The following is a 56,305-nucleotide window of genomic DNA, read 5'->3' as shown; positions in this document are numbered from 1 at the left end:
GTTCGCGGGCAAGCCGAAGAACGGCGACGCCATTCGGGCGATCATCGAAGAAGTGGGCAGCGAAATCCCGGTGCAGCTCGGCGGCGGCATCCGTGACCTGAACACCATCGAACGCTATCTGGACGACGGTCTTTCGTACGTGATCATCGGCACGGCGGCGGTGAAGAATCCCGGTTTCCTGCAAGACGCGTGCAGCGCGTTCGGCGGCCACATCATCGTCGGGCTGGACGCCAAAGACGGCAAGGTGGCCACCGACGGCTGGAGCAAACTGACCGGCCACGAAGTCGTGGACCTCGGCCGCAAGTTCGAGGACTACGGCTGCGAGTCGATCATCTACACGGACATCGGCCGCGACGGCATGCTTCAGGGCATCAACATCGACGCGACCGTGCGGCTCGCGCAGGCGGTCAAGATTCCGGTGATCGCAAGCGGCGGGTTGTCGAGCATCGCGGACATCGAATCGCTCTGCGAAGTCGAGGACGAAGGCATCGAAGGCGTGATCTGCGGACGCGCGATCTATTCGGGCGACCTCGATTTCAAGGCGGCGCAAACCCGCGCCGACGCACTGCGCGAAGCGGACGACGCTTAAGGCCGCATTTCCGGCTTCTCTCGCGCGAGCACACTGAAGCGCGCCGGGCGGCGCTGGCCGCCCTCAACCGTACCGAACCGGCAGTAGCTAGAACATGGCTCTCGCAAAACGCATCATCCCCTGTCTCGACGTGACCGCTGGCCGCGTGGTGAAGGGCGTCAACTTCGTCGAACTGCGCGACGCGGGCGATCCCGTCGAGATCGCGCGACGCTACGACGATCAGGGCGCCGACGAACTCACGTTCCTCGACATCACCGCGACCTCCGACCAGCGCGATCTCATCTTGCCGATCATCGAGGCGGTGGCCTCGCAGGTCTTCATTCCGCTCACCGTCGGCGGCGGCGTGCGCGCGGTCGAGGACGTCCGGCGCTTGCTGAACGCGGGCGCGGACAAGATCAGCATGAACTCGTCGGCGGTCGCCAATCCGCAACTCGTGCGCGACGCGTCGGACAAGCACGGCTCGCAGTGCATCGTCGTCGCGATCGACGCGAAGCGCGTGTCGGGCGAAGGCGAGCCGCCGCGCTGGGAAGTGTTTACGCACGGCGGCCGCAAGGCGACCGGCATCGACGCAGTCGAATGGGCGCGCAAGATGGCGGAACTCGGTGCGGGCGAGATCCTGCTGACCAGCATGGATCGCGACGGCACGAAGGCCGGCTTCGATCTCGCGCTGACGCGCGCCGTGTCGGATGCCGTGCCGGTGCCCGTGATCGCGTCGGGCGGCGTCGGGTCGCTGAAGCATCTGGCGGACGGCATCGTCGAAGGGCACGCCGACGCGGTGCTCGCCGCAAGCATCTTCCACTACGGCGAGCATACGGTCGGCGAAGCGAAGCGTTTCATGGCCGATCAAGGCATCTCGGTGAGGATCTGAACCGTGAGCGACCCGACGAATTGGCTCGATAAGGTGAAGTGGGACGCGAACGGCCTCGTGCCCGTCATCGCGCAGGAAGCATCGACCAACGACGTGCTGATGTTCGCATGGATGAACCGCGAGGCGCTGGCGAAGACCATCGAACTCAAGCGCGCCGTGTATTTCTCGCGCTCGCGACAGCGCCTGTGGTTCAAGGGCGAAGAATCGGGGCACGTTCAGCACGTACACGAAGTGCGGCTCGATTGCGATGAAGACGTCGTGCTGCTCAAGGTCGAGCAGGTGTCGGGCATCGCGTGCCATACGGGCCGCCATTCCTGCTTCTTCCAGAAATTCGAGGGAACGGCCGAAAGCGGCGAGTGGGTCGCCGTCGAGCCGGTCCTGAAAGACCCAGAAAGCATCTACAAATGACCCAAGCCACCACGCTGGATACGCTGCTTCGCCTTGCCGCCGTCATCGACAGCCGGAAGGGCGGCGATCCGGAACAATCCTACGTTTCGCGACTCTTTCACAAAGGTGACGACGCGGTCCTGAAGAAGATCGGCGAGGAAGCGACCGAAGTCGTGCTCGCCGCGAAGGACGCGCGCCACGGCGGCGCGCCGAAGGCGCTCGTCGGCGAGGTCGCCGATTTGTGGTTCCATTGTCTCGTGATGCTGTCGCACTTCGACCTGAGCCCCGCTGACGTGGTCGCCGAACTGGAGCGGCGCGAAGGCTTGTCGGGTATCGAGGAAAAGGCGCTGCGCAAGTCGCGCGAGCGCGAACAGAACGGCGGCTGACGAGGCGTTCGCCCACTTTTCTCGCGCTAGCGGAGGAGGCAAGCATGGCCGGGGTCGATGGACCGTACCCGCCGCCTGTGGTTCAGACGCCGGCGGAAGACGAGCGGCTGCGCAGCCTGCGCACGCTCACGCACATCCTTTATGCGCTGTACGCGCTCTATTGGCTGACGGGCGGGCTGACCGTGCTCGTCGCGGTCATCATCAATTATCTGAAGCGCGGCGATACCGTCGGCACGCCGTATCAGGCGCACTTTTCATGGCAAATCCGCACGTTCTGGTGGGCGGTGCTCGGCCATGTGATCGGCGTCGCGCTGCTGTTCGTGGGCGTCGGCTTTCTCATCTTGTCCGCAGTCGGCATTTGGACGCTGTATCGCGTCATCAAGGGCTGGCTGTTTCTCTACGAAAACAAACCGATCGACCCGCAGACGTGGTTCTAACGGCGATGCCTGGCAACGGAGTACGCACATTCATGAGCCAAGACAACTGCATCTTCTGCAAAATTGCCTCCGGGCAGATTCCGAGCACCAAGGTCTACGAGGACGACGAATTCGTCGCGTTCAACGACATCAACCCGGCCGCGCCGTTTCACGTGCTCGTGATTCCGCGTCAGCACATCGAGACGCTTTCGGACTGTTCCGAAAGCGATGCGCCGCTGCTTGGTAGAATGTTAAGTCTCGTTGGCCGTCTCGCGAAAGATCTGGGCGTTTCCTACACGGGTGGGGATACCGGTTTCCGGACGGTCATCAATACCGGGCCAGGCGGCGGGCAGGAGGTGTATCACATTCATGCGCATCTTCTGGCTGGGGCGCGTCCGTGGCGGCGAATGGGCTGACGCCGGTTTCATCGGCGTTTTGCTTTCCAATGCCATATTGGGCGCGCAAAATCGATACTGATAGCCGAGGCGGCATTGCTTCGGCTCGAGCTGCAGGCCAGCCTTCCGTCGCGGAAAGGCTTTTGCGGCGCAAATAGGAGAGTTTTCATTCATGGGTTCGTTAAGCATTTGGCATTGGTTGATCGTTCTGCTGATCGTGGCGCTCGTCTTCGGCACGAAGAAACTGCGCAATATCGGCGGTGATCTGGGCGGCGCGGTTCGCGGCTTCAAGGAAGGCATGCGTGAGGAAGACAACCCCGCGTCGGCCGATAAACGCGATCAACTGCCGCGCGACACGGTGGACGTCGAAGCGAAGGACAAGACGCGTTCGGGCGACTACCGCTAATCGAACGGGCGAACGTAACCCTGCACAGTTCCTTCAATGCTCGATCTCGGTCTGACCAAAATGGCGCTCATCGGCGTCGTCGCGCTGGTGGTGCTCGGGCCGGAGCGGTTGCCCGGCGTCGCGCGCACGGCGGGCGCGCTCTTCGGGCGCGCTCAGCGTTACATCAACGACGTGAAGTCGGAGGTGGCGCGCGAGATGGAACTCGACGAACTCAAAAAGATGCGCACGCAGTTCGAGACGGCGGCGTCGAACGTCGAATCGACGATTCACGACAATTTGCGGCGCCACGAGTCCGACCTGAACGATGCGTGGCGGGAAGGCACGTCGGTGGAGCCGAGCATCGCGGGAGGCGCTCCGGCTTCGTCTGCGGATGAAAGCGGCGCTTCCGACAAGCCTTGGGTGAACTCGACGTTCGCGCCGGCGAAGCGCAAGAACTGGCGCGTCAAGCAGACCGCGGTTCCGAGCTGGTACAAGCGCACCACCGCGCGCCGCACGCGCGTGCAGTCGGGCGCGGCCCGTGTCGCGCGTCATACGCCCGCAAGCTTGCGCCGTCCGACGAAGTTCTTCTGACACGGCCGCATTTCTTCCATCGATGATCCAAACCGAGGGCCGGCGTGAGCGACCCGCAACATAATAAAGACGAGCCCGTCGAAGAGACGTTTATCTCCCATCTGGTGGAACTGCGCGATCGCATCATCCGCGCGGGGGCTTCGGTCATCGTCGTTTTCGTCGGGCTGGTGTACTGGGCGCCCGACATCTTCAAACTGCTCGCGCGTCCGCTGATGCAGAACCTGCCGCGCGACGGCAAGATGATCGTGACCGACGTCACCGGCTCGTTCTTCGTGCCGATGAAAGTGACGATGCTGGTGGCCTTCGTCATCGCGCTGCCGTTCGTGCTGTATCAAATCTGGGCGTTCGTCGCGCCGGGGCTTTATCAGCATGAGAAGAAGCTCGTCGCGCCGCTGGTGTCGAGCAGCTACGCGCTGTTTCTGTGCGGCATGGCGTTCGCGTATTTCATCGTATTCCCGACCATTTTCCGCGTGATGGCGCATTACAACGCGCCGCTCGGCGCGGAGATGACGACGGATATCGACAACTACCTGAGCTTCGTGCTCACCATGTTCCTTGCGTTCGGCGTGACTTTCGAGGTGCCGATCGTCGTCGTGCTGCTCGCGCGCATGGGCGTGGTGTCGATTCAGAAGCTCAAGCAGATCCGGCCGTATGTGATCGTCGGCGCGTTCATCATCTCGGCCGTGGTGACGCCGCCGGATGTCTTTTCGCAGCTCATTCTCGCGATCCCGCTCATCATCTTGTACGAAGCGGGAATCGTGGCGGCGCGGCTGGTTGTCGGCAAAGACGCGATCAAGAGCGAGGAACTGACCGTGAAATAGCTGCGGCCGATTGTCGCAGCGTCGGCCGGACCGAGCGCGCATTTTCCGCAGTAAAAAAGGCAGCCGAAGCTGCCTTTTTCTTTGGACGCTCGGCGCGTTATTCGTCGCCCTGATCGCCCTGATCTTCGTCCGGCGCCTGCGGCGCCTTCGGCTGCGCGGGCCGTTTGCCGATCATCACGTTCACGTCCAGTTCCTTGTTCTTGCGCATCAGATGCACTTTCACGGACGTGCCCGGCTTGATCTGAGCAACGACGTTCAAGAGGCGCGTGGTGTCGGTGATCGTGTCCTCGTTGATGCTGACGAGAATATCGCCCGGCTTGATGCCGGCTTTATCCGCCGGGCCGCCTTGCAGCACGCCCGCGACGATCGCGCCGGATTTCTGATCGAGCCCGAACGATTCGGCGATTTCCGGCGTCACGTCCTGCGGCTCCACGCCGATCCATCCGCGCGTCACCGTGCCCGTCGTGATGATGCTCTCCAGTACGCTGCGCGCCGTCGACACCGGAATGGCGAAGCCGATGCCTAGCGAGCCGCCGCTACGTGAATAGATGGCGGTGTTGATGCCGAGCAGGTTGCCGTTCACGTCTACGAGCGCACCGCCCGAGTTGCCGGGATTGATGGCCGCGTCGGTCTGAATGAAGTTCTCGAACGTATTGATGCCCAGATGATTGCGCCCGAGCGCGCTCACGATGCCCATCGTCACCGTCTGGCCGACGCCGAACGGATTGCCGATCGCCAGCACGACATCGCCGACGTGCGTCTGGTCCATTCGCCCGAGCGTGATGCTCGGCAGGTTCGTGAGCGCGATCTTCAGCACGGCGAGGTCCGTTTCGGGATCGACGCCGATCACTTTCGCGCTCGACGTGCGGCCGTCCGCGAGCGCCACTTCGATCTGATCCGCGCCGTCCACGACGTGCTGGTTCGTTAGAATGTAACCTTCCGAGCTGACGATGACGCCTGACCCGAGATTCGACGCGGGAGGCTCGTCGTTCTTGCGTCTGTTCTTGTCGCCGAAGAAGTAGCGGAATAGCGGGTCTTTGGCTCGCGGGTCCGCCGGCAGATTGCCGTCCTTGCTGGAGAACACGTTCACCACCGCGGGCATCGCCTTTTGCGCGCCGTCCGCATAAGACGACTGGAGCGGGCGCGAGCCGATGCTCGGCGCCACTTCCTGTAACGCGACGATCGGCTCGGCGAGTTGCTTGCCGAATTGGCCCTGACGTTGAAGCCACTGCGGTTTCAGGGTCGCGATGATGAACATCAGAGCCAAAAGCACGGTGACCGCTTGGGCAAAAAACAGCCAGAAGCGTCTAAGCATTTGAAGGGATAGAGGATTTCATGGATCGGATCGAACTCGAATTGTATCTGAACAACCTGCTGGAAATCGGCCGCTTCAAGGACTATTGCCCGAACGGCCTACAGGTGGAAGGCACGCGCCGCGTTCAGAAAATCGCGACCGGCGTGACGGCTTCGCTCGCCTTCCTGGAAGCCGCGCTGGAGTGGGGCGCGGACACGGTGCTCGTCCATCACGGCTATTTCTGGCGCAACGAGGCGCCGCAGATCACGGGGCGCAAGCATCGGCGGCTGCGCACGCTGATCGCCAACGACATCAATCTTTTCGCGTATCACCTGCCGCTCGACGCGCACCCAGAACTCGGCAACAACGCGCAGATCGGTGCGCGGCTCGGCGTCATTGCCGACGGCCGTTTCGGCGATCAGGACATCGGCTGGCTAGCGCCGATCACCATGCCGCTTTCGCTCGAGCACTTCACCGCGACCGTCGAGAACGCGCTCGGCCGCAAGCCGCTCGTGTTCGGCGATGCCGACCGCGAGTTGCGGCGCGTCGCGTGGTGCACGGGCGGCGCGCAGGGGTATTTCGAACAGGCCATCGACGCGGGCGCCGACGTGTATCTCAGCGGCGAAGTGTCTGAGCAGACGATGCATATCGCGGCGGAATCCGGCGTGGCGTATATCGCGGCGGGGCATCACGCGACGGAGCGCTATGGTGTGCAGGCCGTCGGCGCGCACCTGTCCGAAGAGTTCGACATCGAGCATGTGTTTATCGATATCGATAATCCGGTCTGAAGCGGCGATTTTTCTTCGTTTGGGCCCGGCTGTAGGCTTGAAAGGATGCTTCACGCGAACGCGCGAAAACGTGGGGAAAACCCGGAAGGTTCGCTAAATCCGGGTAATTTTCCCCTAACGGCCCTTGTAAATGGCAACTCCATTCGCGCACACTAGCGGCGGAACACTGATGTGACGGTATAAATCCAACTCAGAAGTGGGGCGTGTGATGCGAGACAAGGACGATAAGCGCGTCGATGGCGGCCGCCGTACCTGGCTGATTACGACGACCGTGGCAGGTGGTGTCGGAGGTGTGGCAACGCTGGTTCCCTTTGTTGGTTCGTTCGCTCCGTCGGAGAAGGCCAAGGCGGCGGGCGCGCCCGTCGAGGTCGATATCAGCGGACTGAAGCCGGGCGAAATGATGACGGTCGCCTGGCGCGGCAAGCCGGTGTGGATCGTGAATCGCACGGACGAAATGCTGTCCGACGTGAAGAAAGCCGACAACGAAGTGGCCGATCCGAAGTCCAAAATGGAGTTCTCGATGCCGTTGCCGGAGTACTGCAACAACGAGTTCCGCTCCCGCGCCGATCACAAGAACATATTCGTGGCCGTCGCCGTCTGTACGCATCTCGGCTGCACGCCGACGCCGCGTTTTTCTGAAGGTCCGCAACCCAATCTTCCCGATAACTGGCCGGGCGGCTTTCTTTGCCCGTGCCACGGCTCGACCTATGACATGGCCGGCCGCGTCTTCAAGAACAAGCCCGCGCCGCAGAATCTGGACGTGCCGCCGTACATGTTCACTTCCGCGACGCAACTCGTGATCGGCAAGGACGAAAAGGGAGAGGCTTAAATGGCGACCGCAGACAAGGATGTGGAAACGACGGGCTTCTTGGGCTGGATAGATCGCCGGTTTCCTTTGACATCCACCTGGAAGAAACACGTTACCGAATACTACGCGCCGAAGAACTTCAACTTCTGGTATTTCTTCGGCTCGCTCTCAATGCTCGTGCTGGTCATTCAGATCGTCACGGGCATTTTTCTCGTCATGAATTACAAGCCCGATGCGACGCTGGCTTTTGCATCGGTCGAGTACATCATGCGCGAAGTGCCGTGGGGCTGGCTCATCCGGTATATGCATTCCACGGGCGCGTCGATGTTTTTCGTCGTCGTTTATCTGCATATGTTCCGCAGCCTGATGTACGGGTCGTACCGCAAGCCGCGCGAGCTCGTCTGGATTTTCGGCTGCGCCATTTTCCTGTGCCTGATGGCAGAGGCGTTCTTTGGATATCTGCTGCCTTGGGGGCAAATGTCGTTCTGGGGCGCGCAGGTGATCGTGAATCTGTTCTCGGCGATTCCTTTTATCGGCCCGGATTTGTCGCTGTGGATTCGCGGCGATTATGTCGTGTCGGACGTCACGCTGAATCGCTTCTTCTCGTTTCATGTAATCGCGATTCCGCTTGTTCTGATCGGACTCGTGGTCGCGCATCTGGTCGCGCTGCATGAAGTCGGGTCGAATAATCCCGACGGCATCGAAATCAAGGCGAAAAAGGATGCGAACGGCATTCCGCTCGACGGTATTCCGTTTCACCCGTATTACTCGGTCCACGACTTCATGGGCGTGTGCGTCTTTTTGCTGATTTTCGCGGCGATCATTTTCTTCGCGCCGGAAATGGGCGGCTACTTCCTCGAAGCGAATAACTTCGTGCCGGCCAATCCGCTGCAAACGCCGTCTGAAATTGCGCCCGTGTGGTACTTCACCGCGTTCTACGCGATGCTGCGTGCGACCACGGATCCGTTCAAGATCGTGCTGATGATCATCATCGCGCTGCTCGCGGTGTTTGCGCTTTTGCGCGCGCGCGGAAAATGGCGCATTGCGCTGCCAGTCCTCGCGCTCGTGGTGATCGTGTTCATGGCGCTCACCGAATCCAAGTTCTGGGGCGTGGTCGTGATGGGCACGGCGGTCGTCTCGCTGTTCTTCGTGCCCTGGCTTGATCGAAGCCCGGTGAAGTCGATCCGGTATCGGCCGCTCTTTCACAAAGTCTTCTACGCGATCTTCGTCTTCGCGTTTTTGGTGCTCGGCTTTTTGGGAACGCGTCCGCCATCGCCGGCGGGGACGCTCATCGCACAGATCTGCGCGCTCATCTATTTCGCGTTTTTCCTCGGCATGCCTTTCTGGACGCCGCGCGGCAGATTCAAGACGCCGCCCGAGCGAGTGAACTACAAACTCCACTAAGCGCCTGCCCGGAGACGACACGATGAAAAAATGGCTCTCGACTCTCACGATGATCGGCGCGGCGATGTTCGCGTTCAGCGCGGCGCCGGTGCACGCGGAGGAAGAAGCGGTGCTGGACCGCGCGCCCGATAACGCGGACAATTTTGCGTCCTTGCAGCACGGCGCTCAAATATTTGTAAACTACTGCCTGAACTGCCATAGCGCGAGCCTGATGCGCTACAACCGTCTGACGGACCTCGGGCTCACGCAGAAGCAGATTCAGGAAAATCTGCTGTTCACGACGGACAAGATCGGCAACACGATGAGCATCGCGATGCGCCCGGACGACGCTAAAGCGTGGTTCGGCGCGTCGCCGCCGGATTTGTCGGTGGAGGCGCGGGCGCGCGGCAAGGACTGGCTCTATACGTACTTGCGCAGCTTCTACCGCGATCCCACGAGGCCGACGGGCTGGAACAATCGCGTGTTCGAGAACGTGGGGATGCCGCATGTGCTGTGGACGCTGCAAGGCATCCGCGACGCACGGTTCGAGACGGATACGGACGAGAAAACCGGCGAAAAGACAAAAAGATTCGTGGGTTACACTCAGGTGACGCCTGGCACCATGTCGAACGTGGATTATGATTCAGCTGTGGCTGATCTGGTTTCGTACCTTTCGTGGATGTCCGAACCCGCCCAGCAGACCCGCAAGCGCCTCGGCGTCTGGGTCTTGCTGTTTCTGGCGCTCCTGAGCTTCCTCGCATGGCGTCTGAACGCGGCATACTGGCGAGATATCAAATAGCACGCCATCGACGGCGTGGGTCGGCTCGACGGCGCTCCCGGGAGGGAGCCCCGCGGCCGGCCTTCGAGTTTACTGAAGGGACTTAAAAAACATGATGGTTCTGTATTCCGGCACTACTTGCCCGTTCTCCCAGCGCTGCCGGCTGGTGTTGTTCGAAAAGGGCATGGATTTCGAGATTCGCGACGTCGATCTGTTCAACAAGCCGGAAGACATCGCGGTGATGAACCCGTACGGTCAAGTGCCGATTCTCGTCGAGCGCGACCTGATCCTGTACGAGTCGAACATCATCAACGAGTACATCGACGAGCGTTTCCCGCATCCGCAGCTCATGCCGGCCGATCCGGTCCAGCGTGCGCGTGCGCGTCTGTTCCTGCTTAACTTCGAGAAAGAACTCTTTGTGCACGTCGGCACGCTCGAAAACGAGAAGGGCAAGGCGGCCGAGAAGAACCACGAAAAGGCGCGCAGCGCGATCCGCGACCGCCTCACGCAACTCGCGCCGATCTTCCTGAAGAACAAGTACATGCTGGGCGAGGAATTCTCGATGCTCGACGTCGCGATCGCGCCGCTCTTGTGGCGTCTGGATCACTATGGCATCGAGCTGTCCAAGAACGCCGCGCCGCTGATGAAGTACGCCGAGCGCATTTTCAGCCGCCCGGCCTATATTGAAGCGCTCACGCCTTCCGAAAAGGTGATGCGTCGATAGTTTGCGAGAACGGGGCGCGCCCGGCGCGAGTTCGCGCGACCGTGCTCCGGCAGAGGAAAGTTGATGCAAGAAATTTCCACCAAGCCGTATCTGTTGCGCGCGCTGTACGAATGGTGCACCGATAACGGTTTTACGCCCCACATCGCCGTGCGAGTCGACGGCGCGACGCGCGTGCCGCGCCAGTTCGTGCGCAACGACGAGATCGTGCTCAACATCAGCTTCGAGGCGACGAGCCAGTTGCAGATGGGAAACGAATGGATCGAGTTCAGCGCGCGCTTCTCCGGCAAGTCGCACAAGATCGAGGTGCAGGTCGCCAACGTGCTCGCCATTTATGCCCGCGAAAACGGGCAGGGAATGGCGTTCCCGGTCGAGCAGTCGTCGCATACCGCGAGCGAGCCGAGCGTGTCGGCCGCACCCCGCTCGACCGATCGGGAAGCCCGTCGCGTGGAGTCTCCGGCGGAGGATCAGTCGGGCGCTGCAGCGGCTTCGTCGCGCGACGAAGCGCCGTCGGGCCTCTCGGATGACGACGCTTCGAAATCCTCTGGCCGGTCGCACCTGAAAGTCGTTAAATGAAGTAGAATCTCGTCCTTCGCCGGCTTAGCTCATCTGGTAGAGCAGTTGATTTGTAATCATCAGGTGGCGGGTTCGAGTCCTGCAGCCGGCACCAAGATTTGAGCGTCGACGGGTCGTGCGATGTCCGCACGGCCCGTTTGCTTTAAGTGAGCCGTTTGGTTCGCAGGTCAGGGCCGGAAGGCGAGTCAAAAAGAAGCTTCAAAAACTTGTTGACACTGATCGAAACGACGTACATAATCTCGTTTCTCTGCTGCTGATGCAGCGACGCAAGACGAAGCGGTGCTGAGCGAGGTTCTCGGTACGGTGAAGTAAAAAGTCTTGGCGGATTGCTCTTTAAAAACTAACAGCCGATAAGTGTGGGCGCTTGATGGTGAGTGCGGCCGGTTCTTCGGAGCCGGGCAAGCAAAAGTATCAAGAGTCTCACACGAAGTATCAGAGGAAGGTTTGTCTGTCGAGAGACGGATTAATCATCGTCAGTACGTTGAGTGAGCGACCGGTTCTTAGATGAACCGAAAACAGTAACAGGCATTGAACTGAAGAGTTTGATCCTGGCTCAGATTGAACGCTGGCGGCATGCCTTACACATGCAAGTCGGACGGCAGCGCGGGCTTCGGCCTGGCGGCGAGTGGCGAACGGGTGAGTAATACATCGGAACGTGTCCTGTAGTGGGGGATAGCCCGGCGAAAGCCGGATTAATACCGCATACGATCTACGGAGGAAAGCGGGGGATCTTCGGACCTCGCGCTGTAGGGGCGGCCGATGGCAGATTAGCTAGTTGGTGGGGTAAAGGCCTACCAAGGCGACGATCTGTAGCTGGTCTGAGAGGACGACCAGCCACACTGGGACTGAGACACGGCCCAGACTCCTACGGGAGGCAGCAGTGGGGAATTTTGGACAATGGGGGCAACCCTGATCCAGCAATGCCGCGTGTGTGAAGAAGGCCTTCGGGTTGTAAAGCACTTTTGTCCGGAAAGAAAACTTCGTCCCTAATATGGATGGAGGATGACGGTACCGGAAGAATAAGCACCGGCTAACTACGTGCCAGCAGCCGCGGTAATACGTAGGGTGCGAGCGTTAATCGGAATTACTGGGCGTAAAGCGTGCGCAGGCGGTCTGTTAAGACCGATGTGAAATCCCCGGGCTTAACCTGGGAACTGCATTGGTGACTGGCAGGCTTTGAGTGTGGCAGAGGGAGGTAGAATTCCACGTGTAGCAGTGAAATGCGTAGAGATGTGGAGGAATACCGATGGCGAAGGCAGCCTCCTGGGCCAACACTGACGCTCATGCACGAAAGCGTGGGGAGCAAACAGGATTAGATACCCTGGTAGTCCACGCCCTAAACGATGTCAACTAGTTGTTGGGGATTCATTTCCTTAGTAACGTAGCTAACGCGTGAAGTTGACCGCCTGGGGAGTACGGTCGCAAGATTAAAACTCAAAGGAATTGACGGGGACCCGCACAAGCGGTGGATGATGTGGATTAATTCGATGCAACGCGAAAAACCTTACCTACCCTTGACATGGTCGGAATCCTGCTGAGAGGCGGGAGTGCTCGAAAGAGAACCGGCGCACAGGTGCTGCATGGCTGTCGTCAGCTCGTGTCGTGAGATGTTGGGTTAAGTCCCGCAACGAGCGCAACCCTTGTCCTTAGTTGCTACGCAAGAGCACTCTAAGGAGACTGCCGGTGACAAACCGGAGGAAGGTGGGGATGACGTCAAGTCCTCATGGCCCTTATGGGTAGGGCTTCACACGTCATACAATGGTCGGAACAGAGGGTTGCCAAGCCGCGAGGTGGAGCCAATCCCAGAAAACCGATCGTAGTCCGGATCGCAGTCTGCAACTCGACTGCGTGAAGCTGGAATCGCTAGTAATCGCGGATCAGCATGCCGCGGTGAATACGTTCCCGGGTCTTGTACACACCGCCCGTCACACCATGGGAGTGGGTTTTACCAGAAGTGGCTAGTCTAACCGCAAGGAGGACGGTCACCACGGTAGGATTCATGACTGGGGTGAAGTCGTAACAAGGTAGCCGTATCGGAAGGTGCGGCTGGATCACCTCCTTTCTCGAGCTTCGCACGAAACTAGCAAGCGCTCACGCTTATCGGCTGTGGTTTAGAAACAGGCTAAGGGTCTGTAGCTCAGTCGGTTAGAGCACCGTCTTGATAAGGCGGGGGTCGTTGGTTCGAATCCAACCAGACCCACCACCCTAACAAGTGCTGACCGAGCTTCGAACTCAAGTCAGGCATACGGGGGATTAGCTCAGCTGGGAGAGCACCTGCTTTGCAAGCAGGGGGTCGTCGGTTCGATCCCGTCATCCTCCACCAATCCTCAATGCTTAGGGTTTCGCAAAAAGCGAAGCATTAAGCATTGGCGATTGCTAGCCAGTTGATGCTGTGGGTATTGCAAGACACCTATCGGCTAAACGTTCTTTAACAATCAGGAAGAAGTAGTAAAGAGATTATCTGAAAGCACTTAGAGATGGGTGTGAGTAGGGTAGTCAGGGTAGTGATTGTATCGAGTATGAAAAGTGATCTTAATTGATGACTTGGAATACGGCACAACGCGAATACTCAGCCTGTAGCGTGTGAGTCTAGAGCAGCAAAGAGACACACTCGTTATAGGGTCAAGCGAACAAGTGCATGTGGTGGATGCCTTGGCGATCACAGGCGATGAAGGACGCGGTAGCCTGCGAAAAGCTTCGGGGAGCTGGCAAACGAGCATTGATCCGAAGATGTCCGAATGGGGAAACCCACTCCGTATGGAGTATCCATAGCTGAATACATAGGCTATGTGAAGCGAACGCGGTGAACTGAAACATCTAAGTAACCGCAGGAAAAGAAATCAACCGAGATTCCCAAAGTAGTGGCGAGCGAAATGGGAAGAGCCTGTACTCTTTATTTGTATTGTTAGCTGAACGCTCTGGAAAGTGCGGCCATAGCAGGTGATAGCCCTGTAAGCGAAAACAGTATGAAAGAACTAGGGGTACGACAAGTAGGGCGGGACACGTGAAATCCTGTCTGAAGATGGGGGGACCATCCTCCAAGGCTAAATACTCGTGATCGACCGATAGTGAACCAGTACCGTGAGGGAAAGGCGAAAAGAACCCCGGGAGGGGAGTGAAATAGATCCTGAAACCGCATGCATACAAACAGTCGGAGCCCTGTCAAGGGGTGACGGCGTACCTTTTGTATAATGGGTCAGCGACTTACGTTCAGTAGCGAGCTTAACTGATTAAGGCAGGCGTAGCGAAAGCGAGTCCGAATAGGGCGATCAGTTGCTGGGCGTAGACCCGAAACCAAGTGATCTATCCATGGCCAGGTTGAAGGTGCGGTAACACGTACTGGAGGACCGAACCCACTAACGTTGAAAAGTTAGGGGATGAGCTGTGGATAGGGGTGAAAGGCTAAACAAACTTGGAAATAGCTGGTTCTCTCCGAAAACTATTTAGGTAGTGCCTCGTGTATCACCTTCGGGGGTAGAGCACTGTCATGGTTGTGGGGTCCATTGCGGATTACTACGCCATAGCAAACTCCGAATACCGAAGAGTGCAATCACGGGAGACAGACATCGGGTGCTAACGTCCGGTGTCAAGAGGGAAACAACCCAGACCGCCAGCTAAGGTCCCAAAGATTGGCTAAGTGGGAAACGAAGTGGGAAGGCTAAAACAGTCAGGAGGTTGGCTTAGAAGCAGCCACCCTTTAAAGAAAGCGTAATAGCTCACTGATCGAGTCGTCCTGCGCGGAAGATGTAACGGGGCTCAAGCCAGTCACCGAAGCTGCGGATGCGTGTTTTACACGCATGGTAGGAGAGCGTTCCGTAAGCCTGCGAAGGTGCGTTGAAAAGCGTGCTGGAGGTATCGGAAGTGCGAATGCTGACATGAGTAGCGATAAAGGGGGTGAAAAGCCCCCTCGCCGTAAGCCCAAGGTTTCCTACGCAACGTTCATCGGCGTAGGGTGAGTCGGCCCCTAAGGCGAGGCAGAAATGCGTAGCTGATGGGAAGCAGGTCAATATTCCTGCACCATTGTTAGATGCGATGGGGGGACGGATCGCGGAAGGTTGTCCGGGTGTTGGACGTCCCGGTCGCTGCATTGGAGAAGGTGCTTAGGCAAATCCGGGCACATAATTCAAGGGTGTGGCGCGAGTGACTTCGGTCACGAAGCAATTGGAAGTGGTTCCAAGAAAAGCCTCTAAGCTTCAGTCTAACGATGACCGTACCGCAAACCGACACAGGTGGGCGAGATGAGTATTCTAAGGCGCTTGAGAGAACTCGGGAGAAGGAACTCGGCAAATTGGTACCGTAACTTCGGGATAAGGTACGCCCTGGTAGCTTGACTGGCCTGCGCCAGGAGGGTGAAAGGGTTGCAATAAACTGGTGGCTGCGACTGTTTAATAAAAACACAGCACTCTGCAAACACGAAAGTGGACGTATAGGGTGTGACGCCTGCCCGGTGCCGGAAGATTAAATGATGGGGTGCAAGCTCTTGATTGAAGTCCCGGTAAACGGCGGCCGTAACTATAACGGTCCTAAGGTAGCGAAATTCCTTGTCGGGTAAGTTCCGACCTGCACGAATGGCGTAACGATGGCCACACTGTCTCCTCCCGAGACTCAGCGAAGTTGAAGTGTTTGTGATGATGCAATCTCCCCGCGGCTAGACGGAAAGACCCCATGAACCTTTACTGTAGCTTTGCATTGGACTTTGAACCGATCTGTGTAGGATAGGTGGGAGGCTATGAAACCGGAACGCCAGTTTCGGTGGAGCCGTCCTTGAAATACCACCCTGGTTTGTTTGAGGTTCTAACCTTGGTCCGTGATCCGGATCGGGGACAGTGCATGGTAGGCAGTTTGACTGGGGCGGTCTCCTCCCAAAGCGTAACGGAGGAGTACGAAGGTACGCTAGGTACGGTCGGAAATCGTGCTGATAGTGCAATGGCATAAGCGTGCTTAACTGCGAGACCGACAAGTCGAGCAGGTGCGAAAGCAGGTCATAGTGATCCGGTGGTTCTGTATGGAAGGGCCATCGCTCAACGGATAAAAGGTACTCTGGGGATAACAGGCTGATACCGCCCAAGAGTTCATATCGACGGCGGTGTTTGGCACCTCGATGTCGGCTCATCTCATCCTGGGGCTGTAGCCGGTCCCAAGGGTATGGCTGTTCGCCATTTAAAGAGGTACGTGAGCTGGGTTTAAAACGTCGTGAGACAGTTTGGTCCCTATCTGCCGTGGGCGTTGGATATTTGAAGGGGGCTGCTCCTAGTACGAGAGGACCGGAGTGGACGAACCTCTGGTGTACCGGTTGTCACGCCAGTGGCATCGCCGGGTAGCTATGTTCGGAAGAGATAACCGCTGAAAGCATCTAAGCGGGAAACTCGCCTTAAGATGAGATATCCCCGGGGCTTCGAGCCCCTTGAAGGGTCGTTCCAGACCAGGACGTTGATAGGTCAGGTGTGTAAGTGCAGTAATGCATTGAGCTAACTGATACTAATTGCCCGTAAGGCTTGATCCTATAACCAGTGTGTCTTGTCGGTCAAAGTTAGCGCTTCAGCGCTTACTTGGACCCCACCCTCGAAGAGGGCCACACGGGTTGAGTAGCGACTGTGCCCACAGTCACTGCCCTAACACACTACTTCTTCCCCGATTGGTTGTAGCGCCCCACAGGCGATACAACATCCCCTTTATGCCTGATGACCATAGCGAGTCGGTCCCACCCCTTCCCATCCCGAACAGGACCGTGAAACGACTCCACGCCGATGATAGTGCGGATTGCCCGTGTGAAAGTAGGTAATCGTCAGGCTCCCCCTTGCAAAACAAAAACCCCACCCCGAAAAGGTGGGGTTTTTGCGTTTTCTGGCCCCGCGCGCGGTGCGCAAGTCGACTCGCGCGGCGAACCGATTTAGGCGCGCTAGAATCTCCGTCGTATTCCGCATCGTCGTTGTCATCGAGTTCTCATGCTACGTTTAAGCGAAATCAAACTGCCGCTGGATCACCCCGATTCTGCGATCAAGCCCGCCGTCATCGCGCGTCTTGCCGAAATCGGGATCGCGGCGGAGGAACTCGTCGATTTCCACGTCTTCCGCCGCGCTCATGACGCCCGCAAACGCGCCGACATCAAGCTGACGTACATCATCGATGTCACGGTGAAGGACGAAGCGTCTGCGCTGGATCGCCTGAAGGCGCACCCGCATCCGCACTGCGGCGTGACGCCGGATATGACGTACCACTTCGTGGCGCGAGCGCCCGAGCGGTCCGCGATGCTCCGACCGGTCGTCATCGGCATGGGGCCTTGCGGGCTATTCGCCGGGCTGATTCTGGCGCAAATGGGTTTTCGGCCGATCATCCTTGAGCGCGGAAAGGCCGTGCGCGAAAGAACGAAAGACACGTGGGGTCTTTGGCGGCGGAACGAACTCCAGCCGGAGTCCAATGTGCAGTTCGGAGAAGGTGGCGCCGGTACGTTCTCGGACGGAAAGCTATATAGCCAGATCAAGGATCCGAAGCACTACGGCCGGAAAGTTCTCGACGAATTCGTCAAAGCGGGCGCGCCGGAAGACATTCTCTATTTGAGCCGCCCGCATATTGGCACCTTTCGACTCGTTAGCATGGTCGAGAAGATGCGCGCGACGATTCACCAGCTTGGCGGCGAAGTGCGTTTTCAGCAGCGCGTGGAAGACATCGACATCGATAACGGCAAGGTGCGCGGCCTGCGCCTGTCGACGGGCGAAACGCTTCGCTGCGACCACGTCGTGCTGGCCGTCGGACATAGCGCGCGCGATACCTTCGAGATGCTGCACAAACGCGGCGTTTTCATGGAAGCCAAACCGTTTTCCCTGGGCTTTCGCATCGAGCATCCGCAGGGCGTGATCGACCGTAGTCGCTTCGGCAAGTTTGCCGGGCACGAGCGCCTGGGCGCTGCCGACTACAAAGTGGTGCATCACTGCAGCAATGGACGCTCCGTCTACAGCTTTTGCATGTGCCCGGGCGGGACGGTCGTCGCGGCGACGTCCGAGCCGGGGCGCGTCGTGACCAACGGCATGAGCCAGTACTCGCGCGCGGAGCGGAATGCGAACGCGGGCATCGTCGTCGGGATCACGCCGGAGGATTATCCGGGCGGTCCTCTGGCGGGAATCGCGTTTCAGCGGAAGTGGGAAGAGCGTGCGTTCGAACTCGGCGGCGGCGATTATTGCGCGCCTGCGCAGCTCGTCGGCGACTTCATTGCCGGCCGTCCGTCATCGTCGCTCGGCTCTGTGATTCCATCGTACAAGCCGGGCGTCAAGCCGACGGATCTCAGCACGGTTCTGCCCGATTACGTGATCGAGGCGATCCGGGAAGCGTTGCCGCAGATCGACAAGAAGCTCCCCGGCTTCGCGATGCACGATGCGGTGCTAACCGGCGTCGAGACGCGCACATCTTCGCCGTTGCGCGTGCGCCGAAATGATGACTATCAGAGCGTGAACGTCGAAGGCTTATACCCGGCAGGCGAGGGCGCGGGGTACGCGGGCGGCATCTACTCGGCGGCAATCGACGGCATCGAAGTCGCCGAGGCCGTTGCTCTGCGGATGATGGCGGAGCATTCCGCGACCGTCTAATCCAACGGCATCGTTGGTAATCGACTGTTCATCATCGTGTCGCTCCTCATGCGATGCGGGTCCGCACGTCATGTTAGACGAGCTTTCGAAAGACCGGACGGCTTCCGCCAAACGATGGCTGGAGCTCACGACCGCGCACCATCGCGGAAGCCTTTCCGCGATGTGCGCCGTCCAATTGCCACGAGTAATCAAGTCACCACACCAACCTGCCACGGCACGAACTCGCTCTGCCCGTACCCATGCTGCTCGCTCTTCGACGGCACGCCTGACGCGCAGTCCAGCATCATCTGGAAAATCTCGTCGCCGAGCTGGTCGATGGTCGCGGTGCCGTCGATCACGCCGCCGCAATTGATATCCATGTCGTCTTCCTGCCGCTCCCACAGCGCCGTGTTCGTCGCGAGCTTGAGCGATGGCGACGGCGCGCAGCCGTAAGCCGAGCCGCGGCCGGTCGTGAAGCAGATCAGATTCGCGCCGGATGCCACCTGACCGGTAGCGGACATCGGATCGTAGCCGGGCGAATCCATGAAAACGAAGCCCTTCGCGTCGATACGCTGCGCGTACTCGTACACTTCGACGAGATTGGTCGTGCCGCCCTTGGCGACTGCACCGAGCGATTTTTCGAGAATCGTGGTCAGACCGCCGACCTTGTTGCCCGCCGACGGGTTGTTGTCCATCGCCGCACCGTTGCGCTCGCAGTAGGTTTCCCACCACTTGATGCGCGCAAGCAGCTTTTCGCCGACTTCGCGGCTCACCGCGCGGCGCGTCAGCAAATGCTCTGCGCCGTAGACCTCGGGCGTTTCAGAAAGAATGGCCGTGCCGCCGTGCGCGACCAGCTTGTCGACTGCCGCGCCGAGTGCCGGATTCGCCGAAATGCCGGAGTAGCCGTCCGAGCCGCCGCACTGCAAGCCGACGATCAAATGCGACGCCGGCAACGGCTCGCGCTGCACGCGATTGGCGTCCGCGAGCATTTCTTTGACCATCGCGATGCCGCGTTCGATGGTTTTCCGCGTGCCGCCGCTGTCCTGAATGGTGAAGCTGCGCAGGCGCTCGCCGTCCTTCAACCCGGCCGATTCGAGCACGCCGCCGATCTGATTCGTCTCGCAGCCCAAGCCGACGAACAGCACCGAATGAAAATTCGGATGCACCGCGTAGCCAGCGAGCGTCCGGCGCAGAATGCCGAGCCCTTCGCCCTGCATGTCGATGCCGCATCCCAGTCCGTGCGTGAGCGCGATCACGCCGTCGACGTTCGGATAATCCGCCAGCACTTCCGGATGCACGTCGCGCCTGAAATGGTCCGCGATCGCGCGCGCGACCGTCGCCGAGCAGTTCACGCTCGTCAGCACGCCGACGAAATTGCGCGTGGCGACGCGCCCGTCGTCGCGGCGAATGCCCATGAACGTGGCCGGCGACTCGACGAACGGCGTCGGATGCTTGTCGACGCCGAACTCGTGTTCCCGGGCGAAATCGGCCATCGAGAGATTTTGCGTGTGCACGTGCTGGCCGCGCGCAATCGCCTCTTTCGCCACGCCGATGATCTGGTTGTAGCGTTTGACGGGCTCGCCCGCCGCGATCGCGCGGGTCGCGATCTTGTGGCCCGGCGGAATCAGCCCGGTGACGACGAGATCCTCCGACGCAATGCGCGCGCCGGAAAGCAACTGACGTGTCGCGATAACGACGTCGTCTTTCGGATGCAGCCGGATGACCGCATGGTCGTTGGATACGGTGGACATGATCTTTCTTAGATGGTGGAGGGTGCGCGCTTGTCGCCAACGGCGCGTTTATCCGCTTCATCGAGCGGCTCGATCTTGCCGACGATCACAAGATAGCTGAACGCGCCGAGGAAGCAAAATCCGCCCGCGACGCACAGCGGAATAACGAAGGAGCCCTTGGTGATGGAAAGCATCACGCCGGTGAACGTCGTGATGACGATGCCCGCCAGGTTCGACGCGAAGTTCTGAATGCCGCCGATCGACGCAACGTGGTCCGGCGTCGGCGCGACGTCGCTCGGAAGCGACCAGATGCTGGCCGCGGCGAACGCGAGGCTCGCGTAAGCAATGCCGAAGAAAGCAAGCATCAGATAGATGTTCGACGTGAACGCCGACAACGTGATGACCGACGAGAGCAGCATGCCGCCGACCATGCAGGTCTTGCGCGCTGCGGTCAGGCTCCAGCCGCGCTTGAAGAGCGAGTCGGAGACGAAGCCGCCGAGCCAGCCGCCCGGAATCGACATCAGCGCGGGAATCGTGCCGAGCGTGCCGAGCGATTTCAGCGAGAAGCCGTGCGCCTGAACCAGATAGCTCGGGAACCACGTGATGAAGAAGTAGATCACGAAGTTCAGGCAGAAGAAGCCGAGCATCATGCCCCACAGCGTGCGGTACTTGAAAAGCGAGGCCCACGACACTTTGTTCTTCGGGGCAACCGGTTGCGGCGGCGCATCGACTTCGCCGGTGAGGTCGCCCTTCGACTTGTTCCGGTAGATCGCGAACCAGCCCACGATCCACACGAAGCCGAGCAGGCCGGTGATCACGAACGACGCTTCCCAGCCGAACGAACTGATGATGAGCGCGACGACAGGAATCGACAGCGCGGAGCCGACGCGCGAGCCGCTATCGAAAATGCTGGTCGCGAAGGCGCGCTGTTCTTTCGTGAACCATTGCGACACGAGTTTCGCGCAGGACGGATACGCGCCCGCTTCGCCGATGCCGAGCATCAGCCGGCAGCCGAACATGCCGGCGACGCTCGTGGTCGCCGCCGTCAGCGCCGTGAATACCGACCACCAGCCGACCGCCAACGGAAGCGCAATGCGCGCGCCGACGCGATCGACGAACCAGCCGAACGGCATCTGCATCAGCGCGTAGGTCCAGAAGAAGCCGCTCAGAATGAAGCCCATCTCCGCCGGGCCGATGCCGAGCGCCTTTTCAATCTGTGGGGCCGCGACGGCGAGATTCGCCCGGTCGATGTAATTGATCGCGATGGCCAGGAAGGCCAGAAATATTACTACCCAACGCATCTTGCGCATTTGTGTCTCCTGCTGGAAGCGGCACTACGTTCGTGTCGGCCGGTCCGCCTCATGCCGTGCGGCGGGCCGTGTTGATGGAATTCAGTGTGTTGTCCGCTTCTGCGGCGGACTGGCGTGGCTAATCAGTGGGGTGTCGTTCGCAAGGCCTCGCGCAGTCGTTTCTGCTCGACATCGAGCTTGAGCTCGCTAGCGAGTTCGATGACCGGCTGGAAGCGCCGGGCCTTTTTCTCCTCATGATTGCGCGCGATGTCCGCAAGGCGATGCACGAGAAACGGGTTCTCGAACCGGTCACGCACGCTCGCGAGATATTCCGTGGCAACGTCGTGCTGGCCGAGTCCGGTGAACACCGGTAGCACTTCGTCACGCCAAACTGTTTCCAGCGGGTCGCGGTAAGCGGGGTCCCGCATGGCGTCGAGCACGGTCATGTCCGGCGCGCCGTTGCGCGTACGCCAAAGCTCGGCCAGCATCGTGTGGCCGAGGTTGAGCAGCAGCAATTTGAGCCGTTCGTAGTGCGCAAGATCGTCGGTCACGACGATATCTTCGTGCTCGCACGGCAGCACCATGCGCGGCTGCCGCTCGATGGCCCACAGCGCGTAAGGCTCGGCGATCGCGCCGACCGGAACGATCGGCTCCGAAACGATACGGTCCACGAGCGAGTTGACCCAGATGCAGTCGTTCGTCAGATAGCTGATGAAAGCGTCGTCCAGTTTCCACCCGCGCGCGACGCCGCACACGAGGTCGCGCAGCGTGTCGCCATTGCGGGAAACCAGTTCGCAGGGCAAGAGCGTGATCGGCTCGGCGCCCGCGCCGAAGCGCGCATGCAAGAGCACCGCGAGCTTTGCGGCGAAGCCGCGCGGCGTGCGGCGGCCGTCGAGCAGGTCGGCGGTGTCTTCATCGAAGAGCGCGTAGCCGGCATCGGCCGTATTCGAGACGATGACTTTCACGTCGCGCTGAATGCGTTGCAGGAGCAGCGGCCAGTCTTCGTTCGCGTGCAGCGCCTCGGTGATCGAATCGCTTTCGATGGTCACGTCCACGGTCTCGTCGCCGCGCCGTCCGCGAATGCGCACCGGATAGCGTCCCGTTGCACGCAGCGCATCCGTGCGGGCGCGGCTGTCCGCGCTCGACGTGGTCTGCACGACCGTGATCTTGCCGAGCGCCTTCGATGGATCGCGCCGCGCCGCCTCGGCGACGAAAAGGTCCACGTGCGCTTGCAGAAAGCGGCTCGTGCCGAACTGAAGAATCGGATTGCTCATGATTGCGTCGCTCACGTCGTGCGGGGCATTCGCCGTGCCCGCGACGGATGGCGTAATGGGCTCGGTGGTCCCTGTCTGGAAACGGTTCCAGCAGGATCGAAAAAAAGATGGCCACGTGGCCTTACCAGATCGCATACTAGTAGCTTCAATCGCGATTGGTCAAGCCACTTGTAAGCAGCCAATGTTCGCTGAACCGCTTGTCTACGGTGCTTCAGCGCCTCGCCTGATTACAATTCACGTTTTCCCCGAGCTTTCAGGAGTCAGCACGTGAGTGTGAAACCACCGGAGACCCGGCGTCTTTATTTGCAGATCGCCGACAAGCTGCGCGGGTTGATCGACCAGAAGGATTTCGCGCCGAACGGCCGGCTGCCTTCGGAGCGCGAACTGGCGCAGACGCTCGGCGTGTCGCGGCCGTCCGTGCGCGAGGCGCTGGTTGCGCTCGAACTGGAAGGGCGCGTCGAGATTCGGATGGGTTCGGGCGTCTATATCAGTGCGACGCCGGCTGCGAAGCCGCCGCGCGCCGAAGCCGAACTCGGCGAGAGTCCCATCGAGATCATGAATGCGCGCAGCGTGATCGAGGGCGCGATTGCCGCGAGCGTCGCACCGTTCGCGCGGCCGAAGGCGCTGAAGGCGCTGCGTACGGTGTACGAAACGATGGCGCGCGAAGTGGAGAACGGCCTCATACCCATGACCGCGGATCGCGCGTTTCATGTCGCGATCGCGCAGATGTCCGGCAACGACGTGCTGGTGCGGACCGTCGGCGCGCTCTACGACGAGCGCCATAGCCCGCTGTCATCGACGCTTCGGGGGCATTTCGAGGGAGAAGAAACGTGGGCGGCCGCGCTGACGGAGCACCGCGACATTCTTGAAGCGCTCGAAGCGCGCGACGCGGTTCAGGCTCAGGCCGCCATGCAGCGGCACATGCGCAATTCCGCGGCGCGCCTCATGACCAAACGCAAGACGTAAAGCCGGCGCGTCCTCGGAGGGCGGGCCGGCTTCAGGCGGGACGGCGCGTCAGCCAGGATAGGCTTCATCGACCTTCAAGCCGGCTAGCTTGAAGATCACGCGCAGCGTCTGCGGGGCGATGTCCCGGCGCGACGCGAGCGTCGTCAGCACGAAGTCCATCACCTTCGCGTACTTGAGCATGGTCAGGCATGTTTCGATATCGGTGGAGCCGTCGCGCATCGATTCTGCCAGGCGCAACATTTCCACGGAAATCTCTCGGGCCATCTCCAGCTCGAGTTGCTGCTTTTCGCTCCACGCGGGCATTGCGGTCAGTGCCGCGAGCATCTCCTGAAACTGCTTCTCTGCTTTTTTGTCCGGGATCGCATCCATCGCCGTCCTCTCTTGATCATGGCGCCGGCGAGTCGCATTCGCCGCGCTGTGCGTTAGGTGTTACGTAACAGAGCCACACGCGGCGACAACGAAAGCGTTGCGAAACGCGGCTTTGCTACCCAGCTTGTTGCTCCTGCCTTGTTGCATCGTCGTGCGATCTTCCGGGTCGCATCGTGTGCTGTCTGTATCAATGGCCTCATTGTCAGACGATGCACGATCCGTTCCACGCGCCCTTTCGGGCCACGTTTGCCATCCAACCGTCAGGCGGAACAAGAGCGTCTTTGCGCTTTTGGGTAAACTTCCTCTTTTGAGACGGCAGAACCAGCGGTTAGCGCACATTCAGCGCGAACATGCCCCGCTTTTCACACTCGAGTCACTGATTACGATGGCCAAGAAGTCCACTGCCGCGTCGCCCGGCGCGTCCGATCCGCAAACCAAGCATGAAATCCGTCCAGGACAGTCCATCGAACTGCTGAAGGAACTGCACATCCTCACGCGCGACGGCAAGATGAATCAGGACAGCCGTCGAAAACTGAAGCAGGTCTACCACTTGTTTCAGTTCATCGAACCGCTTCTGGCCGATGTGCACCAGCGGCAAGGCTCCGTGTCGCTTGTCGATCACGGAGCAGGGAAGTCTTACCTGGGCTTCATTCTCTACGATCTCTTCTTCAAGACTCTGCGCGATCGGTCACACATCTATGGCATCGAGACGCGCGAGGAGCTGGTAAAAAAGTCGGAGGAATTGGCACAACGGCTCGGCTTCGATCGCATGTCCTTCCTGAATCTGTCGGTGGCCGAATCGATTCATTCCCAGCAATTGCCGGACACGGCCGATGTCGTGACCGCATTGCATGCATGCAATACCGCAACGGACGACGCCATCCATTTCGCTCTACAGAAGAAGGCGAAGTACATCGTGGTGGTGCCGTGCTGTCAGGCGGAAGTCGCGTCGGTGCTGCGCAAGAACAAGGGACACGCGCTCTCGAAGAATGTGCTGACCGAAATGTGGCGGCATCCGCTGCACACGCGCGAATTCGGAAGCCAGATCACCAACGTGCTGCGTTGCCTGCAACTCGAATCGCATGGCTATCAGGTCAGCGTGACCGAGCTCGTAGGCTGGGAACATTCGATGAAGAACGAACTGATCATTGCGCAGTTCAAGGACTTGCCGCGCGGCCGTCCGGCGCAGCGGCTCTCGGATGTGCTCGAAACGCTGGGGCTCGACGAGCTCCGCGAGCGTTTCTTTACGCAGTAGTTAGCATTTCTTCATCCACGCCTTGAAGCCGTCGTGCCCGAGACGGCGCAGCGTTTCGATGTTGCGCTCGTAGATGTCGGACGCGTCCGGAAACGCGGCGACCGCGCGATCGATGCTCGCTTCGCGCAACAGATGGAAGATAGGAAACGGGGCGCGATTCGTGTAGTTGTCGATATCGTCTGCTTCGGTGCCGTCGAACTGATACTGCGGATGAAAGCTGGCAATCTGCAACTCGCCGGCCAGCTTCAGTTCGCCGAGCAGACGTTCGGCAAAAAAGAGCGCGTCGTTGTAATCGGTGAAATCGGCGAAGGCGTCGGGCGTGATGAAAAGCGTCGTGTCGATGGCCTCAGGATCGCTTTCGTGCAATAGGCGCAATTCGTCCGCGAGTTCCACGACCACGTCTTCCACGGTTCGCGCTTCGCTCACTACATAGCGGATCTGTCCCTTCACGTGCACGCTCTTGGCGAACGGGCACAGATTGAGGCCGATGACCGCTCGCGTGAGCCAGTGCTCGGTGGCCGCGATCACTCCGTCGCGGGTGCTTCGGTCCTTCATGAGCTTTCCTGATTTCCTTGCGGGTGATTGCCTTTCTTGCATGCAGCATCAACGAGCGTGCGCGCCACGCGCGAAGCCGCGCGCAGCGGCCCCGACCCTGGGCCATAAGTCTGACTCGTCGCGTACACGCCATCGAGAAGCAGTGCCAGCGATTCTGCCAGTTCGACTGGCTGTTCGGCGCCGGCCGCCTGACATTTTTCGATGAAGCGCGTCATCACGTAGTGTTTGTTGCGCTCGACGAGTTGCCGCGCAGGATGCGTCGGGTCGCCGAACTCGCACGACACGTTCACAAACGGGCAGCCGCGATAATCCGGCGCACACGCCCGCTCGACGAGATCGTCGAACGCCTGCACGAGTTGTTTCGCCGGATCGCCCGGATGTTTGTCGATGCTCGCCTCGAGCCGTTGCCGGAAGCGGTCGTCCATGCGCTCCAGATACGCGACGACGAGCTCGTCCTTCGACGCAAACCGCCGATACAGACTCATCTTGTTGACGCCGGCCCGCTCCACGACGGCATCGACGCCGACCGCGCGAATGCCTTCGCGATAAAAAAGTGCCTGCGCCGCGTCGAGTAGTTGCTCCTGCGCCGTCGCGCCGTCGGTCCGAACCTGACGGCGGGCAGGGGATTTAGCCGGGGCGGCGGATGATCGTGTCAAAGTCGGGTCCTCGAGAACTGCTTGGGTCTTGACATGTTACCGATCAGTAACTAAGCTCGCAACTCCAATGTGACTGACCAGTAACGAAGAAAATCAACGAAGCGGAGCGGCGATGAATTGGGTAGCGAAACGGCTCGAAGGCCGCATGCACTACGGATGGGTGACGGTGGGCGTCGTGTTTCTGGTGCTGCTGGCCGCAGCCGGCACGCGCGCCACGCCGAGCGTGATGATGCTGCCGCTCGAAAAGCAGCTCGGCTGGTCACGCGGCACCATTTCGCTGGCCATCTCCATCAATCTCGCGCTGTACGGCTTGACCGGCCCGTTCGCCGCCGCCGCGATGCAGCGTTTCGGCGTGCGCCCGACCTTGCTCGCCGCGCTGGCCACGCTGGCGGCGGGCGTCGGCGCGTCTTCGATGATGACCGCGCCGTGGCAAATGGTGCTGGTCTGGGGCGTGGTGGTCGGTGGCGCGACGGGCGTCGCTGCCCTGACGCTCTCGGCGACGGTCGTGAACCGCTGGTTCACGACGCATCGAGGCCTCGCCATGGGCATTCTCACTGCGAGTTCGGCCACCGGTCAGCTCGTGTTCCTGCCGTTCCTCGCGTCGATTTCCGAGCACCACGGCTGGCGGCCGGTCGTATTCGTGGTCGCTGTGGCGGCGGCGGTCGTGCTGCCGCTCGTCGCGTGGCTGCTTCCCGAGCGTCCGGCCGATGTCGCGCTGCGGCCCGTCGGAGAGGCCGCCGGCACGCCGCCCGCCGCCGCTGCGGCGCATAAGAATCCGATCAAGGTGGCGTTCGGCGCGCTGTCGTCGGCGAGCAAGACACGGGATTTCTGGCTGCTTTTTTTCAGCTTCTTCGTCTGCGGCGCGAGCACGAACGGCTACGTCGGCACGCATCTGATCGCCATGTGCGCGGATTACGGCATGACGCAGGTGCAGGGCGCGACGCTGCTCGCCGCAATGGGCATTTTCGATCTCTTCGGCACCACGCTTTCGGGCTGGCTGTCCGACCGCTTCAACGCGCGCGTGCTGCTCTTCTGGTACTACGGGCTGCGTGGGCTGTCGCTGATGTATTTGCCCTATGCGTTCGGCATCGACTTCTTCGGTTTGCCGGTCTTCGCAGTGTTTTACGGCCTCGACTGGATCGCCACCGTTCCGCCGACCGTGCGCCTCGCCACCGACGTCTACGGCAAGGAATCCGCGCCGATCGTGTTCGGCTGGATCGTCGCGGGGCATCAGCTCGGCGCGGCGTTCGCGGCACTGGGCGGCGGCATGCTGCGCTCCAGCCTCGGCAGCTACACCGTCGCCACGATGATTTCCGGCGGTCTGTGCCTGGTCGCGGCGGTGGCGGTGCTGCGCATCAACCGGGCGGGGCGTGCTGCCGGCGTGGCCGCTACCTGACGCGATAGCGGTGTCTGCGTGCTGCGGCGTCCTTGTTTATGCTTGACGTTTCTCACATGACAAGGAGTCACGCCATGAGTGCAAAGCCCGCTCCGACCGATATCGACATCCACGATCTGCTGGCCGGCCGCTGGAGCCCGCGCGCGTATTCGGACGAGCCGGTCGACCGCGCGCAGTTGCATCGGTTGCTGGAAGCGGCCCGCTGGGCGCCGTCGTCGAGTAATTTGCAGCCGTGGCGGTTTCTCGTGTTCGACCGTTATCGCGACGAAGCGGCGTTTCAGCGCGCGTTCGACACGCTCGTGCCGTTCAACCAGAAGTGGAACGCGAACGTGCCGTTGTTGATCTGCGTGGCGGCGTCCACGCTGACGCCGAAGGGCGAGCCGAATCAGGCCGCCGCCTACGACACCGGCGCGGCGGCGATGGCGCTCGTGCTTCAGGCGCACGCGCTGGACCTCGCGGCGCATCAGATGGGCGGCTTCGATCGCGACGCCTTCCGCGCGGCGTTCTCGGTGCCGGACGACGTGCAGTTGATCGCGATGATTTCGGTCGGGCATCACGGCGACGCGAGTCAGCTGGACGAAACCCTGCGCGAGAGGGAAAGCGCGCCGCGCACGCGTCGGCCGCTGGGCGAAACGGCGTTCGAAGGCGGGTGGGGCAAGGCGTTCGGTTGAGCGAGGGTGGGCGGTGATCGCCGGGCATTGCTTAACGCCAGCTCGATGGGCGAACGCCTGCGAAGGCGAGACCGCGCCGCGCACGCGCCAATCAAGTCTGAAACGAGATAATCTCGGTCGGGCATTACGCGATGCGAGTCAGTTGGACGAAACGCTGCGGAAGAGGGAAACCGCGCCGCGCACGCATCGGCCGTTGGGCGAAATGGCGTTCGAGGGCGCGCGGGGCAAGGCGTTTGATTGAGCGAGGGCGGCAGGCGATCGTCGGGCATTGCTGAACACCAGTTCACTGCGCGAAAGCTGCGAAGGCGAAACCGCGCCGCGCACGCGCACGTGCCGATCACGTTCTAAACGGGACGTTCGACGGCGCGGCGGCAGTGAGCGTGTCATCACAGCCGAGCGTGTTAGACGAAAGCCTGTGAGAGAAGAAAACCGCGCCGCGCTCGCGTCGGCCGTTGGGCGAAACGGCGTTCGAGGGCGCGCGTAGCACCGCACTCGCGAGCAAGGGTCGTCGGGGTCGCCGAGCGCCGGCTCGCTTGACGAAATCCTGTCCGAAAGCAAATCGGGCTGCGCGCGCCCGCTCGAAAAACGGCGGTCGGAAAGGCGCGAACAGGCGTTCCTCAACCTGGGCCGTCGGTATTCGTTGACATCGCGGGGACGCCACTCGGCTGGACGAACGCTTTGCGACCGCAAAACGGCAGCGCGCCCGCCAAGTGCCGTGCGAAAGCGCGCGAAGCAAGCGTCTCGCTGACGCGCAAACTCAGCGATCGTCCGCAGCCGACAGCGGCCGAGCCACCTCCTCCAGCGACTTTCGCTCCGCCGCGACGCCCCAAATGCCCGCGACCACCGCCGCCGCGACCATCAGCCCCGAGCCGATCAGATAACCGATAAACACCGCGCCGCGCTCGTGCGTGTCGATCAAGTGCCCGAAAAGCGCCGGTCCGATGATTCCGCCGAGCGCCGTCCCGAACGCATAAAACACGGCGATCGCCAGCGCGCGGATTTCGAGCGGGAACGTCTCGCTCACCGTCAGATACGCCGAACTCGCCGCCGCCGACGCGAAAAAGAAGATGACCATCCACGCGATGGTCTGCGTGGTGACGGTGAGCATGCCTTGCGTGAACATCCACCCGCTGATCGTGAGGAGCACGCCTGAGGTCGCGTACGTGAACGCGATCATCCGGCGGCGGCCGAGCACGTCGAACAGCTTGCCGAGCAGCACGGGCCCCAGGAAATTGCCGGCGGCGAACGGCAGCACGTACCAGCCGATGTGATCGCCCGGTACGTGATAGAAGTCCGTCAGCACCAGCGCGTAGGTGAAAAATATCGCGTTGTAGAAGAACGCCTGCGCGGTCATCAGCATCAGCCCGACGAGCGAGCGCCGCCGATGCACCTTGAAAAGCGTATCGGCGACTTCGCGCAACGGCGTATGTTCGCGGGCGTGCAGCCGCAGCGGCTTGATCGGCGTGTCGGGCACGGTCACCCCGTGCTCGCGGAAATGCGCTTCGATTTCTTCGACCACCTGCCGCGCTTCGTCTTCGCGGTTGTGCGTGATGAGCCAGCGCGGGCTCTCCGGCACCCACATGCGCATGAAGAGAATCGTGAGGCCGAGCGCCGCGCCAATCAGAAAGCAGCCGCGCCAGCCCCAGTCGGGCGGCAGCATGCCCGGATCCAGCAGCACCAGCGACCCCGCTGCGCCGATGCCCGCGCCGACCCAGAACGTGCCGTTGATCGCGAGGTCGGTCCAGCCGCGCAGCCGGGCGGGCGTGAACTCCTGGATCGTCGAATTGATGGCCGTGTATTCCCCGCCGATGCCCGCGCCCGTCAGGAAGCGAAAGAGCACGAACGAGGCGAGGTCCCACGAAAACGCGGTTGCGGCGGTGGCGGCCACATAGAGAAACAGCGTGATGAAGAACAGCTTGCGCCGTCCGAGCCGGTCCGTTAGCCAGCCGAAGCCGAGCGCGCCGATGACCGCGCCTGCAATGTATGCGCTGCCGCCGAAGCCGACATCTGCGTTCGAGAAGCGCAGCACCGGACTCGTTTTGAGCGCGCTCGCGACCGCGCCGGCGAGCGTGACTTCGAGTCCGTCGAGCAGCCAGGTGACGCCGAGCGCCAAGACAATCAGTGTATGAAAGCGGCCCCACGGCAGACGGTCGAGCCGGCCGGGCAGATCTGTCTCGATAATGCCGGACCGCTCACCTGAAGGGGCTGTCGAACGGGTGTCTTCGGGTGCGCTGGTTTCGTTCATGGCGTCCGGTTGTCGGCGGTTGAGCGACGCAGAGGCCGGAGCAAGCTGCATTCCGCTTTAGTCGGCTCAACCGTACAGGCGATATTTAACTCGCGAAAGATTGATGACCCACGCGTCGCCGTGGTACAAACCCCGTCCACGTTTTTTGATACGCGGCGTTGCCTCGTAACGCCGCCGCGAATCCCATGACCTATTGCGCGATCGATTTCGGCACGTCGAACTCTGCTGTCGCCCTGCCCGATGGCCTGCGCATGCGGCTCGCGCCCGTCGAAGGCGACGCGACCACGCTGCCGACCGCCGTCTTCTTCAACACCGACGAGAACGAGCAGTCGTACGGCCGGGCGGCGCTGGAGGCGTACATCGACGGCTTCGACGGCCGCCTGATGCGCTCGATGAAGAGCATTCTCGGCTCGCCGCTCGCGGACAACGTCACCGATCTCGGCGACGGCTCGGCCATCAAATACACCGACGTCATCACGCTCTTCCTCCAGCACCTCAAGCAGAAGGCGCAGGCGGTGGCGCCCGATCCGCTGACGCGCGCCGTGCTGGGCCGGCCGGTGTTTTTCGTCGACGACGACCCGCGCGCCGACCGCATGGCGCAGCAGCAACTCGAAGCCTGCGCGCACGCGGTCGGTTTCCGCGAGATTCACTTCCAGTTCGAACCGATCGCCGCGGCCTTCGACTACGAAGCGCGTCTCACGCAAGAGGGACTCGTGCTCGTGGCGGACATCGGCGGCGGCACGTCGGACTTTTCGTTGGTGCGCGTGGGGCCGGAGCGGGCGCGCCATCTGGATCGCAAAAGCGATGTGCTCGCGCATCATGGCGTCCATGTGGCCGGCACCGATTTCGACCGTCGCGTCGAACTCGCGACCGTTCTCCGGCAGCTCGGCTATCAGGCGCTCGATCCGCAGGGCCGCGAAGTGCCGAACCGGGTCTATTTCGACCTCGCGACGTGGCATCTCATCAACACCGTCTACACGCCGAAGCGCGTGGGCGAATTGCAGTTGATGCGTCATCTGTACGTCGATCCGCGTCATCACGACCGGCTGATGCGCGTGGTCGACCGCCGGCTGGGGCACGCGCTCACCGCACACGCCGAAGAAGCGAAGATCGACGTCTCGGCGGGCGGCGCGACCGAGATCGACATGGAGGAGATCGAGGAGGCGCTGCGCGTGCCGTTCGACGAGCAGCAGCTGATCGAGGCGGGAAAAGACGAGACGCGGCGCATCGTGGAAGCGGCGCTGGAGACGGTGAAGCGCGCGGGCGTCGCCGCGGCGGATGTCGGCGCGATCTATTTCACCGGCGGCACGACCGGCCTGCGCTTTCTTTCGGAGGCTCTCGCGGCGGCGTTCCCGGCGGCGCAGCCCGTGTTCGGCGATCGGCTGGCGAGCGTGGCGACCGGCCTCGGCATCTACGCGCAGCGCGTGTTCGGCTGACGCTCCCAACCGTTACATTCGCCTGATCTTTTGCACGGCCCAAAGCAAAAACCCCGCGAATGCGGGGTTTTTTTCGATCGAGCGGGTCTTAGACCGGCTTGATGTTTGCAGCTTGCTTGCCCTTCGGGCCGGTCTTGACTTCGTAGCTGACCTTCTGGTTTTCCTGAAGCGTCTTGAAGCCTTCGATGCGGATTTCCGAGAAGTGCGCGAACAGATCTTCGCCGCCGCCATCCGGGGTGATGAAGCCAAAGCCCTTTGCGTCATTGAACCACTTGACGGTACCGGTTTCCATATTACTTATTCCAAAAAATTTGATGATTAAGGCCGAAGCCAGGGGTGCATGAAAATCAAGGAAGGGGCAATGGGACCAACCGGAGTACCGTGATGGCGAACTACGAAAGAACCACTTCACTCGCCACTTGAAATCCTGCAAGAAGGTTTATACGGCGAAACCATTTCGCGGTCAAATAATATCCGACCAGTCTGAAGGGATTTTTTGAGACACGATCCGATCGCTTTCGCACGACCCGTTTCTTCACTGCCAGCAGCCCGTCACACCGCCCAGAAATGCTGAATTCTGAGCCACCCGGCTGCAATCGAAAGGTGCAACCGTTAAACTACGCGCCTCGTCAAGAGGGGTTGCACCAGCGTCGCCGTGTCGCCGGCACTCATACCGGCACCCCGGCGAATGCGGCCGCTTAGCCGTGTTCGACTCGCGTGCGACGCGAGACATTGGAGAAGATCGTGAAGAGTTCGATACAAAGAAATATCGGGCCGTTGGCGTTGATGCTGACCGGCCTGGGATCCATCATCGGTTCGGGCTGGCTGTTCGGGGCGTGGAAAGCGTCGCAGATCGCCGGGCCCGCCGCCATCTGCGCGTGGGTGATCGGCGCGGTCGTCATTCTGGCGATTGCGCTGACGTACGCGGAGCTGGGCGCCATGTTTCCGGAATCGGGCGGCATGGTGCGCTACGCGCGCTACTCGCATGGCGCGCTCGTCGGCTTCATCGCGGCGTGGGCCAACTGGATCGCCATCGTTTCGGTGATCCCCATCGAGGCCGAAGCGTCCATTCAGTACATGAGCACGTGGCCGTACGACTGGGCGCACGCGCTCTTCGTCAACGAGACGCTGACCACGAGCGGGCTCGCGCTGTCCGCGCTGCTCGTCATCGTCTACTTCATGCTGAACTACTGGGGCGTCAAGGTGTTCGCGCGGGCGAACACGGCCATCACCATCTTCAAGTTCCTGATTCCCGGCGCGACCATCGCGGGCCTCATCTTCACGGGCTTCCACTCGGAGAACTTCGGCACGGTGTCGAGCTTCGCGCCCTATGGCTGGCCGGCCGTGCTGACGGCGGTCGCGACGAGCGGCATCGTGTTCAGCTTCAACGGTTTCCAGAGCCCGGTGAATCTGGCCGGCGAAGCGCGCAACCCCGCGCGCAGCGTGCCGTTCGCCGTGGTCGGCTCGATTCTGATCGCGCTCGTGATCTACGTGCTGCTTCAGATCGCGTACATCGGCGCGGTGAATCCGAGCGACGTCATGCAGGGCTGGAAGCACTTCCACTTCGCGTCGCCGTTCGCGGAGCTGGCGATTGCGCTCAACCTGAACTGGCTCGCCGTGCTGCTCTATATCGACGCGTTCGTGAGCCCGAGCGGCACCGGCACCACGTACATGGCTACGACCACGCGCATGATCTACGCGATGGAGCGCAACAACACCATGCCGAAGATGTTCGGCAACGTGCATCCCTTCTACGGCGTGCCGCGTCCGGCCATGTGGTTCAACCTCATCGTCGCGTTCATCTTCATGTTCTTCTTCCGCGGCTGGGGCACGCTGGCGGCGGTCATCTCCGTGGCGACGGTCATTTCGTACCTCACCGGCCCGATCAGCCTGATGGCGCTGCGCCGTTCCGCGCCGGATCTGGAACGCCCGCTCAAGTTGCCGATGATGGGCGTGATCGCGCCGTTCGCATTCGTGTGCGCGTCGCTGGTGCTTTACTGGGCGAAGTGGCCGCTGACGGGTCACATCATTCTGCTGATGGTGGTCGCCTTGCCCGTGTACTTCTACTTTCAGAGCAAGACGGGCTTCGCCGGCTGGGGCCGCGACCTGAAGGCGGCGTGGTGGCTGATCGGCTATCTGCCGTCGATGGCCGTGATGTCGCTCATCGGCAGCAAGCAGTTCGGCGGCAGCGGCCTGTTGCCGTATGGCTGGGATATGGCCGTGGTCGCCGTCATGTCGCTGCTGTATTACTACTGGGGCGTGCACAGCGGTTATCGCTCTGACTATCTGGACGAGCGCGAAAGCCGCGACGACATCCTGCACGAAATCGGCGCCTAAAGCGTCACCTAAGCGTCATCCGCTGCAGTAAAACGAAGCCCGCCTGGACCAACGCTCAGGCGGGCTTCGTCGTTTCTGGGCCGGATTAAGCGTCCGCGAAAACGTAGTTCGTCATCGCCAGCGCGCGCTGGAACGTGCCGAGCGACTGGATGCGCAGCTCGTAATCATCCGCCGCCGCGCCGATGGCGCCGAAGACAGGCAGCAGATGCTCGTCCGTCGGATGCATCAGCGCGGCGTGCGGCGCGCGGGCGCGATAGTCGATGAGCGCGTCGATGTCCCGCGCTGCGAGCCGCGACTCGAACCAGTCGGTGAACTCGACCACGCGCGGATCGGCGTCTTCCGGCCGCGCGCCGAAATCCGCCATGCGCAGATTGTGCGTAATTTGCCCGGAACCGACGATCATCACGCCGTCATCGCGCAGATCACGCAGCGCCCGGCCGACGCGAAAGTGATGCGCGGCGTCGAGGCGCGGCTGAATGGAAAGCTGCGCGACGGGCACGTCGGCGTCCGGGAACATCAGCAGCAACGGCACCCACGCGCCATGGTCGAGTCCGTGGACCGCCGTTGCGCTCGGCACGCCGTGAGCCGCAAGCAACGCGGCGGCGCGTTCCGCAACCTCCGGCGCGCCCGGCGCCGGATAGCGCAGTTGGTACAGCGCGGGCGGGAAGCCGTAGAAATCGTGGATGGTGTCGGGCCGCGAGGCGACGCTCGCCACCGGTTGCGCCGTGCCCCAGTGCGCGGACAGTACGAGAATCGCGCGAGGCTTCGGCAGCGTCGCGGCGAGCGCGGCAAATTCGGCGGATGGCATGGCCGGGTCGATCGGCAGCGTCGGCGCGCCGTGGGAGATGAAGACGGTCGGTAGTCGGCTCATGGCAGCAGCCTCGGAGGATGAGATGCCACCAATGTATAGCCAGCCGCAACGAAGATAAACGGCGGCCGGGGCAACGGATTATGTCCGCCCTGTTGGCAATCAGTCGCTTGCGCCGCCCATGCCCGGCCACGCGGCAGCGATCGGCTGCGCCATGCCGAAGAGGTCGATGACGCGGGCGACGGTGTGGTCGACCATTTCGTCGATGCTCGCGGGCTTTTGATAGAACGCCGGAAGCGGCGGAAAAATGACGCCGCCCATTTCGGTCACGGCCGTCATATTGCGCAGATGCGCGAGATTGAACGGCGTTTCGCGCACGAGCAGCACGAGCCGGCGGCGCTCCTTGAGCACGACATCGGCGGCGCGGGTGACGAGGTTGTCGGAGAGACCGTGCGCGATGCTCGCGAGCGTGCGCATGGAGCAGGGCGCGACGATCATGCCGTCCGTCGCAAAGGAACCCGAGGCGATGCTCGCGCCGACATCGCGCACGTTATGCACGACGTCCGCGAGCGCGTTGACGGCGGCTTTGTCGAGATCGAGTTCGTGCTGGACGTTGAGCCAGCCCGCGCTCGACACGAGCAGATGCGTTTCCACGCCGCCCAGCCGGCGCAGCGTCTCGAGCAGACGTACGCCGTAGATGGCGCCCGTTGCCCCGGTCATCGCGACGATCAGCCGTCGCTTGGCGGCAGCGGACGCACTCACTTGCAATGCGGCTTTAAGCGGCGGCGAAAAGCTGCTGCAGTTCGCCTGACTGATACATCTCCATCATGATGTCCGACCCGCCGATGAACTCGCCGTTCACGTAAAGCTGCGGAATGGTCGGCCAGTTGGAGAATTCCTTGATGCCCTGGCGAATGGCGTCGTCTTCGAGAACATTCACCGTCGTGATCTGATCGACGCCGCACGCCTTCAGCACCTGAATGGCGCGGCCCGAGAAGCCGCACATCGGGAATTGCGCGGTGCCTTTCATGAAAAGGACGACCGGGTTCTGATCGACGATCTGCTTGATGCGTTCTTGCGTTTCCATGGCGTTCCTGCGAAGAAGGTAAGTCTCGAAATGATAGCGGATTTCGCCTGTCCGGGCGCTCGCTCAGACCGGCGCAAGGCCGCCGCTGATCCGTTCGATGCCCGCGAGATCGCGCAGCGAACGCACGGCGGTGAAGCCGCGCGCGGACAGCAACTGGCGCACGGCGTCGGCCTGATCGTAGCCGTGCTCGATCCACAGCGCGCCGGTCGGCGCGAGCAGCAAAGGCGCCGTCTCGACGATAACGCGGATCGCCGAAAGCCCGTCGGCCTCGTCGGTGAGTGCGCCGCGCGGCTCGAAGCGCAGGTCGCCTTGGGCGAGATGCGGATCGTCGCACGCGATATACGGCGGATTACTGACGATCGCATCGAAGCGCAGCGATGCATCGACGTTCGCGGTCCAGTCGCTTTCGATGAACGTGAGCGCGCCGCCCGCGCGAGCCGAATCGAGCAGCCGATCGGCATTGCGCCGGGCGACAGCGAGCGCGGCGGGCGAGCGGTCCACGGCGAAGACGCGCGCATCGGGCCGCGCGTGGGCGATCGCGATGGCGATGGCGCCGGTTCCGGTGCCGAGATCGAGCACGCGGGCATTCGGCGTCCCGGCGATGGCGTCGAGCGCCGTTTCGACGAGCAATTCGGTTTCCGGACGCGGAATCAGCACGTCGGGCGTCACGTCGAAATCGAGGCCGAAAAATTCGCGCTTGCCGGTCAGTTGCGCGATCGGTTCGCCCGCGCCGCGCCGCGCCGCGAGCGCGTGGAACTGCGCGACGGCCGTCGCATCGAGCGTTTCGGCGTCGCGCGTGATCAGTTCCGTGCGCCGCCAGCCGAGCACATGCGTGAGCAGCACGCGCGTCTCCAGCGCCGGCAGCGGCGAGGCGCGCAGCAAGTCCGCCGCGGTCGTCACTCCGCTTCCCCGAGCGCCGCGAGCAGTTCCGCCTGATGCTCGGACACGAGCGCGCCGATCAGTTCGTCCAGGTCGCCGTCCATGATGTATTCGAGCTTGTAGAGCGTCAGATTGATGCGGTGATCCGTCATGCGCCCTTGCGGGAAGTTGTACGTGCGGATGCGCTCCGAGCGGTCGCCCGAACCGATCAGGCTCTTGCGCGTCGCGGCTTCCTTCGCGTGCTGCTCGTGATACTGCTTGTCCTTGATGCGCGCGGCGAGCACCTTCAGCGCGCGATCCTTATTCTTATGCTGCGAGCGGTCGTCCTGACATTCGACGACGATGCCCGTCGGCAAGTGCGTGACGCGCACGGCCGAATCCGTCTTGTTGATGTGCTGGCCGCCCGCGCCCGACGCGCGGAACGTGTCGATACGCAAATCCGCCGGATTGATGACGACTTCGCTGATTTCGTCGGCCTCGGGCATGACCGCGACCGTGCAGGCCGACGTGTGGATGCGCCCCTGCGTTTCCGTCGCCGGGACGCGCTGCACGCGATGCCCGCCCGATTCGAACTTGAGCCGCGAATACGCGCCTTGTCCCGCGATTCGCACGATCACTTCCTTGTAGCCGCCGAGATCCGAGACGCTTTCGGACATCGTCTCGGCCGTCCAGCGATTGCGCTCGGCGTAGCGCAAATACATGCGCAGCAGATCGCCCGCGAACAGCGCCGATTCATCCCCACCCGTGCCCGCGCGGATTTCGATGAAGATATTGCGTTCGTCGTTCGGGTCCTTCGGCAGCAGCATCGTCTGCAGATCGCTTTCGATTTTCGCCATGCGCTCGCGCGCCTCGCCTATTTCCTCTTCGGCGAAATCGCGCATCGAAGGATCGGCGAGCAGTTCCTGCGCGGTGGCCTCGTCGGTGAGCGCCTGACGCCAGAGCGCATATTGCTCGACGATCGGGCTGATTTCCGCGTGCTCGCGCGTGAGCTTGCGGTACTGGTCCATGTCGGACGTCACGTCTTCACGACTCAGCAGTTCGTTGAGATCGACCTGCCGTTTTGCAAGCTGGTCGAGCTTGCTTTGCATGCTGGTTTTCATCGGGCGAGAATGACGCGCTCGGGCGTCAGGAAAAACTGCAATCGGAGAAGCCGCCGCGCATCAGACGCGGAGCATTTGAGAATAGCAAAGAGACGGCCGCTAACGGTCCGACGAATCGCTGCCGGCGCCGCCGTGGCGGTAGAAGCCGCTCATCAGGTCGATGAGCTGGTCGCGCTCTTCGCGGCTCGCGCGGTTGAGCGCGTGCGTGGGGCCGTGAATGAGCTTGTTCGTGAGGGATTGCGACAGCGCCTCCAGCACGGCGGCCGGATCGTCGCCGCGCGCGAGCAGCTTGCGGGCGCGTTCGACTTCGGCGCGGCGCAGCGCGTCGGCCTGCGTGTGCATGTGGCGGATGACCGGCACGATGCTGCGCGCATCCAGCCACTGCATGAAATTGGCGACGCGCGTTTCGATGATCGCTTCGGCCTGCGCGACCGCCGCTTGCCGCGACGCATTGCCTTCGCGGACGATGGCGCCGAGGTCATCCACCGTATAGAGGAACACGTCGTGCAGATTGCCGACTTCCGGCTCGATATCGCGCGGCACGGCGAGATCGACCATGAAGATGGGCCGATGCCGCCGCGCGCGCACCGCGCGCTCGACCGCGCCGAGACCGATGATCGGCAGCGTGGACGCCGTGCACGACACGATGATGTCGAACTCGTGCATGCGCGTGGGCAGCTCGGAGAGCCGAATCGCGCGGCCGTTGAAACGCTCCGCGAGCTTTTCGCCGCGTTCGGCGGTGCGGTTCGCGACGACGAGTTCGCGCGGATTTTGCGCCGCGAAGTGCGTGGCGCAAAGCTCGATCATCTCGCCCGCGCCGATGAACAGCACGCGCTGGCTCGAAATATCTTCGAAGATGCGCTCGGCGAGGCGCACGGCGGCGGCGGCCATCGAGACGGATTGCGCGCCGATCTCGGTCGTCGAGCGCACTTCCTTCGCGACCGCGAACGTCCGCTGAAAAAGCTGATTCAGATACGTGCCGAGCGCGCCCGCTTCCGACGCGGTGCGCACGGCGTCCTTCATCTGACCGACGATCTGCGTTTCGCCGAGCACCATCGAATCCAGACCGGACGCGACGCGAAAAGCGTGGCGCACGGCTTCGGACTGCGGCAGCGCGTAGACGTGCGGCGCGAGTTCCGAGACCGGCAGATTGTGATACTTCGACAGCCACTGGATGGCGGCGTCGCGCGCGGCGGTGTCGTCCGTCGCGCAGTAGAGTTCGGTGCGGTTGCAGGTGGACAGAATGGCCGCTTCGGGCGACGCCTTCGCGAGCGGGCCGAGCCAGACGTCCTTCAGCGCGGAGAGCGCGGGCTTCAGCTGTTCGAGCGGAAACGCCACGCGTTCGCGCAAGGCGACAGGCGCAGTGTGGTGGTTGATTCCGATCGTGAGGAGCTGCATGTAGTTATGCGTTGGCCCTAAGCCGTTCGCCTTTCAGATAGCCCAATATTATAGCGTTTTAGGAATTCGTTCATTTATAGGCGGCATTCGGGGACGGACCGCGGACGGCGGCGCGGGGCTCGCGGAAAATCCGGCGTCGTTCGGCGCGACAATCGACCGCAGTGGACGCTTAATCGAAATATCGGGCGAGTTGGGCGGCGCGCGCTTCGAGTTCGGGAAGCGGCATGGCGTGCGTTTCGGCGGCGGCTTCGCGATTCCGCTGGGCGGCGGCGATCGCGTCCTGGCGCGAAGTGGCGTCGTGATGGAGATGAAACAACGCCGCCCGCGATTCGGGAATGGAATGCCAGCGCACGCCGAGGCGCGTCGCGCGCGTGAGCAGGTCGTCGTCTTCGCCGCCCCAGCCGGTGAAGCGCGGATCGTAACCGCCCACGCGCATGTATTCGGACCGCTTCATCAGCACGATTGCGCCCGGCGTATTTTCGTAGAGCACTTCCATTCCATCCGGTAAATCGGATTCGAGGTACTTTTCCAGTGCCGCGTAGTTTCCGGACCGGATGAAGTTGCTCCGATAATCGCCCGTGATATTAATGACGCGAAGGAACGGGCACAACGCATCGCTCGCTGTTCCGTCTCTCAGCGAATTAAGGCTGATCAGCATATATTCCGGATTGGCGATCATATCCGCGTCGTGAAAGCAAATAATATTGCCGGTGCATAAACGCGCGCCGAGATTACAGAGTTTCGCTTTCGGAAAAGGCCCGTCGTCGTGAATAAAGATATGGCGGATTTTCTCGTCACCGAAACCCGACCAGTGGAAGGTCGGCGTGGCGTCCGCTTCTATCAGATAGAGCACGTAGTCGCAGTAAGTGAGGTCGAGGTGGCGCAGCACGCCGCGCAGATTCTCGCGCCGCTCTTGCGTAGCGCCGCGATAAGTCATAACCAGTTCGAGACCGCCGAGAGAGATCAGTTTGTTGTGGCTCACGATGCTTTGTACACCTTTCACTGAGAAATGCCTCGGCTTTCAGCGCGACAACATTTGACCGAAAGAATTGCTAGGCCGCGAATCAACGTTATTCGATTGACTTCTCGGCGCTAAACGTATTTCGGAGTTTAACACTCGCGCGTCGTTTCATTTTTAGGCATATTCGCAGAAACAAATTGTGAAATTGAACCGATATGCCGCCTTCCGGGCGCTTGCCTTCGCCAACCCGGCCCCCTAAACTCGTTCGCTTACGCCCGGCGCCGCGCGCCGTTTTACTTCTTCAGAGCACTGGAGCAGCGTCCCGATGAACTGGGTCGGCTTGGTTTTTCTTGGCGCGGTCATCGGCGCGGCAGGCTGGTGGCTGCATCCGCTGCGGCGGGCGGGGCGCGTCGGTCGGGGCGCGGCGGGGCGCGTGTGGGCCGCAATCGTCGCGGGCATCATCGCCACCGTCGTCGCGCGCATGTTCGGCAATGTCGTCGATGTCTATCACGACGGCGAGACGCTCGAATGGTTCGCCTGCACGCTGTTCGCGCTCCTCGCCGTGACGGCGACCGTCGGGCTGGCCGCGCGCCGCTAGAGTTTTCGTATCTTTATTCGCCACTTTCGGCAGGTGATTCATGAACGACCGCATCGCACATTCCGCTGTTCCCGATCCCTCGACATTCGCCGCGCGCGTGAACACGCTGCGCAGCAGGATGGCAGCGGAGCGCATCGACGCCGTTCTCGTTCCGTCCGCCGATCCGCACCTTTCCGAATATTTGCCCGAGCGTTGGCAGGGCCGCCAATGGCTGTCGGGCTTCACAGGCTCGGTGGGAACGCTCGTCGTGACGAAAGACTTCGCGGGCGTATGGGTCGATAGCCGCTACTGGACGCAGGCGGAAGCGCAACTGGCCGGCACCGGCATCGCGCTGATGAAGATGATGGGCGGGCAGCAGACCGCGCCGCACGTCGAATGGCTCGCGGAGAACGTGCCGTCGGGCGGCGTCGTCGCGGTGGATGGCGCGGTGCTCGGCGTGGCGGCGGCGCGCGCGCTGGCCGACGCGGTGACGGCGCGCGGCATCGCGCTGCGCACGGACGTGGACGTGCTCGAATCCGTCTGGCCCGAGCGTCCCGGCCTGCCGGATGCGCCCGTCTACGAACACGCCGCGCCGCACGCGAGCGTCGGCCGCGCCGAGAAACTGGCGCACGTCCGCGAAGCCATGCGGGCGAAGGGCGCGCAGTGGCATTTCGTCTCGACGCTCGACGACCTCGCGTGGCTCTTCAATCTGCGCGGCGCGGATGTCAGCTACAACCCGGTGTTCGTCGCGCACGCGCTCGTCGGTCTGGACGACGCCACGCTCTTCGTCGCCGACGGCAAGATTCCCGACGCGCTGAAAGCGACGCTCGCCCGCGACAACGTGCGCGTCGCCCCGTACGCGGACGCAATGCAGGCGCTCGCTTCGCTGCCGGCCGGATCGACGCTGCTCGTCGATCCGCGCCGCATCACGCACGGCTTGCTGGAGAAGGTGCCGTCGGCGGTGAAGATCGTCGAGGCGGTGAACCCGTCGACGTTCGCGAAGTCGCGCAAGACGGCGGCGGAGGCCGAGCATATCCGCGCGACCATGGAGCAGGACGGCGCGGCGCTCGCCGAATTCTTCGCGTGGTTCGAAGACGCGCTGGGCCGCGAGCGCATTACGGAACTGACCATCGACGAGAAGCTTACGGCGGCGCGCGCACGGCGGCCGGGCTTCGTCACACTGAGCTTCGGCACGATCGCGGGCTTCAACGCGAACGGCGCGATGCCGCACTACCGCGCGACGGAGGCGTCGCATTCGGTGATCGAAGGCAACGGACTGCTGCTGATCGATTCCGGCGGTCAGTATGTAAGCGGCACGACGGACATTACGCGCGTCGTGCCCGTGGGCGAGATCACGCCCGAGCACAAGCGCGATTTCACGACGGTGCTCAAAGGCACGATTGCGCTTTCGCGCGCGCGCTTTCCGCGCGGCATTCGCTCGCCGATGCTCGATTCCATCGCCCGCGCGCCGATCTGGGAAGCGGGCGCGGACTACGGCCACGGCACGGGCCACGGCGTCGGATACTTCCTGAACGTGCACGAGGGTCCGCAGGTCATCTCGCACTACGCGCCCGCCGAGCCGTGGACGGCCATGGAAGAGGGCATGATCACGTCGATCGAGCCGGGCATCTATCGGCCGGGCAAGTGGGGCATCCGCATCGAAAATCTGGTGCTGAACCAGAGCGCGGGGAAAACCGAATTCGGCGATTTCCTCTCGTTCGAAACCCTGACGCTGTGCCCGATCGACACGCGCTGCATCGACTTGTCGCTCTTGCGTGAAGACGAGCGCGCGTGGCTCAACGCGTATCACGAGACGGTGCGCCGGCGCGTGTCGCCGCATGTCGAGGGCGCGGCGAAGGCGTGGCTGGAGAAGCGGACGCAGGCGGTTTGAGACGAAAACAGGAGCAGCGCGAGATGACCATCAAAGCAGTCGTGTTCGATTTCGGCGGCGTGCTGATCGACTGGAACCGGGAATATCTGTACAAGCAGTTGATTCCGGACGAAGCCGAGCGCCGCTGGTTCCTGGACAACGTCTGCAAGATGGACTGGGTCGTGCAGCAGGACGGCGGGCAAAGCGTGGAAGAGGGCACGGCGGAACTGGTCGCGCTGTACCCGGAACACGAGCCGCTGATCCGCGCGTTCTATGCGCGCTGGCACGAAATGGTGGCGGGCGTGCTGGAAGAAGGCGTGGCGCTCGTCGACCGGCTCGATGCCGCCGGCATTCCGCTTTTCGGGCTGACGAACTGGTCGGCGGAGACGTTCCCGTACGCGTGGGAACGCTTCGACGTGCTGCGGCGCTTCAAGGAAATCGTGGTGTCGGGGCGAGTCGGACTGGTGAAGCCGAATCCGCAGATCTTCACGCTGATGCGCGCGGAAATCGAAAAGCATCTGCCCGGCATTAAGCCGCACGAACTCGTTTTCATCGACGACAACGCGGCCAACGCGCAAGCCGCGACGGATCTCGGCTGGCACGGCGTGCATCACACCGGCGCGCAGGAAACGGAAGCGAAGCTGCGCGCGCTGGGCGTTCCCGTCTGAGCCACGCTGAGCGGATCAAACGGCGGCGCGCTATTGCCCCAGCAGGTTCTTCAGCGCGTTGCCGATTCCCTTCACCGTTTCGCCCGCGCCTTTCGCCACGCCTTCCGCGCTCACACCGAGCGCCTTTGCGAAGCCGGCCGCAAGCTTCTTCGACAGACTCTCCGAGAGCGAGAACTTCGGATCGCGCAAGTCGCCTTCGAGCACGAAGTCCAGCTTGATTTCCTCCTTGCGGTCTTTCAGCGCGGCAATCGCGGCTTTTGTCGGAATGGACAGAAAAGTGTCGAGCGGACTGTCGCCGTCGCTGATCTGCAAGTGGTTCAGCGTGAGCGTTCCCGGCGCGTGGATGCGGTAATCGCGGACGTTCGCGTCGATGGTCATGTCGATGGTCCCGCCCGTCACCGCGGCCTTCGCGCCGGCTTTCTTCAGCAGGTACGGATCGAGCGTCGAAATATCGACGCTGCGCAGCATCGCGTGCGTTTGCGAATCCTTGTTCGCGATGACCATCCAGCCGCCCCACGAAACCGCGCCCGTGTGCGACGGACCTTTGATGGAACCGTTCATCGACAGCGCGGTGCGGTCGGTCAGCGCGGGCAGATGCAAATGGTCGATGGTCGCGCGCGCGTCGCTGATCAGCACGCGATACGGCGGCTGCCGCACGGAAGCATCGAAGAACTCCATCGCGCCGCGCTCGAACGACACGCGGTCGATCAGCTTCTCTTCCTCCGCGCGTTGGGCGGCTTTGTCGCCGGGCTTCGCGTCGGCTTCGCGCGCCGTGTCCTTGAGACCGGGCAGCACGCGTATGCGGCCATCGGCGGAACGGGCGATCGAAAGGTAATAGTTGTCGACGCTGACATCGCGCAAGTGAACGCGGTTCGACAGCGCCGCGCGCATGTCCACGTCGAGCACGATGCGCTCGGCGCGCAACGCGTCGCTTGTCGGCCAGTCCTGCGGGCCGCGCAGCCGCACGCGCGAGAGCGTGATGTGTCCGAAGCCGACATCGATCTCGTCCACCGAGCCGTTCGGCCCGAGCGTCTCGCGGATGCGCTCCTTCATCTGATGCGCGACGAAGAACCAGCCGCCGACCGCCACGACGACCAGCGCCACGACGATTCCCACTGCCCACCGCGCTCCCCGCTGCGCGCGCCGTCCCGCCATCTGATGCGTCTCCATTTTTGGGCGTTATCGTGCCGCCAAAAACAAAAATGGCGACGGTCGCTAGACGGTCGCCATTTTCGGGGCCGATGTCGGTGCGCGCGCCCGCATTGGGCGCGCTTTGCCGCTCATCGCATAATTAGCGCGTGATCGGCTTGTAACGCAGACGCTTCGGCTTCGCGGCTTCTTCGCCCAGACGCTTGCGCTTGTCGGCCTCGTATTCCTGATAGTTGCCGTCGAAGAATTCGACGTGCGATTCGCCTTCGAACGCCAGAATGTGCGTCGCGATGCGATCGAGGAACCAGCGGTCGTGCGAGATGACCATCACCGAGCCGGCGAATTCGAGCAGCGCGTCTTCGAGCGCGCGCAGCGTTTCGACGTCGAGGTCGTTCGAAGGCTCGTCGAGCAGCAGCACGTTGCCGCCCGCAATCAGCGTCTTGGCGAGATGCAGCCGCCCGCGCTCGCCGCCCGACAAGTTGCCGACGAGCTTCTGCTGGTCGCTGCCCTTGAAGTTGAACCGGCCGATATACGCACGCGACGGCGTTTCGTACTTGCCGACCGTCAGCACGTCCGCCCCGCCGGAGATTTCCTCGAAGACGGTCTTGTCGGCGGCGAGCGCGTCGCGGCTCTGATCGACATAGGCCAGCTTGACGGTCGGCCCCATGATGATCTCGCCTGAATCCGGCTGCTCGCGGCCGGTCAGCATGCGAAAGAGCGTCGATTTACCCGCGCCGTTCGGCCCGATGATGCCGACGATCGCGCCCGCCGGAATCTTCATGCTCAGGTTGTCGATGAGCAGACGATCGCCGTACGCCTTGCTGACGTTCTTGAACTCGATGACTTCGTTGCCGAGCCGGTCGCCGACGGGAATGAAGATTTCCTGCGTCTCGTTGCGCTTCTGGTATTCCTGGCTGTTGAGTTCCTCGAACCGCGCGATACGCGCCTTAGACTTCGCCTGACGTCCCTTCGGGTTCTGGCGCACCCATTCCAGTTCTTTCTTGATGGCCTTCTGACGCGCGGATTCGCTCGCTTCTTCCTGCTTGAGGCGGTCTTCCTTCTGATCCAGCCAGCTCGAATAGTTGCCTTTCCACGGAATGCCGTGGCCGCGGTCGAGTTCGAGGATCCATTCGGCGGCGTTGTCGAGGAAGTAGCGATCGTGCGTGACGGCGACGACGGTGCCCGGATAGCGCGTGAGGAACTGTTCGAGCCATTCGACGGATTCCGCGTCGAGGTGGTTGGTGGGCTCGTCGAGCAGCAGCATGTCGGGCTTTTGCAGCAGGAGCTTGCACAGCGCGACGCGACGCTTTTCGCCGCCCGACAGATGTTCGATTTTCGCGTCCCACGCGGGCAGGCGCAACGCGTCGGCGGCGACTTCGAGCTGCTGCTCGGGGCTGCCGCCGTCGCTCGTCGCGAGAATGGCTTCGTACTTCGCCTGCTCGGCGGCGAGCTTGTCGAAGTCGGCGTCGGGCTCGGCGTACGCGGCGTAGATCTCGTCGAGCTTCTTCTGCGCCTGGAAGACATCGCCGAGACCTTCCTCGACGGCCTGACGCACGGTCTGCTGCGGATCGAGCTGCGGCTCCTGCGGCAGATAGCCGATGTTGAGATTGGGCATCGGCTGCGCTTCGCCTTCGATGTCCTTATCGACGCCCGCCATGATCCGGATGAGCGTGGACTTGCCCGAACCGTTCAGCCCGAGCAGACCGATCTTCGCGCCGGGAAAGAACGAGAGGGAGATGTCTTTCAGAATCTGACGCTTCGGCGGCACGATCTTGCCGACGCGGTTCATGGTGAAGACGTATTGGGCCATGTTGTGCGTGATGTGAGTGAGGGGATGAACGCGGCGCCGAAGTGGGCGCGCGAGCCGCTATTCGATGGAAGTCGGCGCGGGATGAGCACGCGCCGGGTTGCGTGTCATTGTACTTCGGGCGTGCGCCGCTACTCCCACCGCGCGACGCCCCCATGCCGCGAGCACGTCCCGCTGTGATGCTGGCTGAAGCTGTAGGTTCCGTCGCGGCATTGCGCGCTCGCGCCTTCGGGAACGGCGCCCGAGCGCGAGCGGGCGGGGGAGTGGATGACGTTGCCGTCGTGGTTGCGGTAGTGGCGGTGTGAGTCGAGGTCGGATTCGTCGGGTGGCTGCGGGCTGTAGCTGTAGTGGTTGTACGCGTGAGCCGGTGCGCATGCGAGCGCGATCATGCAACCGACGACGAACGCGCCGATTCGTGGCTGTCTCTTCATTTTTCTGGTCTCTCGTTGTTGTTCTCGACGGTCTTTGCCGCCGTCCGCGCATGAAAAAAGCGGAGTGCCATTTTTCAGGCACTCCGCTTTTCGAATCAAGCCGCTGTGACGACTTTTGACGCTTAGACGTTGAACAAGAAGTTCATCACATCCCCGTCCTGCACGACGTATTCCTTCCCTTCCGCCCGCATCTTCCCGGCTTCCTTCGCGCCTTGCTCGCCCTTGAACGCGACGTAGTCATCGAACGAAATGGTCTGCGCACGGATGAAGCCGCGCTCGAAGTCCGTGTGGATGGCGCCTGCCGCCTGCGGCGCGGTGTCGCCGATATGGATTGTCCACGCGCGGACTTCCTTCACGCCTGCCGTGAAATACGTCTGCAAGCCGAGCAGCTTGAAACCGGCGCGGATCACACGGTTCAGCCCCGGCTCGTCCATGCCCATGTCGGCGAGAAAATCCTGTTTGTCGGCGTCGTCGAGATCGGCGATCTCGGCTTCGATGGCCGCGCACACCGCGACTACCGGCGCGCCTTCCGCTTCCGCATGCTTACGCACGGCGTCGAGATACGGATTGTTCTCGAAGCCGTCTTCCTTCACGTTCGCGACGTACATCGTCGGCTTCGACGTGATGAGGCAGAACGGCTTGATGAGCGCCTGCTCCTCGTCGGTCAGCGAAAGCGCGCGCACCGGCTTCGCCTGATCGAGCTGCGCGCGCACTTTGTCCAGCACTGCGACGAGCTTCGCCGCTTCCTTGTCGTTGCCCGACTTCGCGGCCTTCGAATAGCGCGTCAGCGCCTTCTCGACCGTGGCGAGGTCGGCGAGCGCGAGTTCCGTGTCGATGACTTCGATGTCCGCCAGCGGATCGACCTTGCCCGCGACGTGAATCACGTTTTCGTCTTCGAAGCAGCGCACGACGTGCGTGATCGCGTCCGTTTCGCGGATGTTCGCGAGAAACTGGTTGCCGAGGCCTTCGCCCTTGCTCGCGCCCGCGACGAGACCCGCGATATCGACGAACTCGACGACCGCCGGCAGGATGCGCTCGGGCTTCACGATTTCGGCGAGCGCCTGAAGGCGCGCGTCCGGCACCTCGACTACGCCGACGTTCGGCTCGATGGTGCAGAACGGATAGTTCTCGGCGGCAATCCCCGCCTTGGTCAGTGCATTGAAAAGCGTGGACTTGCCGACGTTAGGCAAGCCGACGATGCCGCATTGGAGGCTCATGGAATCCTTCGAACTGGTGAGACGGCGCTTCGCCGCGCGGGGTTCGTCAAACGATGCGCGCCGGGCGGCGACAAGGGCGTCCGCCAGCGCAGCGGCCGCTCGGGCGGCCGGGCAAACCGGTATTGTACCGCCGGGCCGGGCCGGCGTTTCCGGGGCGTTTCAGTTAAGCGAGCGCCAAAACCCGCGCAACCCTCGCAGCTATAATGCCCGCATGACTTCGCATCCCCTGACCTTTCACGCGGTCGTCGTCGGTGGCGGGCTCGTCGGCAAGACCGCCGCGCTCGCGCTCGCCCAGTCCGGCCGGCGCGTCGCGCTGCTCGCGCCGCCCGCGGCCGGTTTGCCGCCGGGCGCCGTCTTCGATTCGCGCATCTACGCGCTGTCGTCCAGTTCGGAGACGCTGCTCGAACGGCTGCGCGTATGGCAGGCGCTCGATCGCTCGCGGCTCGGACCGGTGTTCGACATGCGCGTGTTCGGCGACACGCATGCGGAACTGCACTTCTCTGCGTTTCAGGCTTCGGTGCCGCAGCTCGCGTGGATCGTCGAATCGACGTTGATCGAACAGGCGCTCGACGCCGCCTTGCGCTTCCAGCCGAGCCTTTCATGGTTCGAGGCGCGCGCGCAGGGCATGACGATCGACGACGATGCCGCGCACGTCGTGCTGTCGAGCGGCGAAACGCTGCAGACGGATCTGATCGTCGGCGCGGACGGCGCGCATTCGTGGGTGCGCGCGCAGATGGGCGCGAAGATGCATCGCCGCGATTACCGGCAGACGGGCGTCGTCGCGAACTTCAAGGCCGAGCGGCCGCACGGCGAAACCGCATACCAATGGTTTCGCGATACCGAAATCATCGCGCTGTTGCCGCTTCCGGGCGATCACGTGTCGCTCGTCTGGTCGGCGCGCACGGAGCACGCGGACGAACTGCTCGCGCTCGAACCGGCGCAACTGGCGGCGCGAGTCGAAGCGGCCACGCAAAACACGCTCGGCGCGCTCGAATGCGTGACGCCCGCGCAGGGCTTTCCGCTCGGGCTGCAGACGGTGGACCGGCTGATCGCGCCGCGCGTGGCGCTCGTCGGCGATGCCGCGCATCTTATTCATCCGCTGTGCGGGCAGGGCATGAATCTCGGCCTGCGCGATGTCGCGACGCTCGCCGACGTCATCGCGAACAAGGAAGCCTTCCGCGATATCGGCGATCCAATTCTGCTGCGCCGCTACGAGCGCGCGCGCCGCGAAGACATCCAGAAGCTGACGATCGTGACGGACGGCATGCAGCGCCTGTTCTCCGCGCCGGGCACGTTCGCGCAGGCGATTCGCAATACCGGCATGGCGCTCGTCGGGGCCCAGCCGCTCGCCAAACGCTGGCTTGTCTCGGCGGCGCTCGGGTGACGCGTCAAGTTCAACGGTCCAACTCACAACACCAAGGCGGGCGCGGTCGTCACGCGTCGCCCCATTCTCGGGAAACGGCATGAAAACCACTCTTCGCCTTGCTCTCGCCACGGCAGCCACGCTCGCCGCGACGCTCGGCCTCGGCTGTTCGGCGCAGGCCGATCAAACCACCGACAAGCTCAAATCGACGCTCGAAACGCGCATGGGCGAAGCGACCATCAAGAGCATCGACAAGACGCCGATTCCGGGGCTCTACGAAGTGAACCTCGGCACGCAAATCGTCTATAGCGACGCGACCGGCAACTACGTGATGATCGGCGATCTCGTCGACACGCGCAGCAGAAAGAATCTGACCGAAGCGCGCCTGGCGGAAACCAACAAGATCGACTTCGCGAAGCTGCCGTTCGAGAACGCGGTGAAGGTCGTGAAAGGCAACGGCAGCCGCAAGATCGCGGTGTTTTCGGATCCGAACTGTCCGTATTGCAAGCAACTGGAATCGTCGCTGAAGTCCATCGACAACGTGACGGTGTACACGTTCCTGTATCCGGTGCTTTCGCCGGATTCGACCGAGAAGTCGAAGTCGATCTGGTGCTCGAAAGACCGCGCGATGAGTTGGGAAAGCTGGATGCTCGACCGCAAGCCGCCGACCACCGCCGGCACATGCGACACCGCCGCGATCGACAAGAACCTGAAGCTCGGCCACGCGATGAACGTCTCCGGCACGCCGACCGTGTTTCTCGCGGACGGCCGCCGTCTGCCGGGCGCGGTGTCCGCCGACCGGCTGGAAAAGGAAATCTCGGCCGCGCATTGAGCACGGCCCGATCTGGCAAGAGGAGGCGTGAGGGCGCCTCCTTTCGTTTTACGGCTGGCCGTTGCGCATCCGGCGCAATGAAGCAACGCCCAGAACAAGAACAAGGACGACTATGGCAATGACTCCGCTCACGCAACCGGTGCGCTACAGCATCGTTCCGAAGAACCCGGCGGCGCATCTGTTCGAAGTGACGCTGACGATTGCCGCGCCCGATCCGGCTGGACAGCGATTCCTGCTGCCCGTGTGGATTCCCGGCAGCTACATGATTCGCGAATTCGCCCGCAATATCGTGACGCTGCAGGCGTTCAACGCGGCCGGCCGGCGCGTCGCAATCGAAAAGACGGACAAGCACGCGTGGCAAGCCGCGCCGGTCGACGGCCCGATCACGCTGCGCTATGAAGTCTACGCGTGGGACATGTCCGTGCGCGCCGCGCATCTGGACGATACGGTCGGGTTCTTCAACGGCACCAGCGTCTTTGTCGCGGTGGAAGGGCAGTCGAGCGCGCCGTGCGTCGTGGATATTCAGCCGCCGCCCGGCGGCGCGCACCGCAACTGGCGCGTCGCGACGGCGCTCGCCGAATCGCGCGGAACGAAGCGCTACGGCTTCGGCAGCTACGAAGCGGCGAACTACGACGAACTAATCGACCATCCGGTCACGCTCGGCGAATTCGCGCTCGGCAACTTCACCGCGCACGGCGTGAAGCATGACATCGTGATCGCCGGGCGCGTCGTCGCGCTGGACATGCAACGGCTCGCGGCGGACCTGAAGCGCGTGTGCGAGGCTCAGATCGCGCTGTTCGAACCACGCACCAAGAAAGCGCCGATGGACCGCTACGTGTTCATGACCGTCGCCGTCAGCGATGGTTACGGCGGGCTGGAGCACCGGGCATCGACGGCGCTGATCTGCAACCGCACCGACCTTCCGGTGCAGGGCCGCCCCGAGATGACGGACGGCTATCGCACGTATCTTGGCTTGTGCAGCCACGAGTACTTCCATACGTGGAACGTGAAGCGCATCAAGCCGGCGGCGTTCGCGCCGTACGATTTGTCGCAGGAAAATTACACGTCGCTGCTTTGGCTTTTCGAGGGCTTCACGTCGTATTACGACGATCTAATGCTCGTGCGCAGCGGTCTCATCAGCGCGGGCGACTATTTCTCGCTGCTCGGCAAGACCATCGGCGGCGTGCTGCGCGGCAGCGGGCGGCTGAAGCAATCGGTCGCGCAGAGTTCGTTCGATGCATGGGTCAAGTACTATCGCGCCGACGAAAATGCGGCCAACGCCATCGTCAGCTATTACCAAAAGGGATCGCTGGTCGCGCTGGCGTTCGATCTGTCGATTCGCGCACAGACCGACAACCGCAAGTCGCTCGACGACGCGATGCGACTGCTCTGGCAGCGATACGGCCGCGACTTCTACAACGGCAAGCCGCGCGGCATCCGCGAGGAAGACGTCGAATCGCTGTTCGCCGAGGCGACCGGCGCGGACCTGCGCGCGCTCTTTCGCGACGGGGTGCGCGGCACGCGCGATCTGCCGCTCGATGCGCTGCTCGAGCCGTTCGGCATTGCGCTCGCGCCCGACATGCCGACGAACGGCACGGCCGGCAAGCCGTCGCTCGGGGCGCGGGTGCGCGGCGGCGCGGAATGCACGCTCGCGGTCGTCCATGACGGCGGCGCGGCGCAGAAGGCGGGACTGTCGGCAGGCGACGTGCTCGTGGCCATCGACGGCCTGCGCGTCACCGGGTCAAATCTGGACGCGCTGCTGTCGCGCTATCTGCCGGGCGCGAGAATCGAGGTGCATACGTTCCGCCGCGACGAACTGCGCCGCACCGAGGTCAGGCTCGACGCGCCCGAAGTGTCGCGCTATGTACTGACGGCGATGGACGGCCGCGGTCCGTCGAAGCAGTGGCGCGAGCGCTGGCTGAAAGGGTGATCTGAAGCGCGACCGTCGAAGGATTGTTCTACCGGTGCAACGATCCTTCGCGGCCGCGCCGCTTTTTCCCGAACGTCGAAAATTGAAGAATGCTTCCTAACGCGGGCGCGCTTGCCGTCCGCTCCCCACTCAGGAAGGAAGCCATCATGACGACGATTCTGCAAATCAATTCCGCCGCGCGTTCGCAAGGCGCTCAGTCGACGCTGCTCGCCGACGAACTCACCGCCAAGCTGCAACAAAGCAATCCGGGCGCAAAGGTCGTTGTGCGCAATCTGCTCGCCGACAACCTGCCGCACCTCGACGACGCCACGCTAGGCGCGTTCTTCACGCCCGCCGACAAGCGCACGCCCGAGCAGGCCGCCATCGACGCGAAGAGCATCGCTCTGATCGAAGAACTGCAAGCGGCGGATATCGTCGTGATCGCGGCGCCGCTGTACAACTTCGGCATCTCGTCGCAACTGAAGGCGTACTTCGACCAGATCGCGCGGGCCGGCATCACGTTCCGTTACACGGCGAACGGTCCGGAAGGCCTCGTGAAGGGCAAGAAGGTGTTCGTGGTGTCGGCGCGCGGCGGCAAGTATGTCGGCACGCCGCATGACTCGCAGACGCCGTATCTGAAGTCGTTCCTCGGCTTCCTCGGCATGACGGACGTGAACTTCATCTACGCGGAAGGCCTGAACATGGGCGCGGACGTGGCCGGCACGGCGCTGGCGCAAGCGCGCGAGGCGATCGCGGCGCTGTAAGCGACCTTTCGTGATGTCGATATAGTAGAGACCCGCTGCGTCGTTCGACGCAGCGGGTTTTTTCATGCAGGCGGCGTTAGTCGGGCAAGCGCCAGTCGATCGGCGCTCGTCCGTGTTCGACGAGATACGCATTCGCCCGCGCGAAATGCCCGCAGCCGAGGAATCCGCGATGCGCGGAAAGCGGCGACGGATGCGGCGCTTCCAGCACGCAATGCGCCTTGCCGGTGCCCTCGATCAACCCGCGCTTCGCCTGCGCGTGCGCGCCCCACAGCATGAACACGAGGCCGTCGTGCCGCAGCGCCATCTCGTGGATGAGCGTGTCGGTGCATTGCTCCCAGCCGCGCTTCGCGTGGCTGCCCGCCTTGTCGCGCTCGACGGTGAGCGACGTGTTCAGAAGCAGCACGCCTTGCTTCGCCCAGGCATCGAGACAACCATGCGACGGCGCCGCGAAGCCGAGACTCGCCTGAATTTCCTTGAAGATGTTGCGCAGCGACGGCGGCGGGCGCACCGGCGCGGGCACCGAAAACGCGAGGCCGTGCGCTTGCGGCGCGCCCTTGTCCTCGCCGTGATACGGGTCCTGGCCGAGAATGATCACTTTGACGTCGCCGGGGCGCGTCAGACGCAGCGCGCGAAAAACGTCGGCGGGATAGACGGTCTTGCCGGCGGCGCGCTCCGCATCCACGAACGCGCAGAGCGCCGCGTAGCGCGAGCTTTCGATGAACGGCATCAGATGCCGCCGCCAATCGGCGGGCAACGCGTCGAACTGGCTTTCGAGCGTGGCGAACGCGGGCGCGTCCATCGCGCTGTCCGGCTCCGCAAAGAGGGAAGACTGGCGATTCATGCTTCGGCGTCTTGAATACCGCTTTGCGGCTGCTCGCGCAGCCGGTAGCCGCGCTGCGCCTTGCTCAGATCTTCGGGAACGAGTTCCGGGAACGCGCCGCGCACTTCGGCGGAAAGCGTTTCCAGCGCATGTTCGTTACCCGACTTCAGCTCGAACTCCAGTTCACTGATTTCCGCGCGACGCGTTTCGCCGTCGACGTCCGCCGTTACTTCGCCGAGATCGAGCGCCACTTCGATCTGCGCGCCCTCATGCTCGACGTCCCACACGATGCGCCGGTAGTCCGTGCGAAACAGCGCGACCAGTTCCGGCGCGGCGGCTTTGAGCGCCTCGCGGGCGGCTTCGTCGTCGCAGGCGGCGAGCAGCGCGTCGATTTCGAGCGCCTCGCCTTTCACCGGCATTTCCCACTCGTGGCGGCTGTGCATGCCCGCGCGCGATTCGCCGAGCGTCTTGTAGGTTTGCAGCCATTCGTCCGGCGCGCGGCGCAGGCGCAGCGCGGCTTTGGCCTCGGCGAGCGCGAGCGTCGGCGTATCGAAGTACACGTTGCCCAGATCAAACGGCCTGCCCGCGCCGGCGCGTTCGTCGAAGAAACGCGCCACGTCGTCGTGTTGCGACGGCGGCAGCGCCAGCTTGATTTCGCGTTCGATTCCCACGATGCAATCCAATTAGAAGAACATGCGGGCGAGTTCCGCGCCCGGGTCGTCGGCGCGCATGAACGCCTCGCCGACGAGGAAGGTGTTCACGCGCATCGCGCGCAGCCGCTCGACGTCGAGACGCGACAGGATGCCCGATTCCGTCACCACGATACGGTCGTCCGGCATGGATTCGAGCATGCCGATGGTCGTGTCGATCGTCGTCTGGAACGTGCGCAGATTGCGATTGTTGATGCCGATGAGCGGCGTCTTGAGCGTGAGCGCGTCGCGCAGTTCGTCGGTGTCGTGGACTTCGACGAGGACCGCGAGACCGAGCGAATGCGCATACGCTTCCAGGTCCTGCATCTGCGAGAGTTCCAGTGCTGCTGCGATCAGCAAGATGCAGTCCGCGCCCATCGCGCGAGCTTCGATCACTTGATACGGATCGACGATGAAGTCCTTGCGCAGTACCGGCAGGCTGCACGCGGCGCGCGCCTCTTCCAGATACGCGACGCTGCCTTTGAAGAACTGCACGTCGGTGAGCACGGAGAGGCACGCGGCGCCGCCTTTCTCGTACGAACGCGCGATGTCGGCGGGTACGAAGTCCTCGCGTATCACGCCTTTCGACGGGCTCGCCTTCTTCACTTCGGCGATCACCGCGGCTTGGCCGGCGGCGTGCTTCGCGCGCAATGCGCCGACGAAATCGCGCAGGTCCCGCGCGCTCGCTTCGAGCTTCAGCTCTTCGAGCGGCGCGCTCTGTTCGGCGGCGCGAACTTCCTCGCGCTTGACCGCGATGATGCGATCGAGAATGTCGCTCATGATGGGTTCCGTTATTTCGTGAATTGCTGCGTGAAGCGTACCAAGGCCTCGACCTTCTCGCGCGCCGCGCCGCTCTCGATGGCTTCGCGCGCGGCGGTCATGCCGTCGGCGATCGATTCGCACCTGTCGGCGGCGTAGAGCGCCGCGCCCGCGTTCAGTATGACGATTTCGCGCGCGACGCCCGCCTTGTTGTTCAGCGCGCCCAGCAGCATGGCCTTCGACTCCTGCGCGTCCTGCACTTTGAGCGACCGGTTCGAGACCATCTGCAAGCC

At 62.5% G+C, this 56,305-nt stretch carries 53 protein-coding genes, 3 tRNA genes and 3 rRNA genes (2 of these 59 only partly in view); 35 read left to right on the top strand and 24 right to left on the bottom strand.

The genetic code is table 11. The features are described from left to right. The 9 genes from hisA to tatC all read left to right on the top strand — a co-directional run. Positions 1–589, top strand: partial view of a 1-(5-phosphoribosyl)-5-[(5-phosphoribosylamino)methylideneamino]imidazole-4-carboxamide isomerase gene (hisA, locus tag LDZ26_RS11560; protein WP_175946530.1) — the 3' portion only. It extends 164 nt beyond the left edge of the window; only the last 589 of its 753 coding nucleotides appear in the window; its start codon lies beyond the left edge, outside the window; the stop codon is at positions 587–589. A 94-nt stretch (positions 590–683) separates the two neighbouring features. Next, a complete protein-coding gene (gene hisF / locus LDZ26_RS11555; protein WP_175946532.1) occupies positions 684–1,457 on the top strand; it encodes an imidazole glycerol phosphate synthase subunit HisF in 774 nt (257 codons plus the stop codon). A 3-nt stretch (positions 1,458–1,460) separates the two neighbouring features. Continuing rightward, entirely contained in the window at positions 1,461–1,865 is a 405-nt protein-coding gene (gene hisI, locus LDZ26_RS11550; protein WP_175946534.1) for a phosphoribosyl-AMP cyclohydrolase, read from the top strand. Beyond that, on the top strand, positions 1,862–2,230 hold the full coding sequence (locus LDZ26_RS11545; protein WP_175946536.1) for a phosphoribosyl-ATP diphosphatase: 369 nt from the start codon (positions 1,862–1,864) through the stop codon (positions 2,228–2,230). The genes hisI and LDZ26_RS11545 overlap by 4 nt, the downstream gene beginning before the upstream one ends. A 44-nt stretch (positions 2,231–2,274) precedes the next feature. Further along, entirely contained in the window at positions 2,275–2,667 is a 393-nt protein-coding gene (locus LDZ26_RS11540; RefSeq protein WP_244847345.1) for a hypothetical protein, read from the top strand. Between the two features lie 32 nt (positions 2,668–2,699). Then, positions 2,700–3,062, top strand: coding sequence for a histidine triad nucleotide-binding protein (locus LDZ26_RS11535; protein WP_244847344.1), 363 nt, complete (start codon positions 2,700–2,702; stop codon positions 3,060–3,062). A gap of 151 nt (positions 3,063–3,213) precedes the next feature. Continuing rightward, entirely contained in the window at positions 3,214–3,447 is a 234-nt protein-coding gene (gene tatA, locus LDZ26_RS11530; protein ID WP_206467114.1) for a Sec-independent protein translocase subunit TatA, read from the top strand. A 36-nt stretch (positions 3,448–3,483) separates the two neighbouring features. After that, complete coding sequence (gene tatB, locus LDZ26_RS11525; RefSeq protein WP_244847343.1) at positions 3,484–4,017, top strand: Sec-independent protein translocase protein TatB; 534 nt, start codon at positions 3,484–3,486, stop codon at positions 4,015–4,017. 44 nt (positions 4,018–4,061) lie between these two features. Next, complete coding sequence (gene tatC, locus LDZ26_RS11520; protein ID WP_244847342.1) at positions 4,062–4,838, top strand: twin-arginine translocase subunit TatC; 777 nt, start codon at positions 4,062–4,064, stop codon at positions 4,836–4,838. Between the two features lie 97 nt (positions 4,839–4,935). Here tatC and LDZ26_RS11515 read toward each other — a convergent pair whose 3' ends face one another. Continuing rightward, positions 4,936–6,153, bottom strand: a complete 1,218-nt coding sequence (locus LDZ26_RS11515) for a S1C family serine protease (protein WP_244847341.1) — start codon at positions 6,151–6,153, stop codon at positions 4,936–4,938. Positions 6,154–6,173: 20 nt separating this feature from the next. On the opposite strand from LDZ26_RS11515, the gene LDZ26_RS11510 reads away from it, so the two are divergent. The 13 genes from LDZ26_RS11510 (at position 6,174) to LDZ26_RS11450 (ending at position 18,766) form a co-directional block, all read left to right on the top strand. Further along, positions 6,174–6,920, top strand: coding sequence for a Nif3-like dinuclear metal center hexameric protein (locus tag LDZ26_RS11510; RefSeq protein ID WP_244847340.1), 747 nt, complete (start codon positions 6,174–6,176; stop codon positions 6,918–6,920). Between the two features lie 208 nt (positions 6,921–7,128). Continuing rightward, positions 7,129–7,749: a ubiquinol-cytochrome c reductase iron-sulfur subunit gene (gene petA, locus LDZ26_RS11505; protein WP_244847339.1), complete on the top strand. Its 621-nt coding sequence runs from the start codon at positions 7,129–7,131 to the stop codon at positions 7,747–7,749. Continuing rightward, positions 7,750–9,132 carry a cytochrome bc complex cytochrome b subunit gene (locus tag LDZ26_RS11500; protein WP_244847338.1) on the top strand — a complete coding sequence of 461 codons (1,383 nt, stop codon included), beginning with the start codon at positions 7,750–7,752 and terminating at the stop codon, positions 9,130–9,132. A gap of 22 nt (positions 9,133–9,154) precedes the next feature. Beyond that, on the top strand, positions 9,155–9,910 hold the full coding sequence (locus LDZ26_RS11495; RefSeq protein WP_244847337.1) for a cytochrome c1: 756 nt from the start codon (positions 9,155–9,157) through the stop codon (positions 9,908–9,910). A gap of 91 nt (positions 9,911–10,001) precedes the next feature. Next, the gene (locus LDZ26_RS11490) at positions 10,002–10,613 is read left to right on the top strand and encodes a glutathione S-transferase N-terminal domain-containing protein (protein WP_008344155.1); all 612 of its coding nucleotides are present in this window, start codon (positions 10,002–10,004) and stop codon (positions 10,611–10,613) included. 63 nt (positions 10,614–10,676) lie between these two features. Next, a complete protein-coding gene (locus LDZ26_RS11485; protein ID WP_244847336.1) occupies positions 10,677–11,186 on the top strand; it encodes a ClpXP protease specificity-enhancing factor in 510 nt (169 codons plus the stop codon). An 18-nt stretch (positions 11,187–11,204) separates the two neighbouring features. After that, positions 11,205–11,280, top strand: a tRNA-Thr gene (locus tag LDZ26_RS11480). A gap of 436 nt (positions 11,281–11,716) precedes the next feature. After that, positions 11,717–13,248, top strand: a 16S ribosomal RNA gene (locus LDZ26_RS11475). 64 nt (positions 13,249–13,312) lie between these two features. Next, positions 13,313–13,389, top strand: a tRNA-Ile gene (locus LDZ26_RS11470). 44 nt (positions 13,390–13,433) lie between these two features. Continuing rightward, a tRNA-Ala gene (locus LDZ26_RS11465) sits at positions 13,434–13,509 on the top strand. A 297-nt stretch (positions 13,510–13,806) separates the two neighbouring features. Continuing rightward, positions 13,807–16,689, top strand: a 23S ribosomal RNA gene (locus LDZ26_RS11460). 174 nt (positions 16,690–16,863) lie between these two features. After that, positions 16,864–16,977 (top strand): 5S ribosomal RNA (gene rrf, locus LDZ26_RS11455). The 16S, 23S and 5S rRNA genes sit together here with 3 tRNA genes alongside, the layout of an rRNA operon. Before the next feature lie 154 nt (positions 16,978–17,131). Further along, positions 17,132–18,766 (top strand): NAD(P)/FAD-dependent oxidoreductase, encoded by a 1,635-nt coding sequence (locus LDZ26_RS11450; protein ID WP_244847335.1) that lies wholly within the window; start codon positions 17,132–17,134, stop codon positions 18,764–18,766. Between the two features lie 188 nt (positions 18,767–18,954). Here LDZ26_RS11450 and LDZ26_RS11445 read toward each other — a convergent pair whose 3' ends face one another. From LDZ26_RS11445 to LDZ26_RS11435, 3 genes are all read right to left on the bottom strand, one after another. Continuing rightward, entirely contained in the window at positions 18,955–20,496 is a 1,542-nt protein-coding gene (locus LDZ26_RS11445; protein ID WP_244847334.1) for a UxaA family hydrolase, read from the bottom strand. Positions 20,497–20,504: 8 nt separating this feature from the next. Next, a complete protein-coding gene (locus LDZ26_RS11440) occupies positions 20,505–21,785 on the bottom strand; it encodes an MFS transporter (protein ID WP_244847333.1) in 1,281 nt (426 codons plus the stop codon). Positions 21,786–21,907: 122 nt separating this feature from the next. Next, positions 21,908–23,038 carry a mannitol dehydrogenase family protein gene (locus LDZ26_RS11435; RefSeq protein ID WP_244847332.1) on the bottom strand — a complete coding sequence of 377 codons (1,131 nt, stop codon included), beginning with the start codon at positions 23,036–23,038 and terminating at the stop codon, positions 21,908–21,910. A 267-nt stretch (positions 23,039–23,305) separates the two neighbouring features. On the opposite strand from LDZ26_RS11435, the gene LDZ26_RS11430 reads away from it, so the two are divergent. Beyond that, positions 23,306–24,004 carry a FadR/GntR family transcriptional regulator gene (locus LDZ26_RS11430; RefSeq protein ID WP_244847331.1) on the top strand — a complete coding sequence of 233 codons (699 nt, stop codon included), beginning with the start codon at positions 23,306–23,308 and terminating at the stop codon, positions 24,002–24,004. A 48-nt stretch (positions 24,005–24,052) separates the two neighbouring features. Here LDZ26_RS11430 and LDZ26_RS11425 read toward each other — a convergent pair whose 3' ends face one another. After that, positions 24,053–24,373 carry a hypothetical protein gene (locus tag LDZ26_RS11425; RefSeq protein WP_061125643.1) on the bottom strand — a complete coding sequence of 107 codons (321 nt, stop codon included), beginning with the start codon at positions 24,371–24,373 and terminating at the stop codon, positions 24,053–24,055. 385 nt (positions 24,374–24,758) lie between these two features. Between LDZ26_RS11425 and LDZ26_RS11420 the strand changes: the two genes are divergently transcribed. Further along, the gene (locus LDZ26_RS11420) at positions 24,759–25,628 is read left to right on the top strand and encodes an SAM-dependent methyltransferase (RefSeq protein WP_244847330.1); all 870 of its coding nucleotides are present in this window, start codon (positions 24,759–24,761) and stop codon (positions 25,626–25,628) included. Here LDZ26_RS11420 and LDZ26_RS11415 read toward each other — a convergent pair whose 3' ends face one another. Beyond that, positions 25,629–26,183, bottom strand: coding sequence for a DUF1415 domain-containing protein (locus LDZ26_RS11415; RefSeq protein WP_244847329.1), 555 nt, complete (start codon positions 26,181–26,183; stop codon positions 25,629–25,631). After that, a complete protein-coding gene (locus tag LDZ26_RS11410; protein ID WP_244847328.1) occupies positions 26,180–26,839 on the bottom strand; it encodes a TetR/AcrR family transcriptional regulator in 660 nt (219 codons plus the stop codon). The genes LDZ26_RS11415 and LDZ26_RS11410 overlap by 4 nt, the downstream gene beginning before the upstream one ends. Before the next feature lie 112 nt (positions 26,840–26,951). Between LDZ26_RS11410 and LDZ26_RS11405 the strand changes: the two genes are divergently transcribed. Continuing rightward, positions 26,952–28,235 carry an MFS transporter gene (locus tag LDZ26_RS11405; protein ID WP_244847327.1) on the top strand — a complete coding sequence of 428 codons (1,284 nt, stop codon included), beginning with the start codon at positions 26,952–26,954 and terminating at the stop codon, positions 28,233–28,235. A 74-nt stretch (positions 28,236–28,309) separates the two neighbouring features. Then, on the top strand, positions 28,310–28,906 hold the full coding sequence (locus LDZ26_RS11400; protein WP_244847326.1) for a nitroreductase family protein: 597 nt from the start codon (positions 28,310–28,312) through the stop codon (positions 28,904–28,906). A 757-nt stretch (positions 28,907–29,663) separates the two neighbouring features. On the opposite strand, the gene LDZ26_RS11395 is transcribed toward LDZ26_RS11400, so the two are convergent. After that, positions 29,664–31,151: an MFS transporter gene (locus LDZ26_RS11395; RefSeq protein ID WP_244847325.1), complete on the bottom strand. Its 1,488-nt coding sequence runs from the start codon at positions 31,149–31,151 to the stop codon at positions 29,664–29,666. Between the two features lie 185 nt (positions 31,152–31,336). On the opposite strand from LDZ26_RS11395, the gene LDZ26_RS11390 reads away from it, so the two are divergent. After that, entirely contained in the window at positions 31,337–32,587 is a 1,251-nt protein-coding gene (locus LDZ26_RS11390; protein WP_244847324.1) for an Hsp70 family protein, read from the top strand. A gap of 88 nt (positions 32,588–32,675) precedes the next feature. Here the strand turns inward: LDZ26_RS11390 and LDZ26_RS11385 are convergent, their stop codons facing one another. Further along, on the bottom strand, positions 32,676–32,879 hold the full coding sequence (locus LDZ26_RS11385; protein WP_007000074.1) for a cold-shock protein: 204 nt from the start codon (positions 32,877–32,879) through the stop codon (positions 32,676–32,678). A gap of 452 nt (positions 32,880–33,331) precedes the next feature. On the opposite strand from LDZ26_RS11385, the gene LDZ26_RS11380 reads away from it, so the two are divergent. After that, a complete protein-coding gene (locus LDZ26_RS11380) occupies positions 33,332–34,924 on the top strand; it encodes an APC family permease (RefSeq protein WP_244847323.1) in 1,593 nt (530 codons plus the stop codon). 85 nt (positions 34,925–35,009) lie between these two features. On the opposite strand, the gene LDZ26_RS11375 is transcribed toward LDZ26_RS11380, so the two are convergent. From LDZ26_RS11375 to LDZ26_RS11345, 7 genes are all read right to left on the bottom strand, one after another. Next, a complete protein-coding gene (locus tag LDZ26_RS11375; RefSeq protein ID WP_244847322.1) occupies positions 35,010–35,795 on the bottom strand; it encodes a class III extradiol ring-cleavage dioxygenase in 786 nt (261 codons plus the stop codon). A gap of 99 nt (positions 35,796–35,894) precedes the next feature. Beyond that, on the bottom strand, positions 35,895–36,494 hold the full coding sequence (locus LDZ26_RS11370; protein ID WP_305038306.1) for a UbiX family flavin prenyltransferase: 600 nt from the start codon (positions 36,492–36,494) through the stop codon (positions 35,895–35,897). A gap of 13 nt (positions 36,495–36,507) precedes the next feature. Beyond that, the gene (gene grxD / locus LDZ26_RS11365; RefSeq protein ID WP_244847321.1) at positions 36,508–36,819 is read right to left on the bottom strand and encodes a Grx4 family monothiol glutaredoxin; all 312 of its coding nucleotides are present in this window, start codon (positions 36,817–36,819) and stop codon (positions 36,508–36,510) included. 63 nt (positions 36,820–36,882) lie between these two features. Beyond that, on the bottom strand, positions 36,883–37,719 hold the full coding sequence (gene prmC / locus LDZ26_RS11360; RefSeq protein ID WP_244847320.1) for a peptide chain release factor N(5)-glutamine methyltransferase: 837 nt from the start codon (positions 37,717–37,719) through the stop codon (positions 36,883–36,885). Then, on the bottom strand, positions 37,716–38,798 hold the full coding sequence (gene prfA, locus LDZ26_RS11355; RefSeq protein WP_175946602.1) for a peptide chain release factor 1: 1,083 nt from the start codon (positions 38,796–38,798) through the stop codon (positions 37,716–37,718). Before prfA ends, prmC begins: the two co-directional genes overlap by 4 nt. Positions 38,799–38,897: 99 nt before the next feature. Beyond that, on the bottom strand, positions 38,898–40,196 hold the full coding sequence (gene hemA, locus LDZ26_RS11350) for a glutamyl-tRNA reductase (protein WP_244847319.1): 1,299 nt from the start codon (positions 40,194–40,196) through the stop codon (positions 38,898–38,900). A gap of 169 nt (positions 40,197–40,365) precedes the next feature. Beyond that, complete coding sequence (locus LDZ26_RS11345) at positions 40,366–41,178, bottom strand: galactosyltransferase-related protein (RefSeq protein ID WP_244847318.1); 813 nt, start codon at positions 41,176–41,178, stop codon at positions 40,366–40,368. 304 nt (positions 41,179–41,482) lie between these two features. Here LDZ26_RS11345 and LDZ26_RS11340 point away from each other — a divergent pair, with 304 nt between their 5' ends. From LDZ26_RS11340 to LDZ26_RS11330, 3 genes are read left to right on the top strand one after another with little or no spacing between them, the layout of a single operon-like run. Continuing rightward, on the top strand, positions 41,483–41,755 hold the full coding sequence (locus LDZ26_RS11340) for a hypothetical protein (RefSeq protein ID WP_244847317.1): 273 nt from the start codon (positions 41,483–41,485) through the stop codon (positions 41,753–41,755). A gap of 40 nt (positions 41,756–41,795) precedes the next feature. Then, on the top strand, positions 41,796–43,625 hold the full coding sequence (locus LDZ26_RS11335; RefSeq protein ID WP_244847316.1) for an aminopeptidase P family protein: 1,830 nt from the start codon (positions 41,796–41,798) through the stop codon (positions 43,623–43,625). Between the two features lie 23 nt (positions 43,626–43,648). Further along, the gene (locus tag LDZ26_RS11330; protein WP_244847315.1) at positions 43,649–44,272 is read left to right on the top strand and encodes an HAD family hydrolase; all 624 of its coding nucleotides are present in this window, start codon (positions 43,649–43,651) and stop codon (positions 44,270–44,272) included. 30 nt (positions 44,273–44,302) lie between these two features. On the opposite strand, the gene LDZ26_RS11325 is transcribed toward LDZ26_RS11330, so the two are convergent. From LDZ26_RS11325 to ychF, 4 genes are all read right to left on the bottom strand, one after another. Next, positions 44,303–45,427 carry a DUF748 domain-containing protein gene (locus LDZ26_RS11325; RefSeq protein WP_244849166.1) on the bottom strand — a complete coding sequence of 375 codons (1,125 nt, stop codon included), beginning with the start codon at positions 45,425–45,427 and terminating at the stop codon, positions 44,303–44,305. 136 nt (positions 45,428–45,563) lie between these two features. Continuing rightward, positions 45,564–47,231, bottom strand: coding sequence for an energy-dependent translational throttle protein EttA (gene ettA / locus LDZ26_RS11320; RefSeq protein ID WP_244847314.1), 1,668 nt, complete (start codon positions 47,229–47,231; stop codon positions 45,564–45,566). A gap of 128 nt (positions 47,232–47,359) precedes the next feature. Next, entirely contained in the window at positions 47,360–47,659 is a 300-nt protein-coding gene (locus LDZ26_RS11315) for a DUF3761 domain-containing protein (RefSeq protein ID WP_244847313.1), read from the bottom strand. Between the two features lie 122 nt (positions 47,660–47,781). Beyond that, positions 47,782–48,876 carry a redox-regulated ATPase YchF gene (gene ychF, locus LDZ26_RS11310; protein ID WP_175946619.1) on the bottom strand — a complete coding sequence of 365 codons (1,095 nt, stop codon included), beginning with the start codon at positions 48,874–48,876 and terminating at the stop codon, positions 47,782–47,784. Between the two features lie 211 nt (positions 48,877–49,087). On the opposite strand from ychF, the gene LDZ26_RS11305 reads away from it, so the two are divergent. From LDZ26_RS11305 to LDZ26_RS11290, 4 genes are all read left to right on the top strand, one after another. After that, positions 49,088–50,260: a UbiH/UbiF family hydroxylase gene (locus LDZ26_RS11305; protein WP_244847312.1), complete on the top strand. Its 1,173-nt coding sequence runs from the start codon at positions 49,088–49,090 to the stop codon at positions 50,258–50,260. Between the two features lie 79 nt (positions 50,261–50,339). Then, a complete protein-coding gene (locus LDZ26_RS11300) occupies positions 50,340–51,071 on the top strand; it encodes a DsbC family protein (protein WP_244847311.1) in 732 nt (243 codons plus the stop codon). A gap of 118 nt (positions 51,072–51,189) precedes the next feature. After that, positions 51,190–53,001, top strand: coding sequence for a M61 family metallopeptidase (locus LDZ26_RS11295; protein ID WP_244849165.1), 1,812 nt, complete (start codon positions 51,190–51,192; stop codon positions 52,999–53,001). Between the two features lie 146 nt (positions 53,002–53,147). After that, positions 53,148–53,744 (top strand): FMN-dependent NADH-azoreductase, encoded by a 597-nt coding sequence (locus LDZ26_RS11290; protein WP_244847310.1) that lies wholly within the window; start codon positions 53,148–53,150, stop codon positions 53,742–53,744. A 76-nt stretch (positions 53,745–53,820) separates the two neighbouring features. Here the strand turns inward: LDZ26_RS11290 and LDZ26_RS11285 are convergent, their stop codons facing one another. The 4 genes in view from LDZ26_RS11285 to trpD are tightly spaced (at most 12 nt apart) and all read right to left on the bottom strand, a layout consistent with a single transcriptional unit that may run on beyond the window. Then, the gene (locus LDZ26_RS11285; protein ID WP_370650615.1) at positions 53,821–54,585 is read right to left on the bottom strand and encodes a uracil-DNA glycosylase; all 765 of its coding nucleotides are present in this window, start codon (positions 54,583–54,585) and stop codon (positions 53,821–53,823) included. Continuing rightward, complete coding sequence (locus tag LDZ26_RS11280) at positions 54,582–55,235, bottom strand: CYTH domain-containing protein (RefSeq protein ID WP_244847309.1); 654 nt, start codon at positions 55,233–55,235, stop codon at positions 54,582–54,584. Before LDZ26_RS11280 ends, LDZ26_RS11285 begins: the two co-directional genes overlap by 4 nt. A gap of 12 nt (positions 55,236–55,247) precedes the next feature. Then, complete coding sequence (trpC, locus tag LDZ26_RS11275; RefSeq protein ID WP_244847308.1) at positions 55,248–56,033, bottom strand: indole-3-glycerol phosphate synthase TrpC; 786 nt, start codon at positions 56,031–56,033, stop codon at positions 55,248–55,250. A gap of 11 nt (positions 56,034–56,044) precedes the next feature. Then, positions 56,045–56,305 carry the 3' portion of an anthranilate phosphoribosyltransferase gene (gene trpD, locus LDZ26_RS11270; RefSeq protein WP_244847307.1) on the bottom strand. Its footprint extends 771 nt past the window's final position, so the window shows 261 of its 1,032 coding nt (coding positions 772–1,032); the start codon falls outside the window, past its right edge; its stop codon occupies positions 56,045–56,047.

The sequence above is a fragment of the Caballeronia sp. SL2Y3 genome (genome assembly GCF_022879575.1).
In the GTDB taxonomy this organism is placed as follows: domain Bacteria; phylum Pseudomonadota; class Gammaproteobacteria; order Burkholderiales; family Burkholderiaceae; genus Caballeronia.
Note: the sequence above shows the minus strand (reverse complement) of the source record. Positions and strands in the feature narration are given on the sequence as shown.

Coding starts and splice junctions, on each gene's coding strand:
- LDZ26_RS11405 (WP_244847327.1), top strand. CDS start 26,952: ATGAATTGGGTAGCGAAACGGCTCGAAGGCCGCATGCACTACGGATGG.
- LDZ26_RS11535 (WP_244847344.1), top strand. CDS start 2,700: ATGAGCCAAGACAACTGCATCTTCTGCAAAATTGCCTCCGGGCAGATT.
- ettA (WP_244847314.1), bottom strand. CDS start 47,231: ATGGCCCAATACGTCTTCACCATGAACCGCGTCGGCAAGATCGTGCCG.
- prfA (WP_175946602.1), bottom strand. CDS start 38,798: ATGAAAACCAGCATGCAAAGCAAGCTCGACCAGCTTGCAAAACGGCAG.
- LDZ26_RS11325 (WP_244849166.1), bottom strand. CDS start 45,427: ATGGCGGGACGGCGCGCGCAGCGGGGAGCGCGGTGGGCAGTGGGAATC.
- LDZ26_RS11540 (WP_244847345.1), top strand. CDS start 2,275: ATGGCCGGGGTCGATGGACCGTACCCGCCGCCTGTGGTTCAGACGCCG.
- LDZ26_RS11490 (WP_008344155.1), top strand. CDS start 10,002: ATGATGGTTCTGTATTCCGGCACTACTTGCCCGTTCTCCCAGCGCTGC.
- LDZ26_RS11375 (WP_244847322.1), bottom strand. CDS start 35,795: ATGAGCCGACTACCGACCGTCTTCATCTCCCACGGCGCGCCGACGCTG.
- LDZ26_RS11545 (WP_175946536.1), top strand. CDS start 1,862: ATGACCCAAGCCACCACGCTGGATACGCTGCTTCGCCTTGCCGCCGTC.
- LDZ26_RS11400 (WP_244847326.1), top strand. CDS start 28,310: ATGAGTGCAAAGCCCGCTCCGACCGATATCGACATCCACGATCTGCTG.
- LDZ26_RS11485 (WP_244847336.1), top strand. CDS start 10,677: ATGCAAGAAATTTCCACCAAGCCGTATCTGTTGCGCGCGCTGTACGAA.
- LDZ26_RS11425 (WP_061125643.1), bottom strand. CDS start 24,373: ATGGATGCGATCCCGGACAAAAAAGCAGAGAAGCAGTTTCAGGAGATG.
- hisF (WP_175946532.1), top strand. CDS start 684: ATGGCTCTCGCAAAACGCATCATCCCCTGTCTCGACGTGACCGCTGGC.
- LDZ26_RS11290 (WP_244847310.1), top strand. CDS start 53,148: ATGACGACGATTCTGCAAATCAATTCCGCCGCGCGTTCGCAAGGCGCT.
- LDZ26_RS11450 (WP_244847335.1), top strand. CDS start 17,132: ATGCTACGTTTAAGCGAAATCAAACTGCCGCTGGATCACCCCGATTCT.
- LDZ26_RS11315 (WP_244847313.1), bottom strand. CDS start 47,659: ATGAAGAGACAGCCACGAATCGGCGCGTTCGTCGTCGGTTGCATGATC.
- LDZ26_RS11395 (WP_244847325.1), bottom strand. CDS start 31,151: ATGAACGAAACCAGCGCACCCGAAGACACCCGTTCGACAGCCCCTTCA.
- petA (WP_244847339.1), top strand. CDS start 7,129: ATGCGAGACAAGGACGATAAGCGCGTCGATGGCGGCCGCCGTACCTGG.
- LDZ26_RS11500 (WP_244847338.1), top strand. CDS start 7,750: ATGGCGACCGCAGACAAGGATGTGGAAACGACGGGCTTCTTGGGCTGG.
- LDZ26_RS11305 (WP_244847312.1), top strand. CDS start 49,088: ATGACTTCGCATCCCCTGACCTTTCACGCGGTCGTCGTCGGTGGCGGG.
- LDZ26_RS11385 (WP_007000074.1), bottom strand. CDS start 32,879: ATGGAAACCGGTACCGTCAAGTGGTTCAATGACGCAAAGGGCTTTGGC.
- LDZ26_RS11445 (WP_244847334.1), bottom strand. CDS start 20,496: ATGTCCACCGTATCCAACGACCATGCGGTCATCCGGCTGCATCCGAAA.
- LDZ26_RS11330 (WP_244847315.1), top strand. CDS start 43,649: ATGACCATCAAAGCAGTCGTGTTCGATTTCGGCGGCGTGCTGATCGAC.
- LDZ26_RS11390 (WP_244847324.1), top strand. CDS start 31,337: ATGACCTATTGCGCGATCGATTTCGGCACGTCGAACTCTGCTGTCGCC.
- hemA (WP_244847319.1), bottom strand. CDS start 40,196: ATGCAGCTCCTCACGATCGGAATCAACCACCACACTGCGCCTGTCGCC.
- LDZ26_RS11440 (WP_244847333.1), bottom strand. CDS start 21,785: ATGCGCAAGATGCGTTGGGTAGTAATATTTCTGGCCTTCCTGGCCATC.
- LDZ26_RS11335 (WP_244847316.1), top strand. CDS start 41,796: ATGAACGACCGCATCGCACATTCCGCTGTTCCCGATCCCTCGACATTC.
- LDZ26_RS11420 (WP_244847330.1), top strand. CDS start 24,759: ATGGCCAAGAAGTCCACTGCCGCGTCGCCCGGCGCGTCCGATCCGCAA.
- LDZ26_RS11340 (WP_244847317.1), top strand. CDS start 41,483: ATGAACTGGGTCGGCTTGGTTTTTCTTGGCGCGGTCATCGGCGCGGCA.
- LDZ26_RS11300 (WP_244847311.1), top strand. CDS start 50,340: ATGAAAACCACTCTTCGCCTTGCTCTCGCCACGGCAGCCACGCTCGCC.
- LDZ26_RS11285 (WP_370650615.1), bottom strand. CDS start 54,585: ATGAATCGCCAGTCTTCCCTCTTTGCGGAGCCGGACAGCGCGATGGAC.
- LDZ26_RS11435 (WP_244847332.1), bottom strand. CDS start 23,038: ATGAGCAATCCGATTCTTCAGTTCGGCACGAGCCGCTTTCTGCAAGCG.
- trpC (WP_244847308.1), bottom strand. CDS start 56,033: ATGAGCGACATTCTCGATCGCATCATCGCGGTCAAGCGCGAGGAAGTT.
- ychF (WP_175946619.1), bottom strand. CDS start 48,876: ATGAGCCTCCAATGCGGCATCGTCGGCTTGCCTAACGTCGGCAAGTCC.
- tatB (WP_244847343.1), top strand. CDS start 3,484: ATGCTCGATCTCGGTCTGACCAAAATGGCGCTCATCGGCGTCGTCGCG.
- LDZ26_RS11295 (WP_244849165.1), top strand. CDS start 51,190: ATGACTCCGCTCACGCAACCGGTGCGCTACAGCATCGTTCCGAAGAAC.
- tatA (WP_206467114.1), top strand. CDS start 3,214: ATGGGTTCGTTAAGCATTTGGCATTGGTTGATCGTTCTGCTGATCGTG.
- LDZ26_RS11515 (WP_244847341.1), bottom strand. CDS start 6,153: ATGCTTAGACGCTTCTGGCTGTTTTTTGCCCAAGCGGTCACCGTGCTT.
- LDZ26_RS11510 (WP_244847340.1), top strand. CDS start 6,174: ATGGATCGGATCGAACTCGAATTGTATCTGAACAACCTGCTGGAAATC.
- grxD (WP_244847321.1), bottom strand. CDS start 36,819: ATGGAAACGCAAGAACGCATCAAGCAGATCGTCGATCAGAACCCGGTC.
- LDZ26_RS11415 (WP_244847329.1), bottom strand. CDS start 26,183: ATGAAGGACCGAAGCACCCGCGACGGAGTGATCGCGGCCACCGAGCAC.
- LDZ26_RS11495 (WP_244847337.1), top strand. CDS start 9,155: ATGAAAAAATGGCTCTCGACTCTCACGATGATCGGCGCGGCGATGTTC.